5 protein-coding genes (1 of these 5 running past the window's edge) are annotated in these 57,671 nt (G+C 51.0%); all 5 read left to right on the forward strand.

Annotated elements, in window-relative coordinates; genetic code table 11:
- The first annotated feature begins 955 nt into the window (after positions 1-955).
- Complete coding sequence (locus NSS66_RS24635) at positions 956-1,780, forward strand: thioesterase II family protein (protein WP_023988445.1); 825 nt, start codon at positions 956-958, stop codon at positions 1,778-1,780.
- A 216-nt stretch (positions 1,781-1,996) separates the two neighbouring features.
- Positions 1,997-3,892 (forward strand): ABC transporter ATP-binding protein, encoded by a 1,896-nt coding sequence (locus NSS66_RS24640; protein ID WP_081365948.1) that lies wholly within the window; start codon positions 1,997-1,999, stop codon positions 3,890-3,892.
- On the forward strand, positions 3,867-5,732 hold the full coding sequence (locus NSS66_RS24645) for an ABC transporter ATP-binding protein (protein WP_028541394.1): 1,866 nt from the start codon (positions 3,867-3,869) through the stop codon (positions 5,730-5,732). The genes NSS66_RS24640 and NSS66_RS24645 overlap by 26 nt, the downstream gene beginning before the upstream one ends.
- Before the next feature lie 50 nt (positions 5,733-5,782).
- On the forward strand, positions 5,783-47,899 hold the full coding sequence (locus tag NSS66_RS24650) for a non-ribosomal peptide synthase/polyketide synthase (protein WP_340960007.1): 42,117 nt from the start codon (positions 5,783-5,785) through the stop codon (positions 47,897-47,899).
- 165 nt (positions 47,900-48,064) lie between these two features.
- Positions 48,065-57,671: the 5' portion of an amino acid adenylation domain-containing protein gene (locus NSS66_RS24655; protein ID WP_340960009.1), read on the forward strand. The gene runs 1,607 nt beyond the window's last position; the window shows 9,607 of its 11,214 coding nt (coding positions 1-9,607); the start codon lies at positions 48,065-48,067; the stop codon falls past the right edge of the window.

Raw genomic sequence — 57,671 nt, forward strand, 5'->3', positions numbered from 1 at the left:
AGATTAAAGAGCACAGCCTTAATGGGCTGTGCTCTTTTTGTATACCATAAGGCTTTCGCGTTTTGGAAAATATACAAGAAACCCATACATATACTCCATTCCACTAAATTAATATGATTGGGGGATAACTACAATAAAGCTTACAACACTCTGCATATCGACCGATAGTGAAGTCAAACATAATGAAATTTATAAAGCAGCAAGTCTCCAACAACAGGGAGCCTTGCTGTTTGCCGTTACTGTTTTTTGAGGGGGAAGATTAAAAGTAAGGCTATAAATTTCTAGAGAACAGGTACTTTTGAAGCGAGATAGAAACGTTTCTATTAGAGTTTGAAAAGAAAATTCATAGCTTTGGGAGAGAAAAACTCAATCCGAACTGAATTTTTTAGACGAAGAGTCAGAAAAAAATATGCAAAATATGATCCTTTAGGACTATGAAATAACAATATTTATTACAAAATTAAAGAGTTATTAATTTTGGCTTATGTGAGCTTGATACAAATTCGATCCTTTATTTAGGAGGTTAAAGAGAGTTGCGGAAAAAGGCGGAATTTGTCGGATGATATCAGGTTGAATTTGTTACATTTATGTTAATGGCATGTAAAGATAAAATTGTTGTAGGATAAGGGGTTGGAGCTTCAATGTAAATCATAATGAGTTTAGTTTTACAAAATTCGTGAAAACCAAAAATTTCGTTTTAAACTAAATTAACAGATCATGATTGACAGATAACTAATACAAAAAGTGAAATTGTTGCTTTTGAAGTTTGGAAACAAATAACATAATATGGATTTTGTTTTATTTTTATGAGCTCCATCAATTTAGCCCTTTTGTCCCATGCCAAGCGGTTTTAAAGTTTGTATATTTAAAAACAGTTAGAAAGTGTTGGAAGAAAAAAAGAGATATAAGGATTTACTGTAAAATTATGAACTGCATAGAGGATGGAGGAATTCATTTGACAACTCGATCACAATCTTGGTTCGCAAAAACAGAGGTCCAACCGACTGCGAAGCTCCAACTATTTTGCTTCCCCTACGCTGGTGGTGGCGCTTACATATTTAACTCTTGGAAGTCTAGGTTCGCGCCTGATATTAACGTGTTGCCTATACAACTTCCAGGACGTGAAAGCCGCTCAACAGAAGCTCCAATGGATACTCTTCAGGACATCGTTCAATCGTTGATTCCCGCTATGGCCCCATACATGCATAAGCCGTTCGCTTTTTTTGGGCACAGTATGGGTGCACTGATTGCATTTGAAACAGCACGACAGTTGTACAGCAAAACTGGAAAGCTACCTGTGCATATCATCATATCTGGTAAATCCGCACCACATCTTCCATACTCCAAAAAACGACTCCATGATTTAGCAGACGATTCTTTCACCGAAGAGCTTCGTTTGATGCAGGGAACACCTGAAGAGGTGCTGCAAAATGCAGAATTGATGCAAATTATTATGCCTCGTCTGCGTGCAGATTTTAAGGTATGTGAAACTTATGTTTATCAGCCGGGAAATCCACTGGTATGTCCGATGACCGTTTTAGGCGGAATGATGGATTTTGAGGTTAGCACAGATTCACTCCATGCCTGGCAACAGCATACGACATCACCTATGGATGTTCAGATGTTCGAAGGTAATCACTTTTTCATCCATGAACAAGAACAAGAAGTTATGAGCGCAGTCGAGAACATTCTTTCTACATCCTCGCCGATGGCCCACGCGGCGGCAGCTCATACAGCTTACAACACAAGCACCCTACAACCACGATTCAGACAGAGTTGAATGTCCCACACATCACGATACACTTCGTTATTACCATCTCAGCAACAATCGACAACCAACCCACAAACAAGATGCAAATTCCAGCATAGTTCAAAATCGCATTTTATTCTGTACGGATACTCATGCATCCAAACCCAGAGTTTATCTCAACGACGTCCACAGCCAATATAAAAAGTTCCCACTGAAAAAGTGTGGGCAACGAAAAGAGGGATGCCCTTGTTTCGATCAAATTCTGCTTTTCGGAGAGTCGCACGTTATGTAAGGCCGTATAATCTATGGGTTTTCATAACGGTGATCGCCTCCTTGTGTTTGGCAGCTATTGACATTATTTTGGGTAAGGCTATTGAGCAAATGGCACAGGGGACATTCTCCTCTACCCAGAACATGATCTATCTGGTTGTTGGTATGACGCTAATTGGAATGCCCTGTAAGTTTGTGATGAGGTACGCTTCAGCGCGTTTTAGTGTTAGTGCTCTGCGCGACTTGAGAGGCGATCTCGTACATAAGTTTTGCGATTTACCGGTTTCCAGCGTGGAAAGGAAATTTACCGGAGATTTGGTATCCCGTCTAACCAATAATACGGCAGTATTACAGAACTTTTTTATCCAGCAGTTTTCCAATCTGTTTTATTTACCGCTTGTGTTTACGGCATCACTCATATTGCTTTTACTGACAAGCTGGAAACTGATATTGGCAAGTCTTGCGCTCATGCCAATAGGAATGATCATAACATCACTAATGAGCAAGCCGATTGAAAAATATTCCGCAGATCTTCAGGAGAAAATTGCTCATTTGAACGCTGTGGGGCAAGATGCAATCGGAGGAATCCCTATCGTCAAGGCATTCAATATGCAAGCTGTGCTGTTGAAGAAGTATATGGTGATTATGGAGGAGGTCGTCAAGCGCGGCTTAAGGCTAGAAAAGCGCTATGCAGCCATTACTCCAGTAGGTGTGATGATGCTGGCAACACCAATTATTTTGGTCATTGTATACGGAGGATACCTGATACAACAAGGAGAGCTGAATGCTGGAGGCATTGTACTTTTTTTATACCTGATTTCGTTCATATTACAGCCGATTGCCATGCTGCCGACAATCATTTCGCAAATGAAGGAAGCGGGTGGAGCCGCAAAGCATTTGTTTGAGGTGCTGGATTGGCAGAATGAACGTCAGGACGGCGAAATGACCTTGGTAGATCAGAGGCGAGAGAATAGGGCGCCTCATTTGGAAGACGATGCAGATGGGGAAGCCAACCGAATGAGTGAAGGCGGAGCAGAAAGCGATGATGGCGTTGATGGTGTTGCTATAGTCAGCTTTGAGCATTTGACCTTTGGCTACGATGAAGGGAACACAGTGCTGAAGGATATCAGCTTCCAGGCAGGGCAAGGGGATATGGTGGCGATTGTCGGTGCCAGCGGTGGCGGTAAAAGCACGATTTTCAAGCTGCTTTGCGGATTTAATGAACCTGGAGAGCATGCCGGAACCATTCAACTATTTGGAAAGAGTTTGACAGATTGGAATTTAACAAGCCTGCGCAGTCATATTTCGATGGTATCTCAGGAGTCGTCGCTTTTTCCGGCCACCATTGCAGAAAATATCGGATATGGACGTCTGGAGGCGACTCGGGAAGAAATTGTCGAGGCGGCGAAAGCGGCACATGCGCATGATTTTATTGTTCAACTTCCCGAGGGCTATGAAACCCTGTTAAGCGAGCGGGGAGGCGGATTGTCTGGCGGTCAAAAACAGCGTATTTCTATAGCAAGAGCATTACTGAAAAATGCTCCGCTGCTTCTATTGGACGAGCCGACTTCAGCACTCGATAGTCAGTCGGAGGCTCAGGTGCAGAATGCGATGAATGCGGTAATGCAAAACCGGACGGTACTGGTCATTGCTCATCGACTGTCAACCGTACGTCAGGCGAACCGTATTATTGTACTCGATCAGGGGAGCATTGTGGAATCGGGTTCTCATGAGGAATTACTAGGTCGTGATGGTGTGTATCGAAAGCTGTATTTGAAAAATTTTGAAGAAGAACAGCATACGGCGGAAAACGGTAATTCGTTGCCTGAGGAAAGGAGTGAGCGTCGTGACCTTCAAGCAGGGGTTTTATGAATTTAAGCAGTTGATGTCCCTGATGAAGCCGCATCGAAAATGGTATTTTACCGGGCTGGTTGGCAATAGTCTGACCAATGCCAGCATCACGATTTTACTTTCTTTCGTGGTGCATTATTTGCTGAATTTTGCGGTTAATGGCGATGTACAGGAGCTATACCGAGCGGTCTATTTGGTCAGTGGTACATTTTTGGCATTAAGTCTTATTTCCCCCCTGTGCAGCTATATGTATAAACGGTGTGTAAAGCTGGCGATTGCCGATGTACGAATGAAACTATTTGGCCACATTGTCAAGCTATCGTACGAAAAAGCCGAAAAACACCATTCGGGTGATCTTGTATCCCGTATGACGAACGATGTACAGGCGCTGGAGCAGGCTTACACCGTTCATATCCGCTCGATTATACTAGAAATTTCGCTTTTCTTGGGCTCGTTGGTCATTTTGATGGTTCTGGATTGGCGATTTGGGATTATGGCGGTTTTACTTGGGCTGGCTTCAGCCTGGATAAACGCTCATTTCGCGAAGAAAATGCGAAAGACGAGTGAAGAGTTACAGGGACGGATGAGCAGGTTCACGGAACGATTGAGTGATTTGCTTTCCGGTTTGCAGACGGTGAAGTTGTTTGGGTTGAGGACAAAGGTAGGTGGACTTTGTAACGATGCAAGCGAGGACATAAACCGCATCAGCATTCGGCAGGGACGTCATATGGGCTTGCAGGATATGTGCAATTTTGTCATAGAGTTCATCACGCTGGGCGGTGTGCTTGTCGCCGGATTGATTCTGGTATCGCAGAAGCAAATGGAACTGGGGGTATTGGGACAGATTGTGCAGCTGCAAACCGGTATTTCAACGGTGTTTTTGGAGCTAGGGGCGGCTGTAACACTGTTACAAAACTCCTTGGCAGGCTTGGCGCGTATTCGTGAAATTCTGGATGAGTCGAAGGAAGAGGAGCAGTTCCCCGCGGCTAAAAAGAAGGGACCGCTGACTAGGCTTATCGATCCCGAGACGGCAGCTTTATCAGCCCGTGAATCTGGGGGATTCTATGGCGATGTTGAGAGCTTGCGTTCAGACCACGCCATTGAACAGACTCCGGCTGCGCTGGAGCTGCACGACATCACCTTTGGCTATCAGCCTGACCATCCAACGCTGCAAAGGTTAAACTTGGTCGTGCCAGAAGGGCAGGTAACCGCGCTTGTCGGCCCGAGTGGTGGTGGCAAAAGCACAGTCATGAAGCTGTTGCTGGGATTTTACCCACCGGACGAAGGTGTGCTGCGGGTTCGTGGTCGCTTGGCAGAAGAATTTCCGTTGGATGAGGTCAGGGATTTAATGGCCTATGTACCACAGGAGGCTACGCTGTTCCACGGTACAGTAGCGGATAATATCCGTTTTGGCTCACCGGCTGCCACGGATGAAGAAGTAGAGGCTGCGGCCAAAACAGCCTATGCCAGCGGCTTCATAGGCGAGCTGCCAGAGGGGTACGACACGATTGTCGGTGAACGCGGAGCCAATTTGTCCGGCGGTCAAAGACAGCGGATCGCAATTGCCCGTGCTTTGCTCAAAAATGCACCGATTTTGCTGTTGGATGAAGCGACCTCGGCTTTGGATGCAGAATCGGAATATGAAGTCCAGCAGGGCTTAAATGAGCTGATGAAGGATCGTACGACATTAGTTATTGCCCATCGATTGTCTACGATTGAACGGGCGGATACGATCTGTGTCCTTGCCGATGGCGAACTGAAAGAGCAGGGTACCCATGATCAGCTCCTTGCCGAGGGAGGTCATTATGCAGAGCTGTATGAGCTTCAATTTCGAAAGCATCCCGAGGAACAAACCGCATAAATATGCGAATTTCCTTTTTACCAATATCTATTTTGCGAGGAGAGAAACGGATGACACAGCAAGATGTTCAATTGTTTTCGCTAAGCCAGCCACAGCAACGGATTTGGTATACGGAGCTTCTGTATCCTAATCGGAATACATCAACAATTATTGCAACAGTAAAAATCAGGGGAACTGTTCGTATAGATGCCTTGCAGCAAGCAATGAACCGGGTGATTGCCCAAAATGATTCTTTCCGTATCAAGATCACTGCTCAGGATGGGATTCCATATCAATATGTAGAGCCGTTTACGGCGGAAAGTATAGAAACGCTCCAAGTTACCTCGGAAGAAGCAAAGGAATGGTTAAAGCGCCATAATCCACAGCCATTCTCATTGTTGGATTCGCAGCTGTACCGATTTGTTATCTTGCAGCTCGCAGCAGAAGAAACATGGTTTAATTTTAAAATGCATCATATTATTTCAGACGGTGTGTCCATGAATCAGGCCATTAATGAAATCACCGGACATTATATGGATATTGTGCATGGTACAGGTCAAGATGCACCGACCAAAGGCAATCCATATCTGGATTTTATCCAGGTAGAGCAAAGCTATGAGCAATCAGACCGTTATCAAAAGGACAAAACGTACTGGACAGAAAAGTTTGCCGATTTGCCAGAGACTACAGGTTTGAAATCATATAACCCGCTGACACTGAGCACAGCTGCACGCCGGGAGAGCTTTATACTGGAACATGAGTTGTATCGTGGTGTTACGGCTTTTTGCGAGGAACATAAAATTAGTATTTTCACGTTCTTCCTGGCGGCTCTGTATATTTATTTGCATAAAGTGACGGGAGAGCAGGACCTAACCGTGGGGACACTCTATGCCAACCGTACGTCTAAGAAGGAAAAGGATACCATCGGTATGTTCGTCAGCACCGTGGCTACGCGTCTGTTGGTCGAACCAGAATCCGAACTGCTGACCTTCTTGCAAGGTGTAGGGAAGGAGCAGGCGTCCATTTTGCGGCATCAGCGTTACCCATACAACAAAATTATTCAGGATTTGCGTGAACAGCAAAGCAGTCTGGACATTCAGCGTCTGTTTGGTGCTTCCATCCAGTATCGTACATTGAGTTTCTCCCGGTTTGATGAAGCCATTCAGCAGGTAGATAACGATTTCTGCGGAGATACGGTGAACGACTTCGATATTCACATGGTTGAAATGCTGGATGACGATAGACTCGTGCTGTACCTAGATTATCGTACCGAGCTGTTTAGTGAACAGGAAATTGCTCGAATTATTCGACAATTTTTGAGTGTGGCGGAGCATATGGTGCAGGGCCCACACAAGCGGATACAGGAATTGTCGCTGATCAGTGAGGAAGAACGGGCACAAATCGTCGACGTATTCAATGCTACTGCGGTGGAATATCCACACGAAGCAGGCATTCATGAGTTGTTTGAGGAACAGGCTGAACGTACACCGAATCAGACAGCAGTCGTGTTCGGAAATGCCCGTTTAACTTATGGCGAACTGAATGTAAAAGCAAATCGACTGGCTCACACGTTGCGCGGACACGGTGTTACCGCCGAGCAAACTGTAGGTATCGTTGCTGAGCGTTCCACGGATATGATTGTCGGCATGTTGGCGATTCTCAAAGCGGGCGGCGCATATGTGCCGATTGACCCTGATTATCCGGCTGAACGTGTCCGTTACCTGCTGGAAGATTCGGGGGCGAAGTTGCTGCTGGTGCAGCATGCAGAACAGCAACTGGAGGAATACACCGGAATCGTACTGGATCTGAGCGATGCTAAGGTGTACGGGGCAGAGAATGACCAAGGCTTGAATACCGTACATTGGGAGCAAAACGAGGCTTATCATGCGGATTATACCGATTATACTAATCTGAAAAATGAGATTTTAAATGAATCATCCTCGTCTGTCGTAGACAGCACTGCTGGAGAACAAGAACGTAAATTTGGAAACCGACTAGCTTATTTGATGTACACTTCGGGCACGACCGGACAGCCCAAAGGGGTTATGGTAGAACATCGCAATGTCGTGCGTTTGGTGAAAAGTACAAACTATGCGCAATTAGATGCTGATACACGCATTTTGCAAACTGGCGCCGTTGTCTTTGACGCGTCCACCTTCGAAATTTGGGGTGCGCTATTGAATGGTGGACAGCTCGTGCTGGTAAGTCAGGATGTCATTTTGGACGCTCCAAAGCTCAAGGCAGCCGTGCGCAACCATGGTATCACGACAATGTGGCTGACTGCGCCGCTCTTTAACCAGCTATCTCAGCAGGACTTGGAGCTGTTCGAGGGGGTACAAGAACTGCTGGTCGGTGGTGATGTGCTGTCCGTACCGCACATTAACCGGGTGCTGGAGGCTCATCCGTCCCTGCGGATCATTAACGGCTATGGGCCGACAGAAAATACAACTTTTTCTACAACTCATGCGATTGCCAGCGTGCAATTGGAAGCGGTGCCGATTGGGCGTCCGATTCACAACTCCACAGCGTATGTCGTAGACCGTTCCATGCAGCTTCAGCCTGTCGGGGCATGGGGGGAGTTGATCGTCGGCGGCGACGGGGTGGCACGTGGCTACCGGAACCGTCCGGATTTAACGGCTGAAAAGTTTGTAGACAGCCCGTTCCGCAGCGGAGAGCGCTGCTACCGCACAGGCGATTTGGTGCGCTGGAATGAGGACGGGACGTTGGAATACAAAGGACGGATTGACGCACAGGTGAAAATCCGGGGCTACCGGATTGAGTTGGGCGAGGTGGAAGCACAGCTGCTGAAGCTGGAGGCGGTGCAAGAAGCCGTCGTCATTGCACGTGAGGATGAGCAGGGGCAAAAGCAGCTCTGTGCATATGTAGTCACCCTTGCGAATATCGCGGCTAGCGAGCTGCGAAGCGCCTTGAGCCAAGAATTGCCGGGTTACATGGTACCGTCATATTTTGTGCAGTTGGAGCAATTGCCGTTGACACCAAATGGCAAAGTGGATCGTCGGGCATTGCCGCAACCAGAAGGAAGCGTGGATTCCGGTGAGGATTACGTAGCGGCACGTAATGAGGTAGAACGTACGCTAGTGTCTGTGTGGCAATCTGTACTTGGTATTGAGCATATTGGTGTGCTGGATAACTTTTTCCATCTGGGGGGCGACTCGATTAAGGCCATCCAGGTGTCTTCAAGACTGCTGCAAAATGGTTACAAGCTGGAAATGAGGGAGTTATTCCAGTATCCGACGATTGCTGAGCTGAATGGACGAGTGCAGCGGGTGAGCCGTGTTTCCGATCAAGGAGAAGTCAGTGGAAACGTGGCATTGACACCGATTCAACACTGGTTCATTGAACAGCAGCCATCCAATCCTGAACACTATAACCAGGCTCTGATGCTGCATCGTGAGGATCGATTGGACGAAACGGCGCTTCGTCAGGCACTGCAACGCATTGTCGAGCACCATGATGCTTTGCGCATCGTATTCCGCCAAAATGCGGACGGTGGGTATGAAGCATGGAACCGTGGCGTGCAAGAAGGAGAATTGTACAGCCTCGAAGTGGTTGATTTTACAAATGAGTCTGACTTTGCTCATTTGCTGGAGAACAAAGCCAGCGAAATTCAAAGCAGTATCCGTCTAGATAAAGGCCCTTTGGTGAAGCTGGGTCTGTTCCGTTGCACCGATGGAGACCATTTGTTGGTAGCGATCCACCATTTTGTGGTCGACGGCGTGTCTTGGCGTATTTTACTAGAGGATTTGGCATCCGGTTATGAGCAGGCTTTACAGGGCGAGTCTGTCCGTTTACCCAACAAAACGGATTCCTTCCGTCTGTGGGCAGATCAGCTATCCGCTTATGCGAACAGTGGAGCGTTGGAGAATGAGCGTGCGTATTGGGAGCAGATTGAGCAAGCAGGGAAGAGTCAGACATCCTTGCCTAAAGATTACACTCGTAAATCTCAGGCTAAGCCACAGCTTCGCGATGATCGGACACTGACAGTAGCGTGGACGGTAGAAGAAACGGAACAATTCTTGAAACAAGCTCATCGTGCCTACAATACGGAAGCAAACGACCTGTTGCTGACAGCTTTGGGCACTGCAATTCAGGAGTGGGCAGGCATCCGTCAGGTGCTTGTAAATCTGGAGGGTCACGGACGGGAAGCCATTTTGCCGGATGTGGATATTACGCGGACGATCGGTTGGTTTACCAGCCAATTCCCGGTTGTACTCGATATGGGCGAGGATCGGAATGTGGGACGGCGTGTCAAGAACGTCAAAGAAGGACTGCGCCGTTTGCCGCATAAAGGGATTGGATACGGGATTTTGAGATATCTTGCTGACAGGGAAGGGGAAGCCCCTTTTATCAGCGAGCCGGAAATCAGCTTTAACTATCTCGGACAATTCGATCAGGATTTAAAGAATAATGCCTTTCGCATGTCTCCTTATTCCATCGGAGCTTCCATTAGTGACACGTTAACCAAGCGGTATGCTCTGGATATCAACGGCATGATCACGGACGGTGCACTGGAGCTGACGATCAGCTACAGCAACAAAACGTTCATGAAAAAGTCAATCAAAAAGCTGGCTGATCTGCTTCAGGAGAGCTTGCGTGAGGTATTGGCTCACTGTGTGGAAAAAGAGTTGCCAGAGCTGACGCCAAGCGACTTGTCCTTCCAAGGACTGACGGCTGGAGAGCTGGATCATATTGTAGAGCAGACGGCTGCTGCGGGAGAACTGGAAAACATTTATTCGTTAACACCCATGCAAAAAGGCATCCTGTTCCACGGCTTAATGGAGCCGAAATCCGGGGCGTACTTTGAGCAGGCGACATTTGATCTGCAAGGCAGCTTTCAAGTGGAGGCTTTTGCCGAAAGCTTAAATCAACTGGTGGATCGCCATCAAATATTCAGAACGAATTTTTATAGCGGATGGAATGAGCAGCCTTTACAGGTAGTGTACCGCCATAAAGCGGCTGGGTTCCATTTTGAAGATGTACGTTCACTGGGGCAAGGAGAACAGGACGCATACATTGCTGATTTTGCTGAGCGTGACAAAGTCGAAGGCTTTAATTTCAGCTCAGGCGAGCTGATGCGGGTGTCTGTTTTGCGTACAGGCGAGGAGTCGTACCGTTTTGTATGGAGCTTCCACCATATTTTGATGGACGGCTGGTGCTTGTTCCTGGTTGTGGGGGAAGCATTTAATACGTACTTTGCCATCCTCGAAGACCGCAAGCCGGAGCTTGTCCCGATAACGCCATACAGCGAATATATTGAATGGCTGGAGCGACAGGACAACGCGGAGGCTGAACGGTTCTGGAGTGATTACTTTGCTGGTTTCGAGCAGCAGACGGTATTGCCGCAGGCAAAACAGCTGGACGGTCACGCTAAAGAATATGAAGCGGACAAGCTTTCGTTTACACTGGGCCGCGAAGTGACGGAACGGATGAACAAGCTGGTTAAGCAAAAGCAAGTGACGGTCAACACCCTTCTGCAAGCAGCATGGGGCGTTGTGCTGCAACGGTATAACAACAGTCGGGATGTTGTATTTGGCAGTGTCGTATCCGGCAGATCAGCGGATATTCCGGGCATAGACAAAATGATTGGTTTGTTCATTAATACAGTTCCTGTACGGATTCACAGTGAGAAAGATATTACGTTTGCTGCGTTAATGAAGCAGATACAGGAGCAGGCACTGGCTTCCCGTGCTTATGAAACCTATCCGTTGTATGAAATTCAGGCCCTGACAGAGCAAAAACAGGACCTAGTGAACCATATTATGGTGTTTGAAAACTACCCAGTGGAACAGCGTATGGAGCAAATGGGTAGCCGTGGTGAGAATGGTTTTACGATTACAAATGCTTCCGTATCGGAGCAAACGAACTATGATTTCAACATTACGGTTGTGCCGGGTGATGAAATTCATGTCCATTTAGAGTACAACACGCGAGTATTGGAACGTACAGCTATAGAGCAAATCCGCGGGCATTTGCTGCATATTATTGAAGAAGCGATTAACAGACCAGATGCGCTGGTAGATGAGCTTGAGTTGGTGACAGCTTCGGAAAAAGCGAAAATCATCGACGGTTTTGGATCAGTGGGCGTATCTGCATGGAGTGATGAAAAGCAATCAGAAGGGTTGTTCCACGCCTATGTGGAAGAACAAGCGCAGCTTGTGCCGAATCACGTGGCAGTTGTATACGAGGAGCGGCAGCTTACATACCGTGAGCTGAACGAGCGTGGGAACCAACTTGCTCGTAGATTGCGCAATGAAGGCATTGGGCGTGAATCCATTGTTGGTATTTTGAGCGAGCGCTCGGTGGACATGCTGGTTGGCGTATTGGCGGTATGGAAAGCCGGAGGTGCATATGTACCTTTAGATGCGGATTATCCGTCTGACCGTATCCGCTTTATGCTGGAGGACAGCGGCGCTAGGGTGCTACTGACTCAAACAGGTTTGCAGGAGCGTGCCCAAGCATGGCTGAATGAAAGCCGATGGGCTTTGGCCGAAGGAAAGGCTGAGGGTGAGCTGGAAACGGCGGTTAGCATTGAAACGATGGAAAGAGACAGCCTTAATGAGGGATTAAGCTTGAAATCAGATTCGGAGTCTGATAGCGAAGCAGCATCCGAATCCGCAGCGAACTTGCGTCTGCACACCGTACTGGCGCTGGACGATGAGTCGTTGTACACCGGGGATGCCACGGATGTGGAACATATCAATGAGCCGCAGGATCTGGCGTATGTGATCTACACGTCCGGTACAACGGGGCGTCCAAAAGGGGTCATGATTGAGCATCGCAGCTTGGTGAATACAGCTGCGGCGTATCGCCGGGATTACCGTCTGAACCAGTTCCCGGTACGGCTGCTGCAATTGGCAAGCTTCTCCTTCGACGTATTCGTCGGGGATATCGCGCGGACGCTTTATAACGGTGGAACGATGGTCATCTGTCCGAAAGATGATCGCATTGACCCAAGCCGTCTATACGGCTGGATTCGCGACTATCAGATTACGGTGTTCGAATCGACCCCTGCCTTGATTGTACCGTTTATGCAGCATGTGCATGAACAGGGACTGGACATGAGCAGTCTGGAATTGCTGATCACCAGCTCGGATAGCTGCAGCGTGACGGATTACCGGGTGCTGCAAGAACGATTTGGTGCGGATATTCGCATTATGAACAGTTATGGCGTCACGGAAGCGGCAATCGACTCCAGCTTCTACGACGAAGAACTGTCGAAGCTGCCGGACAGCGGCAGTGTGCCGATTGGTCAGGCGTGGCTGAACGCACGATTTTACATCGTGGACAGCCAGTTGAATCCGGTGCCGATCGGCGTACTGGGCGAGCTGTGCATTGGCGGTGCCGGGGTGGCACGGGGATACCTGAACCGTGCCGACCTGACGGCCGAGAAGTTCGTAGCGAATCCGTATGTACCGGGTGAACGATTGTATCGCACAGGTGACCTCGCGCGGTGGATGCCGGACGGCAATGTGGACTTTATCGGCCGGATGGATTATCAGGTCAAAATCCGGGGATATCGGATCGAGCTGGGCGAGATTGAAACGGCAATCCAGCGGGTGCCGGGTGTGCGTCAAGCGGTAGTCATCGACCGGACGGACGAACGCGGACACAAGTATTTGTGCGGATACATCACGGGAGAAGCGGAGCTTCGGATCGAGGAGGTACAGGCGGAGCTGGAAGCCGGACTGCCAGCACATATGGTGCCGGCACGCTTGATGCGACTGGAGATGATCCCGCTGACGAGCAACGGCAAAATCGACCGCAAGGCCTTGCCGGAACCGGAAGGAAGCATCCATACCGGCGCAGCCTATGTGGCTCCACGTACTACGGTAGAACAGGTTTTAGCTTCAGTGTGGGCCGGGGTGCTGGGTGCCGAAACGGTAGGCACGCAGGATAACTTCTTTGAACTGGGCGGCGATTCGATCAAAGCATTGCAAGTATCATCCCGATTGCTGCAAGCAGGGTATCGACTGGACATGAAGGATTTGTTCAGCAATCCGACGGTAGCGTCACTCAGTCCTTTGCTTCGTACAGATGGCAAGATTGCCAGCCAGGAAGAGGCAGTAGGCCAGGTAGATCTGACACCTATTCAACGGTGGTTCTTCGAGCAGCAGCCGGTTGATCTGCACCACAGCAACCAGGCGATGATGCTGTATCGAGCCGGGCGCTTTGACGTCGACGCGCTGCGCCGTACGATGGAACGTATTGTCCAGCATCATGACGCATTGCGCACTGTATTCCGTGAGACGGAGCAAGGCTATGCCGCTTGGAACCGCAGTGTGGTGGAAGGCGAGCTATACACGCTGGACATCGTAGATTTTAGCGGAGTTGAAGATGAATCCACCGCAGTAGAAGCCAAGGCGAGTGAAATTCAAGCGAGCATTCACTTGAGCGAGGGTCCACTTGTGAAGCTCGGTCTGTTCCATTGCGCTGGAGGCGACCATTTGCTAATCGTGATTCATCATTTGGTTGTGGACGGTGTATCATGGCGCATTTTGCTGGAGGACTTGGCAGCCGGATATGAGCAGGCCGTTGCAGGTAAAACAGGCACAGCCATCCGATTGCCGCATAAAACAGATTCCTACCAGGTATGGGCCAAACAGCTGTCAGCCTACGCAAATAGTGTGACGATGGAGCGGGAGTTTGCATACTGGCAGCATATCGAACAGGCGGAAGCCAGCCTCGCGAAGCCTCTGCCGAAGGATTTTGCGAATGACAATGCTCTGCTTGGAGACAGCGAGGTAGTGACAGTCAGCTGGACGAAGCAGGAAACCGAGCAGCTGCTCAAACAAGCTCATCGCGCGTATAACACGGAAATGAATGACCTGCTGCTGGCCGCACTCGGCAAAGCCGTGTATGAATGGTCTGGTTCCGAACGGGTGCTGGTTAACTTGGAAGGCCACGGACGGGAAGCCGTTGTACCCGACGTGGATATTACGCGCACAGTCGGCTGGTTTACGAGCCAATTTCCGGTTGTACTGGATGGAAGTCTGGGACAAGGTGGAAATACCGCTCGGCTGATTAAACGGGTCAAGGAAGGGCTGCGTCATATTCCGCAAAAAGGCATCGGTTATGGTATTTTGCGATACCTGTCAGATATGAATGTTCTGGAGAAAGCAGGCGTGCAGTTAAAGACTCAGCCTGAGATCAGTTTTAACTATCTGGGCCAATTCGATCAGGATTATAAAGGTAACGATCTGAAGCCTTCCTCCTATTCCATTGGTGTGCCTGTTAGCACGAACGCGGCTATGGATTTTGCACTAGATATCAATGGATTAATCGAGGATGGCGAGCTGATGTTCACTATTCGCTACGGTACCACACAATTCCGGCACGAAACGATTGCACGGCTTGGAGAACTACTGGCATCTGGCTTGCGTGAGGTGATTAGCCATTGCATTGCGCAGGAAAGAACGGTGTTGACCCCAAGTGATGTCTTGTTAAAACATGTAACGCTGGACGAGCTGGAGCAATTGGTGAAAGATACACAAGATATGGGTGAACTAGAAAATGTGTATGCTTTGACGCCGATGCAAAAGGGCATGCTCTTCTTCAGTCTAATGGATGAGAGTTCGGCAGCTTATTTTGAGCAGGCAACCTTTGAATTAAATGGACGTTTTGATGTGGTTGCTTTCAGCAAAAGCTTTGATTTGCTCGTACAGCGTCATGAGGCGTTACGGACGAACTTTATCAGTTCATGGAAGGATGAACCTGTGCAGGTCGTCTTCCGTAATCGTAGCGGGCAATTATATTATGAAGACTTGCGCGAACTAGAAAAAGAGGAACGAGAAGCTTGTGTTGAAGCTTTTGTCATCGAGGATAAAGCGAAAGGATTCAATCTTGCAGAAGATGCACTCATTCGTGTCTCCATTTTGCAAACCGGGGATGAAACGTACCACTTTGTTTGGAGCTTCCATCACATTTTGATGGATGGCTGGTGCTTGTCCTTTATGACACAGGAGGTATTCGGTAGCTATCTGGCACTGCGTGCGGGTCATGAGCCAACGCTGGAGCCTGTCACGCCGTTTAGTCGATTTATTGAATGGTTGGAGCGTCAGGACCGTGAGGCAGCCTTGCAATACTGGCGTGGGTATCTGGCGGACTACGAGCAGCAAATTACGCTTCCTCAGCAAAAAACACAACCTAAATCGATGCAAGATGGGGAATATGTTGCTGAAGATCTGGAATGTGACTTCCAGCCGGAGCTGGTTGCTCAGATCGAACGGGTGGCGAAGCAAAATCAGGTGACGGTCAATACGCTGATTCAGACCGTATGGGGCGTTTTGTTGCAAAAATATAATAACAGTTCGGATGTCGTGTTCGGCAGCGTTGTGTCCGGTCGTCCAGGGGATATTCCAGGTGTGGAGCACATGATCGGGCTATTCATTAATACGATTCCAGTGCGCGTGCAGTCAGAAGAGGGCGAAGCCTTTAACGAGCTGATGAAACGAACACAGCAGCAAGCACTGGCTTCCAATGCCTATGATGCCTTCCCGCTGTATGAAATTCAAGCACTCACCGAGCAGAAGCAGGATTTAATCAATCATATTATGATATTTGAAAATTATCCGGTGGAGCAACAGGTAGAGCAGCTGGGAGGTAAAGGACAGGAACCATTCACGATTTCGAATGTGGTGGCTACAGAGCAAACCAACTACGATCTGAACGTAGCTGTTATGCCGGGAGAAGGTATTAAGATTCGGTTTATGTATAATACGCTCTGCTTTGATCAAGCAGGCATTGAGCGTCTGTATGGACATTTTACCCGTCTCTTGGAGCAAATTTCGCTCAACCCAAATGTTCGGGTTGAAGAGTTGGAATTGGTCACAGTAGCGGAAAAGCAACAGATTACAGCAGCATTTAATGACACTGCTTGTGCATTTCCGTCCAAACAGACGATCCATCAGCTGTTCGAGGATCAGGTGGAGTGTACGCCAGACCAAGTGGCATTGGTGTTTGGAAATCAGAGTCTGACTTATCGGGAGCTGAATAAACGGGCAAATTCATTGGCCCGAATGCTTCAAGCCCAGGGAGTAGGACCTGACAAACGGGTCGGTCTGATGGTGCAGCGCTCAGTGGAAATGATCGTAGGTCTGCTGGCCGTTCTCAAAGCAGGTGGTGCTTATGTGCCAATCGATCCCGAATTTCCGTCCTCTCGTATTGAATACATGCTGGAAGACAGCGAGGCCGCAGTGCTTCTGACCAGTCGTGAGCTGGCAGAAGAGCACCATTGCCATGCCCATACCATGTTTCTTGAGGATGCCGCATTGTATCAGGGAGAAAGTAGCAACATGGAGACGATTGCCCGCCCAGAGCATTTGGCTTACGTCATCTATACCTCGGGTTCGACTGGAAATCCGAAAGGAGTTATGCTCCAGCATCGCTCGGTACTCAACTTTATTACCGGGATGCGCGAAGCCATTGACTTTGAAACGAGCCAAACCATTTTGTCACTCACGACCATTTCATTCGATATTTTCGTCTTGGAAACCATCCTGCCCCTGCTGGGTGGAATGTCTGTTGTGCTTGGCGACCGCCAGCATCAGGTGAACCCGCAGGCGCTTGGTGAGTTGATTACTCAACATTCTATTGAGATGTTGCAAATGACCCCATCCCGGTTGCAAATGCTGCTGGGTCATGAAGCAGGTTCCCGCGCGCTGCGAAACGTGAAGGTCATTATGGTCGGGGGTGAAGCCCTTCCGTCCAAGCTGCTCGCAGCACTGCAAGAAATAAACGGTCCCCGCATTTATAACATGTACGGACCTACAGAAACGACGGTGTGGTCGGCCGTACAGGAACTGACCCATGCTCAAGACATTAATATCGGACGTCCCATCGCGAATACCCAAATCTATATCATGAATGCGAGTGGAGAGTTGCAGCCCGTCGGTGTGCCGGGCGAGTTATGTATTGCAGGGGAAGGATTAGCCCGTGGGTATTGGAAACGTGAAGAACTGACGGCTGAGAAATTTGTAAATAATCCATTTGCTGGTGGCAAGGCAGGCCATGAGCGGATGTACCATACAGGCGATTTGGCAAGATGGACGCCGGACGGCAACATTGAATATTTGGGGCGGATGGACCATCAGGTAAAAATCCGGGGCTACCGGATCGAACTGGGCGAGATCGAATCGCAGCTGTTGCAGGTGGAGTCGGTACAAGAAGCGGTCGTCATGGCCCGTGGGGACGAAACGGGCCAAACACAGCTCGTGGCGTACTACGTCGCGAGTCAAGAGCTTGGCGCCGGTGAGCTGAGACATGAGCTGGGGCGGGAATTGCCAAGCTATATGATGCCGTCGTATTTCATTCAGTTGGAGCAGATGCCGCTGACACCAAACGGTAAAACCGACCGCAAGTCCCTGCCGGCACCGGAAGGCAGCCTGCAAAGCGGAGCGGATTATGTAGAGCCGCGCACTGCACCGGAACGGGCACTCGTAGCGGTCTGGCAATCCGTCCTAGGCGTGCCAACCGTCGGAATGTTGGACAATTTCTTTGACCTGGGTGGCGATTCGATCAAGGCGATTCAAATCGTGTCCCGTGCGTTCCAGGCAGGCTACAAGCTGGACATGAAGGATTTGTTCCGCTATCCCATCGTCGCAACCCTGGCACCGCATATGCACGAGGTCAGTCGTATGGCAGATCAGGGAGAAGTGAGCGGAGAGACGGCGTTGCTTCCGATCCAGCACGGGTTCTTTGCACAGGAGCAAGTGGATGCGCATCACTTTAATCAGGCCGTTATGCTGCACCGGGAGCAGGGCTTTGACGAAGCTGCTTTGCGTCAGGCGCTTGGCAAATTAACAGAGCACCACGATGCTCTGCGGATGGTGTTCAGCAAGACCGAGCAAGGCTATAAAGCATGGAACCGTGGAATACAGGAAGGCGAGCTGTATCACCTGGATGTGCTGGACTTTGGGAATTTGACGGATGAAGCCATGCTCAGCGCGGCAATTGAGGCGAAATCTAGTGAAATCCAAAGTAGTATCCAACTGCAAGAAGGACCACTGTTAAAGGCTGGTTTGTTCCACTGTGCCGATGGGGATCATCTCCTGATGGCGATTCACCATTTGGTGGTGGACGGGGTATCCTGGCGTATTTTGTTTGAGGATTTGGCTACTGCCTATGAGCAGGCCGTTCATCAGGAAGTGCTTCAGCTACCGGACAAAACGGATTCCTTCCGTTCCTGGTCACAAAGACTCTCCGCATATGCGAATAGCACAGCTATGGACAGTGAACACGCCTATTGGGAGCAATGGAACGCAGCCGCTTGGGCTGACCAAGTACGTTTGCCTGAGGATCAAGCGCAGGCTGAGCCCTTTACCTTGGCTGACACGGATACAGTGGTCGTCCAGCTTACGGAAGAAGAGACCGAACGGCTGTTGAAGCAAGCGCACCGTGCATATAACACGGAAGTGAACGATCTGCTTCTGACTGCTTTGGGCATGATGCTGTACACATGGACCGGCCATGAACGCAGCCTGATCAATCTGGAGGGACACGGACGTGAGGACATTTTGCCGGATACGGACATTTCTCGTACGGTAGGCTGGTTTACGAGTCAATATCCGGTATTGCTAGACATCGGTCGTGATCACGCTTTGTCGGGACGCATCAAACAGGTCAAAGAGAGCCTGCGTCATATTCCGAATAAAGGATTGGGCTACGGAATCTGGAGATATTTGAGTGAATCCGGCCAAGCGGTTGGTCAGCAAGCAGATGCACAGGACCTTGGTCAACATCAAGCTTTTGCCGAGCCACAAGTGAGCTTCAATTACCTCGGTCAGTTTGATCAGGACTTGCAAAACAGCGATATGCGTAGGTCTCCTTACTCGATTGGATCGGTCGTTAGTGACCGGACGAAGATGAAACACGCTCTGGATGTGAGCGGAATCGTAACGAACGGCGTCCTGGAACTGGACATTCGGTATAACGGCAAAGCCATCCGTAAGGACACAGTCCACATGCTGGCTAATCTGTTAAAATCCAATCTGCTTGAAATGATCGAGCATTGTGTCACACAGGAGCAGACTGAATTGACTCCAAGTGATGTATTGCTAAAAGGTCTGACCCTGGAGCAATTAGATACGATTAAGGAGCAGACCAAGACGGTTGGGGAACTGGAAAATGTGTATCCGTTAACGCCCATGCAAAAGGGAATGCTGTTCCATAGTCTGATGAATGCAGAAACAGGCGTGTATTTTGAACAGGCGACCTTTGATCTGGAGGGCCACTTTGAACCGTCCCTATTCGAGGAAAGTCTGAAGCTGCTGGTTAGCCGACATGCGATATTACGGACGAATTTCTACAGCGGCTGGTATGGTCAACCGTTGCAGATCGTCTATCGTCATAAAAATCCGAGCTTCCGTTATGAGGATGTCCGAGGGCGTGAGCACGCTGTAGCTGAATTTGTGGCCCAGGATAAAGCTCAAAACTTTGATTTAGGCAAGGATGCGCTCATGCGCGTAACCGTCTTCCGCACGGGTGATAGCTCCTACCGTTTTGTATGGAGCTTCCATCATATTGTGATGGACGGCTGGTGCCTGTCGCTGGTGACGGACGAAGTGTTTGGTGCCTATGTTGCCCTGCTGGAGCACAAGCAGCCAGAGCTCGCACCTGTCAAGCCGTATAGTGACTATATCGAATGGTTGGAAGATCAGGATACACAGGAAGCAACCCGTTATTGGAGTGACTATTTGGCGGGTTTTGAGCAGCAAACCTTGTTGCCTGGTGGGAACACGCAAGCTTTTGTAGTTGCACGGGATGAAGAACCAGACGGAAGCGGTGCGGGTTCCCATTCCGGCTATGTTTCGGAAAAGCTGCCATTTATGTTGGGTAAAGAACGGACCGCGGCATTGAACCAAATGGCCAAGCAACAACATGTCACGATTAACACATTGCTGCAAAGCGTGTGGGGCGTTATTTTACAGCAATACAATAATCATCAGGATGTTGTGTTTGGTGGTGTGGTATCCGGTCGTCCGGCAGACATTCCAGGCGTGGAGAACATGATCGGATTGTTTATCAACACGATTCCGGTACGCATTTGTAGTGCACCGGATGCTACATTTGCTGAAGTATTGCAGCGCACACAGGAGCAGGCTTTGGCTTCTGGTGTCTATGACACGTTCCCGTTGTATGACATTCAGGCACTGACTGAACAAAAACAAGACCTAATTCATCACATTATGGTCTTTGAAAACTACCCGATCGGGCAACAGATGAAGCAGGTGGGCGGTTCTGGTGAGACAAGAGCACAAAATGGCTTCTCTATTGCCAATGTGGCACTTGCCGAGCAAACCAACTACGATTTCAACCTGATTGTCGTGCCTGACGAGGATATCTCCATCCTGCTTGAATACAATGCTCTGGTGTATAGTCGGTCTGCCATGGAGCGTATCCAGGGCCATATCGACCATGTCATCGGACAAATCGTGGACAATCCAAATATCCGTGTGAATGAGCTGGAATTGGTGACCCCGCAAGAACAAGCACAGATCGTTCAGGTTTGGGGGGATACGGCGGCAGCCTATCCGCAGGATCAGACCTTAAGTACACTGTTCGAGCAGCAGGCGGCACGAACACCGGATCAGGTGGCAGTATTGTGCGGATCGGAATCGTTGACCTACGCGGAGCTGAATGAGCGAGCCAACCGTCTCGCACGCACCTTGCGTGCGGAAGGTGCCCAACCGGATCAGCCCGTGGGCATACTGGTTCACCGTTCGCTGGACATGATCGTAGGCATCTACGCGATCCTCAAAGCAGGCGGAGCCTACGTGCCGATTGATCCGGACTATCCGGCGGATCGCATCCGCTTTATGCTGGAGGACTCGGGCGCGAAGCTAGTTCTGACGCAATCGCATCTGGCGGAGCAAGCATCACTGAGTTTCGACGGCCAGGTGCTGGTGCTGGATCGTCATGAGCAAGATGACCAAAACATTTACCACGAAGATGGCTCGAATCTGGAGCCACTGGCTGGACCGCACCATGTAGCCTATGTCATCTATACCTCTGGCTCCACGGGGAAACCGAAGGGCGTCATGGTTGAGCATCATTCCGTGCTGAACCGGATTTTGTGGATGCATGCTCGTTACGGCTTGAGTGCGGAAGACACGATTCTGCAAAAGACGGCCTTCACGTTCGACGTGTCGGTGTGGGAGCTGTTCTGGTGGTCGCTGGTCGGCTCGAAGGTGAGCTTGCTGTCGGTGGGAGGGGAAAAGAACCCGGAAGACATCGTCGACACGATTGCTCGCGATGGTGTGAGCACGATGCACTTTGTACCCGCCATGCTGCATGCGTTCCTGGAATATGTAGAGCAGCAGCCACGGGAAGTGATGCAAGCGAAGCTGGGTACATTGCGCCATGTCTTTGCCAGTGGTGAAGCATTACCGCCACAGCATGTGGCACGGTTCCAACGGCTTGTGTCGAGCCTGGCTGGAGCGAAGCTGATCAACCTGTATGGTCCAACCGAAGCGACGGTGGACGTGTCGTACTTCGATTGCGAGCCTAATGAAACCTATGCGGTCATTCCAATCGGGAAACCGATTCAAAACATTCGTCTGTACATCGTGAAGGAAGGCACGGAGCAATTGCAGCCAATCGGGGTTGCGGGTGAGCTGTGCATCGGCGGTGTCGGCGTAGCTCGTGGCTATCTGAACCGTCCAGAGCTGACGGCCGAGAAATTCGTAGCCGATCCGTTTGCCGGTGGTGAAGCAGGCTATGAACGGATGTACCGCACAGGCGATTTGGCGAGATGGATGCCGGACGGCAACATTGAATATCTGGGCCGGATCGACCATCAGGTGAAAATCCGCGGGTACCGAATTGAGCTGGGTGAGGTCGAATCGCAGCTGCTGCAAGTGGAGTCGGTACGCGAAGCCGTGGTGCTGGCTCGTGCGGACGAAACGGGCCAAAAACAAATGGTGGCGTACTATGTCGCGGGGCAAGAAATGGGTGCCAGTGAGCTGAGAAGTGAGCTGGGTCGGGAACTGCCAAGCTACATGGTGCCGTCGTACTTTGTACAGCTGGAGCAGATGCCGCTGAGTCCAAATGGAAAAATTGACCGCAAGGCCCTGCCAGCACCGGCAGGCAGCCTGCAAACCGGAGCCGATTATGCAGAGCCGCGTACCGCGCAAGAACGCGCTCTGGTAGCGGTCTGGCAGTCGGTACTGGGACTACAGACTGTCGGTATTTTGGACAATTTCTTTGATCTGGGCGGCGATTCGATCAAGGCGATCCAAATCGCATCGCGTGCGTTCCAGGCCGGCTATAAGCTGGACATGAAGGATTTATTCCAGTATCCAACGGTTGCAACACTGGCACCGCATATGCACGAGGTCAGTCGTATGGCAGATCAAGGAGAAGTGAGCGGGGAAACCGCTTTGCTTCCGATCCAGCATTGGTTCTTTGCGCAGGAGCGCGAGCGTCCGCAGCACTTTAATCAGGCGGTCATGCTCTATCGTGCCGAGGGCTTTGATGAGACGTCGGTTCGCCAAGTCATGGATCACATCGTGAAGCATCATGATGCGCTTCGTACGGTTTTCCGTCAGACTTCCTCGGGTTATACGGCTTGGACACGCGGTGTAGATGAAGGCGCGTTGTATACGCTGGAAACCGCAGACTACCGTGAACAAGTAGCCTATGCGGAAGCGCTGGAAGCGAAGGCAAATGAAATCCAAAGCAGCATCGACCTGTCCGCAGGACCTTTGGTCAAGCTCGGATTGTTCCGCACAGCAGAGGGAGATCATTTGCTCATAGCCATTCACCATTTGGTGATAGACGGGGTGTCGTGGCGGATTCTGTTTGAAGATTTCTCGACTGGCTACGAGCAGGCGATCAAGGGCGAGTCGGTACGATTGCCCTATAAAACGGATTCCTTCCAAACATGGGCACGGGAGCTGTCGTCTTACGCCAATCGTCCTGCGGAGGCATCGGATGAAGCCTACTGGCAGCAGCTGGAACAGGCCAAAGCGGAAGCGGCGCCGCTGCCTAAGGATTTCGCCTACGAAGGCTCCTTGAATGCAGACAGCGAAGTGCTGACGGTAGAGTGGACCGAAGCTGAAACGGAGCAACTGCTGAAGCAGGCCCATCGCGCCTATAACACCGAGGTCAATGATCTGCTGTTGACCGCGTTAGGATTGGCAATGCACAACTGGACAGGCGCGGGACAGGTGCTAGTGAACCTGGAGGGACACGGTCGTGAAGCGATCTTGCCAGAGGTGGATATAACACGTACGGTAGGCTGGTTTACGAGCTTGTATCCGGTGCTGCTGGAAATGGGCAAGGGAATGACACTGACACAGCACATCAAAGAAACGAAGGAAGGTTTGCGCCGGATTCCACATAAAGGGCTGACGTATGGAACTTGGCGCTACTTGTCTCCTGCGTCCCATGCGATTGCAGCAGAACCGGAAATCAGCTTTAACTATTTGGGACAGGTCGATCAGGATGTGCAAAACAGTGGAATCTCATTGTCATCCTATAGCGCAGGGGAGACAGAGGATGCCCATTCACCGCTGCAATATACGCTGGATTTGAATGCGATGATCTCGGAAGGCACGCTGCGCTTGACGATCGCTTACAGTCGTAAGCAGTATCGCAAAGAAACGCTGGAACGTGTGGCGGGACTGCTGCAATCCGCTTTGCAAGAGGTGATTACACATTGTGTCGCTCAGGAACAGCCGCAGCTGACGCCGAGTGATGTGTCCTTCCAGGGTCTGACGACTGGAGAGCTGGAGCACATGGCAGCGCAGGCCGCACATATAGGTGAGCTGGAAAATGTATACGCGCTGACACCAATGCAAAAGGGCATGCTCTTTTACAATCTGATGGACTCGCAATCGGGAGCTTATTTTGAACAGGCCTCCTTTGATCTGCAAGGACATTTTAATATCGATGCGTTTGCGGCAAGTTTGGATGTATTGGTGCAGCGGCATACAGCACTGCGCACGAATTTCTACAGCGGCTGGAAGGATGAACCGCTGCAGGTCGTGTACCGCAATAAGCACAGTGAACTCTATGTGGAAGATTTGCGGGATATGGAGGAAGTGCAGCAAAACGAGTACATCCTCGAATATACGCGCAAAGACAAGCAAAGAGGCTTTGATTTGGCACAAGATGCCTTGATGCGTGTCTCCGTTTTGCGCATAGGTGAGGATGCGTACCGTTTTGTGTGGAGCTTCCATCATATCGTGATGGATGGCTGGTGCTTGTCGCTGGTGACAGGCGAAGTGTTTGCAAGTTATTTTGCGATACTCGCTCATAAGCAGCCTGAACTGGCCCCTGTAACGCCATACAGTCAGTATATTGAATGGCTGGAGCAGCAGGATCGTCAGGCTGCATCAGGTTACTGGAGCAAGGTTCTGGAAGGATATGAGGAACAGTCCCGCCTGCCACAGGCTAAAATTCAGGGCAAAACGGGGTATCAGGCGGATCGTCTGGATTTTGACTTGGGTGCGGAGCTAACGGCAGGCATTCAGCGCATAGCCAAGCGTTATCAGGTAACGATCAATACGTTGATGCAGACGGTGTGGGGCCTTTTGTTGCAAAAATATAATGGCACAGATGATGTGGTGTTTGGCAGCGTGGTATCTGGACGTCCGGCAGACATTCCAAATGTGGAGCACATCATAGGTCTGTTTATCAATACCATTCCTGTACGCATCCGCAGTCAAGTGGACAGCTTATTCTCAGACGTGATGAAGCAAACCCAGGAGCAATCCATTGCTTCCCATGCCTATGATACGTACCCGCTGTATGAAATTCAGGGATTGTCAGAGCTTAAGCAGGATTTGATCAATCATATTCTTATTTTTGAGAACTATCCGGTAGAGGAACAATTGGAGCAATTAGGCAACGACGATGAGTCCAGCTTCAGTATCACAGGAGCCGAGTCTGTCGAGCAGACCAACTATGACTTTAACCTGGTGGTACTGCCGGGGAACACCATTCACATGAGTTTTGGTTATAATGCACTGGCCTTTGAACGGGAAAGTGTAGAGCAAATTCGAGGGCATCTGGTACAGCTGCTGGAACAGGTGACAGCGAAACCAGACATTCGTGTACATGAGCTGGATATGTTAAGTGAGCAGGAACGCAAGCAAATCGTCGAGGTTTGGGGCAATACAGCGGTAGCCTATCCAAACGAGCAAACGATTCATGGCTTGTTCGAGGCGCAAAACGCGAAAACGCCGGAGCAGACAGCCCTGTTCTTCGAAGGAGAGCAGTTGACCTATCGTGAACTGAATGCACGCGCCAATCGATTAGCTCGTACCTTGCGTAACCAAGGCGTGACGAAAGATCGTCTGGTGGGTCTGATGACCGAGCGCTCGGTGGACATGATCGTAGGGATCTTCGGGATTTTGAAGGCCGGGGGTGCATATGTCCCCATCGATCCGACGTATCCAGAAGAGCGTATCCGCTATATGCTGGATGACTCGGGTGCGAAGCTGTTGTTAACGCAAAACCATCTGGTGGATAAAGCAGCTTTTGACGGTAACGTGCTGGTGCTGGATGGAGCACAGAGTGTGTATCACGAGGATGGTTCCAATCTGGAGTCGTTGTCTGGTCCGAACGATCTGGCGTATGTCATTTATACGTCGGGTACAACGGGGCAGCCGAAGGGTGTAATGCTCGAGCATCATGGGCTGTGCAATCTGAAAACGTATTTTGATCAGACGCTTCGGATGAGCACGTCGGATCATGCGTTGCTGTTCGCCAGCTATTCGTTTGATGCGGCTTGCTGGGAAATCTTCCAAGCGCTGTTCTGTGGAGCCACGTTGTATGTGCCAACGTCAGAGACGATTCTGAACTACGAGCGGTTTGAGCAATATATGGCGGATCACCAAATCACGGTAGCAGCTTTGCCGCCAACCTATGCGGTGTATCTGGAGCCAGAACGGATGCCAAACTTGCGTATTCTGTTTACTGCGGGTTCAGCATCCTCAACCGAGCTGGTATACAAGTGGAAGGATCAGGTGGCGTACTACAACGGCTACGGTCCAACCGAAAACTCGGTGGCGACGTCCATCTGGCCGGTATCCGAGGATGAGAGAGCCGGACAGCTGATTTCTATCGGACGCCCTGTGCCGAATCATCGGGTATACATGGTGGATGTGCATGGACATTTGGCTCCGGTGGGCGTAGCGGGTGAACTGTGCGTGTCCGGTCCGGGTCTGGCTCGGGGTTATCTAGATCGTCCAGAGCTGACGGCTGAGAAATTTGTATCGAACCCGTTTGCAGCTGGCGAAGCAGGCTATGAACGGATGTACCGTACGGGTGACTTGGCGAGATGGATGCCAGACGGCAACATCGAATATTTGGGCCGGATCGACCATCAAGTGAAAATCCGGGGCTACCGGATCGAACTGGGTGAGGTTGAAGCACAAATTTTGAAAGTAGAAGATGTACAAGAGGTCATCGTACTGGCCCAGGCGGACGAGCAGGGGCAAAACCAACTGGTGGCGTACTATGTCGCTGAACGGGAAGTAAGCGCGGGTGAGCTACGCAGCTTACTGGGTGAGGAACTGCCAAACTACATGGTGCCTTCGTATTTCATCCAGCTGGAGCAAATGCCACTGACACCCAACGGTAAAATCGACCGCAAGGCCCTGCCAGCACCAGAAGGCAGCTTGCAAAGCGGAGCGGACTATGTAGAGCCGCGCACAGCGCTGGAGCAGACGTTGGTTTCCATTTGGCAGGCCGTGTTGGGGACGAAGAGAGTCGGGATTTTGGATAATTTCTTTGATCTGGGCGGCGATTCGATCAAGGCAATCCAGGTATCCTCCCGTTTGCTGCAAGCGGGCTACAAGCTGGACATGAAGGATTTGTTCCAATATCCGTCCATTTCGATGCTGAGCGGTCATGTACACAAGGTCAGCCGTACAGCCGATCAGCGGGTGGTTTCGGGGGCAGTTAGATTGACCCCAATACAGCAATGGTTCTTTGGACAATCCTCAGCAGAGCCGCATTATTTCAACCAGTCGGTGATGCTGTATAGAGCAGAAGGGTTCGATATAGATGCATTGCATCAAACGGTGACCAAGGTAACGGAGCATCATGATGCGCTACGTATAGTCTTCCGTCAGACCGAACAGGGCTATGAAGCGTGGAATCGCGGTTTGAACGAAGGTCAGCTGTACAGTTTGGACGTTGTGGATTTGACGGATGTGCACATTACAGATGTTGCAGCAGCAATTGAGGTGAAGGCGAATGCCATCCAAGGCTCCATTCGTCTGGACGAGGGACCACTGGTGAAGCTGGGACTTTTCCGCTGCATGGATGGGGATCATCTACTGATTGCCACTCACCATTTGGTCGTAGACGGGATTTCGTGGCGGATTGTGTTTGAGGATTTTGCCACGGGATATGAGCAGGCGGTTCGTGGAGAAGCCATTCGTTTGCCCTATAAAACGGACTCTTTCTCCACTTGGGCAGAGCGCTTATCACAATATGCGAATAGTCCGGCCATCGAAGACGAACGCGAATACTGGCACCGTCTTGCCCAAACGGAAGTCGCATCGTTGTCTAAGGATCATGAGAGAGCGGAAGGACAGCATTATCCGCTGAGAGACAGTGAAATTGTGACCGTGGCTTGGAGCGAGCAGGAAACACGGATGTTGCTTCAAGAAGTACACCGTGCGTACCACACCGAGGTCAATGATCTGCTGTTAACCGCACTCGGCACAGCGGTATATAACTGGAGCGGGCAGGAGCGTGTGCTGGTCAATCTGGAGGGACATGGCCGGGAAGCCATTGTTCCAGATATCGACATCACCCGTACCGTGGGCTGGTTTACAAGCCAATATCCGGTGCTGCTGGGTGTGGACGGAAAGGCAGAAGTAGGGCAGCGAATCAAACGGGTGAAGGAAGACCTGCGCCATGTGCCACAAAAGGGCATTGGCTACGGCATTTTGAAATATATGTCTCAGGATGATGCCCATCATTCCCTTGCCTTGCAGCCTGAAATTAGCTTTAACTATTTGGGACAATTTGATCAGGACTTGGAAAATGGGGATATCACGCTGTCTTCACATCTAGGTGGAGAGCCGATGAGTGATCATACCGTACTGGAGCATCCTTTGAATGTGAACGGAATGATTACGGCGGGCGCGCTGACACTGGAAATTCGCTATGACAGTAAGGTATATCATCAGCAAAATGTAGAAAACTTTGCGCAGTTGCTGCAGGAAAGCTTGCAGGAAGTGATCGCTCATTGTGCCTCCAAAGAGCGGAGTGAGCTAACACCAAGCGATGTATTGTTCAAGGGCTTGTCACTGGAACAACTGGAACAGTTGACGGAGCAAACTTCTTCTGTAGGCGAGCTGGAAAATGTGTATGCTCTTTCGCCTATGCAGAAGGGGATGCTGTTCCATAATCTGATGGAGCCGGAGTCAGGCGCCTACTTCCAGCAAGCGTCGTTTGATCAAAAAGGAAGCTTTGATGTTGAAATTTTCCGCAAGAGTCTGGATGTACTGACACAGCGTCATGAAGCGCTGCGGACGAATTTCCATATGTTTGAGACAGGGCACAGTCAGGAGCCATTGCAGATCGTGTTCCGTCACAAAGATAGCGACCTTTCCTTCCAGGATGTACGCGGCATGCAGGAAGCGGAGCAACAGGCGTATATCCAGGCGTTTAAACTGGAGGACCAAGCTAGAGGCTTTAATCTCGGAACCGATGCACTCATGCGCGTACAGGTATTGCAAACAGATGAAGAAACGTATCACTTGGTATGGAGCTTCCATCACATTGTCATGGATGGCTGGTGCTTATCGCTGGTTACTGGTGAAGTGTTTGGTACGTACTTTGCGCTGCTGGAGCAGAAGCAGCCAGAGCTTGCTCCTATCACACCGTATGGCCAATATATCGAATGGCTAGAGCGTCAGGATGAACGTGCGGCAAAAGAGTATTGGAGCAGCTATTTGGCGGGCTTTGAACAGCAGACGTTATTACCTGGATCGGATACTTCACCGAAAGACCAAGTGGCGGACAGCGGAGATCATACTGTATCCACTACAACAAGCGACACCAGCGAATATATCTCTGAAAAAATAACGGTAGATCTGGATCCAACGTGGAGCGAAGCCATACACCGGATTGCGAAGCAGCAGCAGGTCACGATTAATACGCTGATGCAGAGCGTGTGGGGCCTTATTTTGCAGAAATATAACAACAATGAGGATGTTATTTTCGGTAGTGTCGTATCGGGACGTCCAACAGATATTGCCGGCGTAGAGCATATGATCGGTTTGTTCATTAATACGATCCCGGTTCGGATTCAAAGTGAACGGAATGCCACTTTTGTGGAAGTGATGCGGAAAACGCAGGAACAGGCACTGGCCTCGGGAGCCTATGACAGCTTCCCTCTGTATGAAATTCAGGCGTTGACCGAGCAGAAGCAAAATCTGATTAACCACATTATGGTATTTGAGAATTATCCGGTAGAGGAGCAAGTTGAGCAGCTGGGTGAAGTTCGTCCGTCCGCTTTTGAAATTACGAATGTAGAGGTTGTTGAGCAAACGAATTATGATCTGGACTTGATTGTGATGCCCGATGAGCTTTTCCGCATCATGTTCAGATATAACGCCAATGTATACGACCGGTCTACGATAGAGCGGATGCAAGGACATGTACTGCATGTCATCGAGCAAATTATCGACAATCCGCATATCCGAGTAAATGAGCTAGAATTGGTGACACCGGAAGAGCAGGCGCAGATCGTTCAGGTGTGGGGAGATACGGCGGCAGCCTATCCGCAGGATCAGACGCTAAGTGCAACGTTTGAGCAGCAGGCGGCACGAACACCGGATCAGGTGGCAGTGTTGTGCGGAGCGGGATCGTTGACCTACGCGGAGTTGAATGAACGCGCGAACCGTTTGGCTCGGACGCTGCGTGCGGAAGGTGTTGAACCGGATCAGCCTGTAGGCATACTGGTTCACCGTTCGCTGGACATGATCGTAGGCATCTACGCGATCCTCAAGGCAGGCGGAGCCTACGTGCCCATCGATCCAGACTATCCGGCGGATCGCATCCGCTTTATGATGGAGGACTCGGGCGCGAAGCTGGTGCTGACGCAATCGCATCTGGCGGAGCAAGCATCGCTGAGTTTCGACGGCCAAGTGCTGGTGCTGGATCGCGAGGACATTTACCACGAAGATGGCTCGAATTTGGAGCCACTGGCCGGACCGCACCATATAGCCTATGTCATCTATACGTCCGGCTCCACAGGGAAACCGAAGGGCGTGATGGTGGAGCACCATTCCGTTTTGAACCGGATTTTGTGGATGCATGATCGTTATGGCTTGAGTGCGGAAGATACGATTCTGCAAAAGACGGCCTTCACGTTCGACGTGTCGGTGTGGGAGCTGTTCTGGTGGTCGCTGGTCGGCTCGAAGGTGAGCCTGCTGTCGGTTGGCGGGGAAAAGAACCCGGAAGATATCGTCGACACGATTGCCCGCGATGGCGTGAGCACGATGCACTTTGTACCCGCCATGCTGCATGCGTTCCTGGAATATGTAGAGCAGCAGCCACGGGAAGTGATACAGGCGAAGCTGGGAACGTTGCGTCACGTTTTTGCCAGCGGCGAAGCATTGCCGCCACAGCATGTGGCGCGGTTCCAACGGCTCGTGTCGAGCCTGGCTGGAGCGAAGCTAATCAACCTGTATGGCCCAACCGAAGCGACGGTGGACGTATCGTACTTCGATTGCGAGCCTAATGAAACCTATTCGGTCATTCCCATCGGAAAACCGATTCAAAACATTCGTCTGTACATCGTGAAGGAAGGCACGGAGCAATTGCAGCCGATCGGGGTTGCGGGTGAGCTGTGCATTGGCGGTGTCGGCGTAGCCCGAGGCTATCTGAACCGTCCAGAACTGACGGCCGAGAAATTTGTGAAAGATCCGTTTGCTGGCGGGGAAGCAGGCTATGAGCGGATGTACCGCACAGGCGATTTGGCGAGATGGATGCCGGACGGCAACATTGAATATCTGGGCCGGATCGACCATCAGGTGAAAATCCGCGGGTACCGAATTGAGCTGGGCGAGGTCGAATCGCAGCTGTTGCAAGTGGAATCGGTACGCGAAGCCGTAGTGCTGGCGCGTGCGGATGAAACGGGACAAAAACAAATGGTGGCGTACTATGTCGCCGGGCAAGAAATGGGTGCTAGCGAGCTGAGAAGTGAGCTGGGCCGGGAGCTGCCAAGCTACATGGTGCCATCGTACTTTGTACAGCTGGAGCAAATGCCGCTGAGTCCAAATGGCAAAATTGACCGCAAGGCCCTGCCAGCACCGGAAGGCAGCCTGCAAAGCGGAACCGATTATGTCGCACCGCGGACGTGGGTGGAAGTGAAGCTGGCACACATTTGGCAGGATGTGCTGGGCCTCACGCAGGTCGGTGTGAAGGAAAACTTCTTCGAGATTGGCGGACACTCGCTGCGGGCGACGACACTGGCCTCGAAGATTCACAAGGAGCTGAACAAGCCACTTCCACTGCGCAGTATTTTTGAAGCACCAACCATTGAACAGTTGGCAGTCATACTGGAACAGCTGGATCAAGTAACATACGCGTCCATTCCGGTAACGGAAGAACGCAGCTTCTACCCGCTATCTTCGGCGCAAAAACGACTGTATGTATTGCATCAGTTCGACCCGAATGATGTGAACTACAACATGCCGTCGGTGCTGCAAGTGAGCGGCCCGCTGGATGTGAAACGAGTAGAAGATGTGTTCCGTCAATTGATCGATCGCCATGCAACCTTGCGTACCCGCTTTGAGCTAGTGGACAATGAGCCGATGCAATGGGTTGAGGACACCGTGCCGTTCGAGGTGGAATATACGAAGGTACAGGCAGAGCGTGCGACTTCGGATACAGATCAAGACACAGCTACGTACACGACGATCAGCCAGGAAGCACAAGAACGGGTTCGGCAGTTTGTCCGTCCGTTTGATCTGCAAGCTGCACCGCTGCTGCGGGTAGGCTTGGTGGACTTGGGCGTACAAGGAGCAGAGCAAGCACCACAGTATCTGCTCATGCTCGACATGCACCATATCGTTTCGGATGGTGTGTCGATGGAGGTACTGACCGATGAATTTGTTCGCTTGTATGGCGGTGAAGAGCTATCGCCATTGCGGGTTCAGTACAAAGACTATGCGGTCTGGCAGCAAAGCGAAGCCCATCAGGAGTGGATGCAGCGTCAGGAAGCGTACTGGCTGGGTACCTTCCGGGGCGGAGTGCCTGTGCTGGATCTGTCAACCGACTTTGCCCGCCCGGCGGTGCAGAGTACGGCAGGGGATACGATCGAATTCGGACTGGAGCGTGAAGTTAGCGAACGCCTGAAAGAACTGGCTTCGCAAACCGGCGCAACCCTGTATATGGTGCTGCTGGCGGCGTACACTACGCTCTTGCATAAATACACAGGCCAAGAAGATATCGTAGTGGGAACGCCGATTGCTGGAAGACCACATGCGGAACTGGAGAGCCTGGTAGGTGTCTTCATCAACACGCTGGCAATCCGCAATTATCCGTCTGGAGACCAATCGTTCCTGGATTATCTGCAAGAGGTGAAGGAGCATGCACTCAGTGCTTATGAGCATCAGGACTATCCTTTTGAAGAGCTGGTTGAAAAGCTGAATTTGACGCGGGATACGAGCCGGAATGCGCTGTTTGATACGATGTTTGAGTTGAAAACATTGGAGCAACAGGAGTTCCAGCTGGAAGGTCTGACCTTACATTCATATCCGCTGGAAAATAATACGGCCAAATTTGATCTGAGCTTGGATGCAATAGAGCAGCCAGAAGGTATTCTGTGCAGTCTGGAATACAGCACGGCGCTGTACAAGCCTGAGACTATTGCGCGATTGGCGCAGCATTTTACCGAACTCGTACGTGCAATTACACTGCATCCACAACAGCCACTGGCAGCTTTGGAGATGGTACCTGCCGAGGAAAAAGCACAAATCATCCATGGATTTGGAAATGTGGGGGTATCGGATGTTGCTGCTGTTGAAGCAGGAGCCTTATTCCATACCTTTGTGGAAGAACAGGCACAGCTTGTACCGGATCACGTGGCGGTGGTGTACGAGGAGCAGCAGCTTACGTACCGGAAACTGAACGAGCGCGCGAACCAATTGGCGCGGAGATTGCGGAATGAAGGCGTTGGACGCGAGTCGATTGTCGGCATTTTGAGTGAGCGTTCGGTCGACATGCTGGTCGGCGTATTGGCCGTGTGGAAAGCTGGAGGCGCCTATGTGCCGCTGGATGCAGACTATCCGTCCGAACGTATTCGTTTCATGCTGGAGGACAGCGGTGCGACGGTACTGTTGACCCAGACGGGCTTGCAGGAGCGTGCACAGGTATGGCTGGAGGAAAGTAAGGTCTCATCGGAACAAGTAAGCGGACTACATTTGCAGACGATGCTGGCGCTGGATGATGAGTCGCTGTACATCGGTGATACCACCGATATCGAAGCTATTAATGAACCGCAGGATCTGGCGTATGTGATCTACACGTCCGGGACAACGGGACGTCCGAAGGGCGTCATGATCGAACATCACAGCTTGGTCAATACGGCTGCGGCGTATCGTCGGGATTACCGTCTGAGCGAGTTCCCGGTACGACTGCTACAGCTGGCAAGCTTTTCCTTCGACGTATTCGTCGGGGATATCGCGCGGACGCTCTATAACGGCGGCACGATGGTTATTTGTCCGAAAGACGACCGGATTGATTTTAGCCGCTTGTATGGCTGGATTCGCGATTACCAGATTACAGTATTCGAATCGACCCCGGCCCTGATCGTACCGTTTATGCAGCATGTGTATGAACAGGGGCTAGACATGAGCAGTCTGGAACTGCTGATTACCAGCTCGGATAGCTGCAGTGTGACGGATTATCGGGTGCTGCAAGAACGATTTGGCGCAGATATCCGCATTATGAACAGCTACGGCGTCACGGAAGCGGCGATTGACTCCAGCTTCTATGACGAAGAGCTGTCGAAGCTGCCAAGCAGCGGCAATGTACCGATTGGTCAGGCGTGGCTGAACGCACGCTTCTACATCGTGGACAGCCAGCTGAATCCGGTGCCGATCGGCGTACTGGGCGAGCTGTGTATTGGCGGAGCCGGGGTAGCACGAGGCTACCTGAATCGTGCGGACTTGACGGCCGAGAAATTCGTAGCGAATCCGTATGTAGCGGGTGAACGATTGTACCGCACAGGTGACCTCGCGCGGTGGATGCCAGACGGCAATGTGGACTTTATCGGCCGGATGGATGATCAGGTCAAAATCCGGGGCTTCCGGATTGAACTGGGCGAGGTGGAAGCACAGCTGCTGACCGTGGACAGCATTCAGAAAGCCATCGTCACCGCCTGGGAAAACGAAGACGGAGACAAGGATTTGTGTGCCTATGTCGTAGCCTCTGATGCGCTGAATTTGCCCGAGCTGCGCAACCTGTTGCAGCCCAAGCTGCCGGGTTATATGATCCCGACGTATGTCGTACAACTGGATCATTTCCCGCTGACACCAAACGGGAAAATTGACCGCAAAGCGTTGCCTGCGCCGGAAGCGCGCCTCGAAGGAGGCACGGCGTACGTGGCACCACGGACACTGCTGGAAGAGCAACTGGTACGTATTTGGCAAAGCGTTTTGAATCATCGGCAGATAGGCATCCAGGATAACTTCTTTGAAGTGGGAGGACATTCTCTGCGCGCCACAACACTGATGGCGAAAATCCATCAGGAGCTGAACTACAAGCTGGCCCTGCGAGATATTTTCCAATATCCGACGATTGAGCAACTGGTGCAGGTGATGGGAGAAGATCAGACACAGCAAACGTATGTATCCATCCCTGTTGCGGAGGAGCGCGTATATTATCCTGTTTCCTCGGCGCAAAAACGGATGTACGTGCTGAGTCACTTGGAAGGTGGAGAGGTTAGCTACAATATGCCAGGCGCTTTGATCATTGAAGGTTCCTTGGATAAAACGCGACTGGAGCAAGCCTTCCGCCAGCTGATTGCCCGTCATGAAGCCCTGCGAACCCGATTCGACATGGTGGATGGCGAGGTGATTCAATGGATTGAATCGGGCGTCGCATTCAACGTGGAACATGTGCAGGCAAGCGAAGAAGAGACCCAGCAGTATGCACTGGACTTTGTACGTGCATTTGATCTCGCACAAGCACCGTTGCTGCGGGTTCAGTTGGTGGAAAACGGACCAGAACGTCACGTCATGCTCTATGACATGCACCATATTATTTCGGATGGCGTGACTGAAGGCATTATCGTGCAGGAGTTCTCTCAATTGTATGAAGGTAAGGAACTGCCGCCACTTCGCATCCAATACAAGGACTATGCCGTTTGGCAGCATGCTGATATGCAAAGTGAACGTCTTCGTGAGCAGGAAAGCTATTGGCTGAACACGATGGCTGGTGACATTCCAGCGCTGGATATGCCAACGGATTTTGCAAGACCAGCCGTACAGCGTCTGGAAGGAGCTAGATTGGAATTTGCGATCAGCCTGGAGGACAGCGAGCAGTTGAAACAGCTGGCCGCTCAAACCGGCTCCACCTTGTACATGGTGTTGCTGGCCGCGTATAGCACGCTCTTGCATAAATATTCGGGGCAGGAGGACATCATCGTCGGCACGCCGATTGCCGGAAGACCGCATGCGGAACTGGAGGGCTTGGTAGGCGTATTCCTCAACACGCTGGCGATCCGCAATTATCCGGCTGGCGACAAGACGTTCCTGGATTACTTGCAAGAAGTCAAAGAGCATGCGCTCAGTGCTTATGAACATCAGGAATATCCTTTTGAAGAACTAGTTGAAAAGCTGAATTTAACACGGGATACGAGCCGGAATGCGCTGTTTGACACGATGTTTGAGCTGAAAACATTTGAGCAGCAGGAGTTCGAGCTGGAGGGACTGACCTTTAAAACGTATCCGACGGACAATCATACGGCCAAATTTGATCTGACCTTGGATGCAGTGGAGCAGCCGGAAGGGATTCTGTGCAGTCTGGAATACAGCACGGCGCTGTACAAGCCTGAGACGATCGCGCGATTGGCACAGCATTTTACCGAGCTTGTTCGTGCAATTACCCTTCATCCGCAGCAGTCACTGGCAGCTTTGGATATGGTAACCGTCGAGGAAAAGGCACAAATCATCTACGGTTTTGGAGATGTAGGGGTGTCGGATGTTGCTGCGGTAGAAGCAGGAGCACTGTTCCATACCTTTGTGGAAGAACAAGCGCAGCTTGTACCGGATCACGTGGCGGTGGTGTACGAGGAGCAGCAGCTTACGTACCGCACACTGAACGAGCGTGCGAACCAATTGGCGCGGAGATTGCGGAATGAAGGTATTGGCCGCGAGTCGATTGTCGGCATTTTGAGTGAACGTTCGGTGGACATGCTGGTCGGCGTATTGGCGGTGTGGAAGGCTGGAGGCGCATATGTGCCGCTGGATGCAGACTATCCGTCCGAACGCATTCGTTTCATGCTGGAGGACAGTGGTGCGACGGTACTGTTGACCCAAACGGGCTTACAGGAGCGTGCACAGGTATGGCTGGATGAAAGCAAAACTACATCCGAATCCGTAGCGAACTTGCGTCTGCATACCGTGCTGGCGCTGGACGATGAGTCGCTGTATACCGGAAACACCACCGATATCGAGCACATCAACGAACCGCAGGATCTGGCCTATGTGATCTACACCTCCGGTACAACGGGACGTCCGAAGGGCGTCATGATTGAGCATCGCAGCTTGGTGAATACGGCTGCGGCGTATCGTCGGGATTACCGTCTGAACCGGTTCCCGGTACGATTGCTACAACTGGCGAGCTTCTCCTTCGACGTGTTCGTCGGCGATATTGCCCGGACGCTTTATAACGGCGGCACGATGGTTATCTGTCCGAAGGACGACCGGATTGATCCAAGCCGTCTATACGGCTGGATTCGCGACTATCAGATTACGGTGTTCGAATCAACCCCGGCCTTGATCGTACCGTTTATGCAGCATGTATATGAACAGGGACTGGACATGAGCAGCCTGGAATTGCTGATTACCAGCTCGGATAGCTGCAGCGTGACGGATTACCGGGTGCTGCAGGAACGGTTTGGCGCAGATATTCGCATTATGAACAGCTATGGTGTTACGGAAGCGGCGATTGATTCCAGCTTCTATGATGAAGAACTGTCAAAGCTGCCAAGCAGCGGCAGTGTACCGATTGGCCAGGCGTGGCTGAACGCACGCTTCTACATTGTGGACAGCCAGCTGAATCCGGTGCCGATCGGTGTACTGGGTGAGCTGTGTATTGGCGGAGCTGGGGTAGCACGGGGCTACCTGAACCGTGCAGAACTGACGGCCGAGAAATTTGTAGCGAACCCGTACGTACCAGGTGAACGATTGTACCGCACAGGCGACTTGGCGCGGTGGATGCCGGACGGCAATGTGGACTTTATCGGCCGGATGGACTATCAAGTGAAAATCCGGGGCTACCGGATCGAGCTGGGTGAGATTGAAACGGCGATCCAGCGGGTGCCGGGTGTGCGTCAAGCGGTAGTCATCGACCGGACGGATGAGCGTGGACACAAGTATTTGTGCGGATACATCACAGGAGAAGCAGAGCTGCGGATTGAGGAGGTACAGGCCGAGCTGGAAGCCGGACTGCCAGCACATATGGTACCTGCACGCTTGATGCGTCTGGAGACCTTGCCACTGACCCACAACGGCAAAATCGACCGCAAGGCCTTGCCGGAACCGGAAGGAAGCATCCATACCGGTGCAGCCTATGTGGCACCGCGTACCACGGTGGAACAAGTATTGGCTGCGGTATGGGCCGGGGTGCTCGGTGTGGAAGCGGTAGGCACGCAGGATAACTTCTTCGAACTGGGTGGCGATTCGATCAAGGCCTTGCAAGTATCCTCCCGATTGCTGCAAGCAGGTTATCGACTGGAGATGAAAGACCTGTTCAGTCATCCAACCGTGTCTGCATTGGCACTGAAAGTCCAAACGGTGACCAGATTGGCGGATCAGAGCGAAGTGGTGGGCGCTGTGAAACTGACACCTGTTCAACAATGGTTCTTTGAGCAGAACCTGACGGATGCTCATCATCATAACCAGTCCATTATGCTGCATAGCGAGGACGGTTTTGATGAAACGGCCCTGCGCACAGCGATGGATCACGTCGTGAGCCATCACGACGCACTGCGTATCATTTTCCGTCCTACGGAGTACGGATATGAAGCTTGGAACCGTGCGGTTGGGGAGGGCGAGCTGTATACGCTGGATCGGGCCGACTTCAGAAATGAGTCTGAGGTATCTGCGGCGATCGAGGCCAAAGTAAATGAAATTCAGGCGGGTATTCATGTAAGCGAAGGACCGCTGGTGAAGCTGGGGCTGTTCCATTGCCCGGATGGAGATCATTTGCTGATGGCGATTCATCACTTAGTGGTGGATACCGTATCTTGGCGCATTTTGTTCGAGGATATTACGACCGCCTATGAGCAGGCATTGAACGGACAAGCGGCTCGTCTTCCGCACAAAACGGATTCGTTCCGCACCTGGGCTGATGGGCAGTCTCAATATGCGAACGGCCCGGCCATGGTAGCAGAACTCGCATTCTGGCAAGAAATTGAACAGGGAATGTATGAGCCGCTTCCAAAAGACGAATCCCATTCTCATTCCTTGAATAGGGACAGCAAGAACATTACGGTCACGTGGACAGCTCAGGAAACGGAGCAGCTGTTAAAACAGGCGCATCGTGCCTACAACACGGATATGAATGATTTGCTGCTTACCGCATTGGGACTGACTATTTATCGCTGGGCGGGCCTGGAACGAGTGCTCGTGAGCCTGGAAGGTCACGGACGGGAGTCCATTTTGCCAGAACTGGATATTACGCGCACCGTGGGCTGGTTTACGACCCAATTCCCAGTTGTGCTGGATATGAGCGTGGGGCAAGACCTTTCACAACGCATCAAACATGTGAAAGAAGGACTACGCCGCATTCCGCAAAAGGGCATTGGCTACGGGATGTTGAGATACCTGTCCGCAGCACGTGAGCAAGAGCGTTTTGTAACCGAACCTGAAATCAGCTTTAACTATTTGGGACAATTTGACCAAGATATGCAAAATCAATCCATTGGCGTATCTCCTTACGCTAGCGGTGCAGAGCTTAGCGCCCATGCAGCTAGAACGCACACGCTGGATATGAACGGACTGATTTCCGAAGGCGAGCTGCAATTGACGATCAGCTACAGCAAGCAGGAATATCGCCATGAAACGATGGAGCAGCTAGCTGAAGCGTTTAGAATCAGTTTGCAGGAAATCATTACGCATTGCACAAGCCGCAAACAGCAAGAGCTGACGCCAAGCGATGTCATGCTTAACAATGTAACCATGGCCGAGCTGGATCAGTTGGTAGAGCGGACTCGTGACATGGGGGAACTGGAAAATGTATATGCGCTGACACCGATGCAAAAAGGCATGTTGTTCCATAGTTTGATGGATGCAGAGTCAGGTGCTTATTTTGAACAAACGACCTTTGATTTGCACGGACGCTTCCAAGCGGATATTTTCCAAGATAGCTTGAATCATTTGGCGCAGCGGCATGAGATATTTAGAGCCAATTTCATCAGCGGCTGGCAGGATGAGCCTGTGCAGGTTATTTTCCGCCGCAAGGATGTTGGTTTTAGATGTGAAGATTTGCGTCATCTGAATGAGCAGGAACGTGACGCGTATGTGCAGGAATTTATTCGCAAGGACAAGGCAGCCGGATTCGATTTGTCCCGGGATGCGTTGATGCGCGTGGCGATTTTACGAACAGGTGATGAGGATTATTATTTTGTGTGGAGCTCTCATCACATCTTGATGGATGGCTGGTGTGTGGCGTTAGTCACGGATGAGGTGTTTGAGGCTTATTTTGCAGCCGTGGAGCATAGAGAGCCGAAGCTTGCCCCCGTTACTCCATATAGTCAGTATATTGAGTGGCTTGAAGCACAGGATGTAGGGGCTGCAGCTTCCTATTGGAAGGATTATTTGCTCGGCTATGATCAGCAAACTTCGATTCCGACCGGAAAAGTAGGCGTGAAAGCGGACGGTGCACAATTTGAGCATATCCTGTGCGATCTGGGCAAGGACTTGACCGGACGTATGGAAATGGTGGCCAAGCAGCACCACGTGACCGCGAATACATTGCTGCAAACAGCCTGGGGCTTGCTGCTCCAAAAGTACAACGGTAGTGACGACGCTGTTTTTGGCGGTGTAGTGTCTGGTCGTCCAGCGGATATTCCGGGGATCGAAAATATGGTGGGCTTGTTCATTAACACCATTCCAATACGGATCCGCAGCGGGGCTGAGGACACCTTTGCCGATATGATCAGAACGAATCAGAAGCAGGCGCTGACTTCTCAAGATTATGAAACGTATCCGCTGTATGAAATTCAAGCCTTGAGCGAGCAAAAGCAAGATCTGATCAACCACATTATCGTGTTTGAAAACTATCCGGTGGAGGAGCAGGTCGAGCAACTTGGCGAAGGTGCAGAGTCGGATTTTGAAATTCGCAATGCGGGCATGATTGAACAAACCAACTATGATTTCAATCTGGTCGTTATGCCGCAGGAAGCGATGAAAATCCGATTTGAATACAATGCGAAGTTATATGATCGTGAAGCCGTTGAACGGACTCAGGGCCATCTGATACAGCTGTTGGAGCAGGTGGTGACGAAGCCGGACATTCGAGTGCAGGAGCTGGATATGGTAAGTGAGCAGGAGCGTGAGCAAATTCTCAGCGTATGGGGAAATACAGCTGCTGAGTATCCAAGCGGGCAAACGATCCATGGCTTGTTCGAGACACAAACGGCGCAGACACCGGAGCAGGCAGCGTTGTTCTTCGAAGGAGAGCAACTGACCTATCGCGAGCTGAATGAACGTGCGAATCGTCTGGCTCGTACCTTGCGTAGTCAAGGCGTGACGAAGGATCGACTGGTGGGTCTGATGACCGAGCGTTCGGTGGACATGATCGTGGGCATCTTCGGGATTTTAAAAGCCGGGGGTGCATATGTACCCATCGATCCGACGTATCCAGAGGAGCGTATCCGCTACATGCTAGACGACTCGGGTGCGAAGCTGCTGTTGACGCAAAGCCATCTGGTGGACAAAGCAGCTATCGACGGTCACGTGCTGGTGCTAGATGGGGAGCAAACGGTGTATCACGAGGATGATTCCAATTTGGAGTCGTTGTCTGGTCCGAACGATCTGGCGTATGTCATTTATACGTCGGGTACAACGGGGCAGCCGAAGGGTGTTATGTTGGAGCATCGCGGTCTATGCAATCTGAAAACGTATTTTGATCAGGCGCTCAAGATCCGCACGTCGGATCATACGTTGCTGTTCGCCAGCTATTCGTTTGATGCGGCTTGCTGGGAAATCTTCCAGGCGCTGTTCTGCGGAGCCACGTTGTATGTGCCAACGTCAGAGACGATTTTGAATTACGAACGGTTTGAGCAATATATGGCGGATCATCAAATCACCGTGGCCGCTTTGCCGCCGACCTATGCGGTGTATCTGGAGCCGGAGCGGATGCCAAACCTGCGTATTCTGTTCACTGCGGGTTCTGCATCTTCAACAGAATTGGTGTACAAGTGGAAGGATCAGGTCGCGTACTACAATGGCTACGGTCCAACTGAAAACTCGGTGGCGACATCCATCTGGCCGGTATCCGAGGATGAGAGAGCCGGACAACTGATTTCCATCGGACGCCCTGTGCCGAATCATCGGGTATACATGGTGGATGTGCATGGACATTTGGCTCCGGTGGGCGTAGCGGGTGAACTGTGCGTGTCCGGTCCGGGTCTGGCTCGGGGTTATCTGGATCGTCCAAAGCTGACGGCTGAGAAATTTGTATCGAATCCGTTTGCGGCTGGCGAAGCGGGCTATGAAAGGATGTACCGTACAGGTGACTTGGCGAGATGGATGCCGGACGGCAACATCGAATATTTGGGCCGGATCGACCATCAGGTGAAAATCCGGGGCTACCGGATCGAGCTGGGTGAGGTCGAGGCACAAATTTTGAAAGTGGAGGACGTACAAGAGGTCATCGTACTGGCACAAGCGGACGAACAGGGGCAAAACCAACTGGTGGCGTACTATGTTGCTGAACGGGAAGTGAGCACTGGTGAGCTGCGCAGCTTACTGAGCGAGGAGCTTCCAAACTACATGGTGCCTTCGTATTTGGTGCAGCTGGAGCAGATGCCGTTGACACCGAACGGTAAAATCGACCGCAAGGCACTGCCAGCACCGGAAGGCAGCCTGCAAAGCGGAGCGGATTATGTAGCACCGCGGACATGGGTGGAAGTGAAGCTGGCGCAAATTTGGCAGGATGTGCTGGGTCTGGCACAGGTCGGTGTGAAGGAAAACTTCTTCGAGATTGGCGGACACTCGCTGCGGGCGACGACGCTGGCCTCGAAAATTCACAAGGAGCTGAACAAGCCGCTTCCACTGCGCAGTATTTTTGAAGCGCCAACGATTGAACAACTGGCAGCGGTCATGGAAGGTCTGGACCAAGTGGCGTATGCGTCCATTCCGGTGACGGAAGAACGCAGCTCCTACCCGCTTTCCTCGGCGCAAAAACGACTGTATGTGCTGCATCAGTTCGACCCGAATGATGTGAACTACAACATGCCGTCAGTGCTGCAAGTGAGTGGTCCGCTGGACGTGAAGCGAGTGGAGGACGTGTTCCGTCAATTAATCGCCCGCCATGCGACCTTGCGTACCCGCTTTGCACTGGTGGACAGTGAGCCGGTGCAATGGATTGAGGACACCGTGCCGTTCGAGGTGGAATATACGAAGGTACAGGTAGAGGGTGCGACTGCGGACACGATGGTCAGCAAGGAAGCACAGGAACGTGTGCAACAGTTTGTACGTCCGTTCGATCTGCAAGTCGCTCCGCTGCTGCGGGTAGGCTTGGTAGATTTGGGTGTACAAGAAACCGAGCAGGAACCGCAGCATTTGCTCATGCTCGATATGCACCATATCGTCTCGGATGGTGTGTCCATGGGAGTACTGACCGATGAATTTGTCCGCTTATACGACGGTGAAGAGCTTTCGCCAATGCGTATCCAGTACAAGGATTATTCGGTATGGCAGCAAAGCGAAGCCCATCAAGAGTGGATGCAACGTCAGGAAGCGTACTGGCTCGACACCTTCCGGGGTGAACTGCCTGTGCTGGATCTACCTACGGACTTTGCCCGTCCGTCGGTACGAAGTACGGCAGGTGATACGGTGGTGTTCGGGCTGGAGCGCGAAGCTAGCGAACGTCTGAAGGAACTGGCGGCGCACACAGGCTCTACGCTGTATATGGTGCTGCTGGCTGCGTACACCGCGCTCTTACACCAATACAGCGGGCAAGAAGATATTGTGGTCGGCACACCGATTGCCGGACGACCGCATGCAGATTTGGAACCGATCCTCGGGATGTTCGTCGGTACGTTGGCATTGCGAAACTATCCGACAGCGGAACATACCTTCCGCAGCTACGTGGAAGAAGTGAAAGTTTGTGCTCTGCAAGCCTATGAACATCAGGACTACCCATTTGAGGAACTGGTGGAAAAGCTAAATGTTAAGCGGGATATGAGCCGCCATCCGCTGTTTGATACGATATTTACCCTGCAAACCACCGAGGAAGGCGAGTTGCAGCTGGCAGATCTGAGCTTCCGTCCATACGGCTTGGAACAAACGCCAGCGAAGTTTGATTTGACGCTGGAAGCCAGAGAGGAAGAGGCAGGTATCCAGTTCGGATTGCAGTATGCAACTGCGTTGTACGAGCGCGAAACGGTAGAACGGATGACGCGTCACTTTGTTCGCTTGGCCGAAGCCGTCGCGGCGAACCCGGATGCGAAATTGGGTGAGCTGGAGTTGATTACGGCAGAAGAAACCGAGCAGATTCTGAAGGTGTTCAATGATCCGAATGCGCACAGCCTGCTTGGAGCATTACAAGGCCGTTCGCTCAGCGAGCGCTTTGAAGAGCAAGCGAAGCGCAACCCTGAGCGGATAGCAGTTGTGTCTGGTGCCACCGCGCTGACCTACACTGAGCTGAATGAGCGTGCGAACCAATTGGCTCGTGTGTTACGAGCGGAAGGGGTCGAAGCAGATCAACCGGTTGGCGTATTGCTGGAACGTTCTGCGGATATTCTGGTGAGCATTCTGGGGGTACTTAAGGCCGGAGGCGCATATGTACCAATGGATACGGTGTATCCACAGGAGCGCATCGACTACATGCTCCAAGACAGTGGGGCCAAGGTCGTGATTACAAGCAGAGTCGCCAACCTGTCGCTCAGCTTGCCATCCACAGTTCGAGCTGTAGTCTTGGATGACGAGGACGTTCAAGCTCAGTTGGGAGCACAGGATGCGGGCAATCTGATCCCTGTCGCCGGTCCGCACAACCTGGCCTATATGATTTACACGTCAGGTACCACCGGTCAGCCGAAAGGGGTCATGATCGAGCAGGGCAGTGTTAGCAATCTGGTAGATGCTTTATTGGAACGAGTATACAGCCGTTATGAACAGCCGCTTCATGTCGCATGGCTGTCGGCATTTGTATTTGACGCTTCAGTGAAGCAAATCTTTGCCAGCTTGCTGTTAGGCCACACCCTGCATGTGGTGTCCCGTGACGTCAGTCTGAGCGGAGAGCATTTGATCGCCTACTACCGCACGCACCGGATTGATCTGTCGGACGGCACACCTGCACATCTGCATATTTTGAACGAAAGCGTCAGTGTGACGGAAGCGCCGGAAGTGAAACATTACCTGATCGGTGGCGAAGCATTATCCGTGCAGCTGGTAAATGTGTTCCTGCACAAGTGGTCTGGGTATCGTCCGGTCATTACAAACGTGTACGGTCCGACCGAAACCACGGTAGATGCGACCGCTTATACGATTGAAGATGTGGAAGCCCTGAACGCACTGCTGGAAAAAGGGGAGCATACGGTATCCATCGGAACGCCGATAGCGAACAAGTCGGTGTACATCCTGAACAGCCAGCAACAGCTGGTACCGATCGGTATCGCAGGTGAGCTTTATATCGGAGGTGCAGGCGTGGGACGAGGATACCTGAACCTGCCGGAACTGACGGCAGAGAAGTTCATCCCGAATCCGTTCGCTGATGCGGCAGCAGCCGATCCAGCGGACAGCACTCACGCAAGCCGGATGTACCGGACGGGCGACCTGGCACGGTGGATGCCAGACGGCAGTATTGAGTATTTGGGCCGGATCGACCACCAGGTGAAAATCCGGGGCTACCGGATCGAGCTGGGCGAGGTGGAAGCGCAGCTGCTGACCGTGGATGGCATTCAGAAAGCCGTGGTCACAGCATGGGACAACGAAGACGGACACAAGGATCTGTGTGCCTATATCATAGCTTCAGAGTCCCTGAGTTTGCCGGAGCTGCGCAATGCGCTGCAGCCGAAGCTGCCGGATTACATGATCCCGACGTATGTGGTACAACTGGATCGTTTCCCGCTGACACCGAACGGGAAAATCGACCGCAAGGCGTTGCCGGCACCGGAAGCACGCCTCGAAGGAGGCCTGGAGTACGTTGCACCGCGGACGCCGCTGGAAGCCAAGCTAGCCCAAATCTGGCAGGATGTCTTGAAGCTGTCCAGCGTAGGAGTCACCGACTCATTCTTTGACGTGGGCGGACACTCCCTGCGGGCAACGACGCTGGTGGCCAAAATCCATCAGGAACTGGACAGCCGGATTACGCTGCGTGAGGTGTTCCAACACTTCACGATTGAGCAGCAAGCCCAGCTCATCGCAACGCACGGTACAGACACCTATACGGTGATCCCTACGGTGGCGCAACAGGCGTACTACCCGGTTTCCTCGGCTCAAAAAAGACTGTACATTTTGAGCCATCTGGAAGGTGGGGATCTCAGCTACAATATGCCGGGTGTATTAACTGTGGAGGGGCCGCTTCAGGCCGATCGGCTGGAGGATGCGTTCCGTCAGTTAATAGCCCGTCATGAAACGCTGCGGACTTCCTTTGAAATGCTGGAAGGCGAGGTCGTTCAGCGAATTTACGATCAAGTGGAGTTTGCAGTAGAGCACCTGCAGGCCAGAGAGTCCGAAGCCGAAGCCTATATCGAGTCCTTTGTACGCAGCTTTGATCTTCGCCAGGCACCACTGCTGCGTGTCCGTCTCATTCAAACTGGACCAGAGCGCCACCTCCTGATGTACGACATGCACCATATTATTTCAGACGGTGTATCGTCTAACAATATCGTGCAGGAGCTGGTACAACTGTACGAGGGGCAGGAATTGGAGCAGCTGCAAATTCAGTACAAGGACTATGCCGTATGGCAGCAGCAGGAGACGCAGCGTGAGTCATACCAACGCCGGGAACACTTCTGGCTGGAGCATTTAGCCGGAGAATTGCCGATACTGGATTTGCCAATTGCTTATCCTAGACCTGCTGTTCGCAGCTTCGAGGGTGCGATGTATGAATTTACAGTGGACGCGAATGTATCTGAGCAACTGCGCCGAATTGCGGCACAGACTGGAAGTACGCTGTACATGGTGCTATTGAGTGCCTACACCGTTCTGCTGTCCAAATACAGCGGTCAGGACGATTTGATCATCGGTACGCCAGTAGCAGGACGCTTGTTACCTGAACTGGAGCCGCTGATCGGAATGTTCGTCAACACGCTAGCCATCCGGCATCAGCCGAGGGGCAACCAAACGTTCCACAACTACTTGCTGGAAGCCAGAGATCGTACGTTGCAAGCCTTCGAGCATCAGGATTATCCACTGGAAGAGTTAGTGGAAAAGCTGGATATAGCACGGGATGCAAGCCGTAACCCGTTATTCGACACTATGTTTGTACTGCAAAATACGGAGTCACAGGAAGCGAAGCTTGAGACGCTGTCCTTCAGCCCGTATGTTCAGGAGCATCGTATCTCCAAATTCGATTTGACCTTGTCCATGAGTGATGAGGATGGGGAGATCAAGGGTTCCTTTGAATACTGCACGAAGCTGTTTGGAGCCGACGCTATTGAGAGATTAACCAGAGATTTGATAGCGATCCTGTCCCAGATTGGAACCGACCCAGATTTGCTGTTAAGCGATATTCAAGTGAACACGGACGAGCAGCCAGAAGGCTTCTCGCCGGATTCCATCGACTTTGTTTTCTAAATCAGTTTTCTAAGATGCAGTGATTTCACTTTGCATGTGCAGAGGGCGGCGGCTTGTCCGACTGCCCTTGCCTGCAAAGTATTCTTTTTCTGACACAACGCTCATGTACGTAACAACGCACCATCCAACCGGGGGAACAGGCCCCGAGAAGCAGGAGGGATGTCATTGAAAGCCTTATTTGAGAAGGAAAAAAATTACTGGAGTCATAAACTGGAATCTGAGAATCATATCATCTGCCTACCATACACCAACCATGTGTCCAGAAGTACAACTGTAACGAGTTTAAATTCCCATACGTACACACTCACATTTCCAACTGAAATTTCCCAAAGAATATCATCTATAACAGGTGGCGCTCCATGGGCCGTGTTTATGGTCCTGCTTGCTGGAGTAGAGAGCTTATTGCATAAATACACAGGTGAGGAACGTGTGCTGCTGGGCATCCCGGTAGCCAAGTCTGGCAACGGTGCTACAAAGCCGATCAACCATCTGCTTTTATTGAAAAATACGCTGGATTCCAGCACAACCTTCAAAGCTTTGCTGTCTCAAATCAAAACCTCTGTCGGCGAAGCTATTGAACATCAAAACATTCCTTTTTGGAACTATTCTGAATTACTTGACATTCAACGTAATGAGGATGAAAAGCCTCTTATTCACACCACAGTATCCTTGCAAAATATTCATATTTCTGATTTTTTAAATCACGTACAATCTGAACTGGATTTCCAGTTTCAATGGGAACATGAAGCGGTCTCCCTGAACGTAAAGTATAGTAGCGACCGTTATAGCGAGACGACGATTGAGCACTTTGTTGAGCAGCTTCTGCGGCTGTACACTATTGTTTTGCAGCAGCCAGAGTTGGCGATTTCCACAGTACAAGTACTGTCAGAGCAAGAAGTAGAGCAGCTGGTCCATACCTTCAACGATACAACTGTGGATTATCCACGTCATGCGTCTATTCATGAATTGTTTGTGAAACAGGCGAAGCAGGCACCACAGCAGGTGGCGGTAGTGTGTGGGCAAGATAGCCTAACCTATGCAGAATTGAATGAAAAGGCCAACCGACTGGCTCATTCTTTACGTAAGCAGGGAATCCGCACTGAGCAGACGGTCGGCATTGTAGCTGAACGCTCGATCGAGATGATTGTCGGTATGCTCGGAATTCTCAAAGCAGGTGGAGCGTATGTACCCATTGATTCTGATTACCCGGATGAGCGTATACGCTATTTGCTGCAGGATTCCGGTGCGGACATACTGCTCGTGCAGCGAATGGAACATCGGCCAACTGATTTTAAGGGAATGGTGCTTGACCTTAGCGATGCTGCAATTTATGGAACGGATGATGCTGATCGTTACGATCCAATTTTACCGAATGATCACGGGACGAATACTGATCTGGGATACGTGGACTGCCTAGATCCGTTCTACTCCATTTTCGCCAGTCCCGAACTTGCTTCTACGACAACCATACAACCAGAAACCATGCAACCAAAAGCTACGCAATCAGAACAAGCAGAACAAATACAGCAGGCTTATGCAGCTGGAGAACAACCGAAGGCGAGCGCAGCTGGTCGTTTGGCCTATATTATGTACACCTCAGGGACTACAGGCCAGCCCAAAGGGGTTATGGTGGAGCACCGTAATGTCGTGCGTTTGGTGACAAACACAAATTATGCACGCTTGAATGCCGACACGCGCATTTTGCAGACCGGGTCTGTTGTCTTTGACGCGTCCACCTTCGAAATTTGGGGTGCGTTATTGAACGGTGGACAGCTGGTGCTGGTGAGTCAGGATGTTATTTTGGACGCTCCCAAGCTCAAAGAAGTTGTTCGCAATCACGGCATTACCACGATGTGGCTGACCGCACCACTCTTTAATCAGCTATCCCAGCAGGACTTGGAACTATTTGAGGGGATGCGGGAGCTATTGGTTGGTGGTGATGTGCTGTCCGTACCGCATATTAACCGGGTATTGGAGGCCCATCCGAATCTACATATCATTAACGGCTACGGTCCGACGGAAAATACGACCTTTTCCACCACACATGCCATTACCGGCGTTCAATCGGCATCTGTGCCCATTGGTAGCCCGATCCATAACTCGACGGCATATGTCGTGGACCGTTCGATGCAGCTTCAGCCTATTGGAGCGTGGGGGGAGCTGATCGTCGGCGGTGACGGGGTGGCTCGCGGATATCGCAACCGCCCAGACCTGACGACCGAAAAGTTCATCGACAGCCCGTTCCGTGGCGGCGAACGCTGCTATCGTACAGGGGACCTGGTGCGTTGGAATGCGGACGGGACGCTGGAATATAAGGGACGAATCGACGCGCAGGTGAAAATTCGAGGCTACCGGATTGAGCTGGGCGAGGTGGAAGCACAGCTGTTGAAGCTGGAGGCAGTCCGAGAAGCTGTTGTAATTGCACATGAAGATGAGCAGGGGCAAAAGCTGCTCTGCGCATATGTGGTCACCCATGCGGAAGTAGCGACAAGTGAGCTGCGTAGTGCTTTGAGTCAGGAGCTGCCGGGCTACATGGTACCGTCGTATTTTGTACAGCTGGAGCAATTGCCACTGACGCCCAACGGCAAGGTGGATCGCCGAGCGTTGCCACAGCCAGAGGGAGGTGTAAGCTCAGGCGCAGAATATGTACCTCCTCAAAATCAATTACAAGCACAACTGGCTAGCATCTGGAAAGATGTGCTGGAGCTTGAGCGCATTGGGATTAAGGATAACTTTTTTGAGGCAGGAGGACATTCCCTGCGGGCGACACATGTCATATCACTCATCTATAAGGAATTGCATAAAAATGTGCAGCTAAAGGATCTGTTCCAGCACCCAACAATCGAACAGCTGGCGCAGGTTATTGAAGCACTGGAGCAAACCAACTATGAATCCATCCCTGTTACGGAAAATAAGCCATTTTATGCGGTCTCTTCGGCTCAAAAACGGATGTATATCCTCAATCAGCTTGATGGAGCGGGAATTAGCTATAACATACCTGGTGTCCTGACTCTGACCGGTTCACTTGATCACAAGGCACTGGATAACGCGTTCCGTCAGCTTATTGAACGCCATGAAACATTGCGCACAAGTTTTGAGACCATGAACGGTGAACCTGTCCAGCGAGTACATGACGAGGTTCCTTTTTGCATGGAATTGACCTATGCTCACGGAGCTGCCCCAAAGGAAACGGATGAGCTGGTACGTAACTTTGTCCAACCATTCGATCTGGGGCAGGCTCCGTTATTCCGAGTTGGTTTGATTGAAACAGACCCAGAGCATCATATTTTGCTCATGGATATGCATCATATCATTTCGGACGGCACCTCTATAAATGTACTAATTCAGGACTTCATTCATTTATATGCAGGCGACACGCTGCCATCGCTGCGCATTCAGTATAAAGACTACGCCGCTTGGCAACAGAAACAGCAGCAAAGTGAACGCTACCGGGAACAGGAAAACTACTGGCTCAATACCTTCGCAGGAGAGCTACCTGTGCTAGATCTACCGACTGATTATCCACGTCCGGCGGTGAGAAGCTTTGAAGGAGATATGCTGGAATTTACGCTTGACCAACGACAAAGCGAAGGCTTAAAAAGCATTGTGGTGCAGACGGAATCGACATTATATATGGTGCTGTTGGCTGCCTATTCGGCTTTGCTTAGCCACTATAGCGGGCAGGAGGATATTATTGTCGGATCGCCAATTGCAGGGCGACCCCATGCAGATCTTGGTAGTCTGATCGGGATGTTCGTCAATACACTGGCAATCCGTAATTATCCAGAAGGCGGGAAAACGTTCCGCGAGTATGTGTTGGAGGTCAAGGATAACGCGTTAACAGCTTTTGAACATCAGGATTATCCGTTTGAAGAGCTGGTGGAGAAGCTGGGCGTGGATCGAGATTTAAGCCGTAATCCGTTATTTGATACCATGTTTGCACTGCAAAACTTAGAGCAAAAAGAGCAGCAGCTGGCTGGGTTGCAATTGGCATCCTATCCAAGTGAACAAACGACGGCCAAATTTGATTTGAGTCTGTTCGCAGTGGAGGATGGAGAACAAATTTCCTGTGCTCTTCAATACGGAACTCGGCTGTACAAACGGGAAACCATTGAACGACTGACTGAACATTTGCAGCAGCTTATCAATGTGGTTATAGAACAGCCGGATATCGTTCTTTCGGCTATTGAAATGGTTTCGGCCCAAGAAAAAGAGCTGCTTGTGCAGAGATTCAATGATACGGTAGCAGACTATCCGTATCCACGAGATCAAGCACTGCATGTGCTGTTCGAGGAACAGGTAGTGCAATCACCAGATCGGCTGGCCGTCACCTTTGCGGACACGCAGCTTACCTACCGCGAGCTGAATGAACGTGCCAACCGTCTGGCACGCATACTCGCTTCCCATGGGATACGGCGCGGGTTCGAGCCAGAGACACAGCGAGTAGGGATTATGGCTGAACGCTCCATTGAAATGGTCGTCGGTATGCTGGCGATTTTGAAGGTCGGAGGGGCTTACGTTCCCATTGATCCCGATTATCCTGAGGAGCGTATCCGTTATTTACTGGAGGATTCCAGTGCTGGGCTGTTACTGTTACAGCGACGTGAGCAGATTCCTTTTGAACCCGGCATTCCGGTCATCGATTTGAGTGATGAACAGCGATGCAATAGCAAATCTGAATGTGACGCTCAGACGGATGGAACAATTGCGATTACAACAGGGGGATCTTCCTCCGATCTTGCGTACGTGATCTACACCTCTGGTACGACAGGCAAACCGAAGGGCGTGATGATTGAGCACCGTAATGTCGTGCGCCTAGTGAAAAACAAAAGCTATGCCATGCTTGATGAAAATACACGTATGCTGCAATTGGGTGCAGTTGTGTTCGATGCCTCCACATTTGAAATTTGGGGAACGCTGCTGAACGGGGGACAACTGTATGTGGTAAGTCATGATACTATTCTGGATGCCTCCAAGCTCAAGCAGGCGATTGACAAGTATCGTGTTAACACGATGTTCATGACCACGGCTTTATTCAATCAGTATTCGCAGCAAGAAATCGGAGTGTTTGCGTCCTTGAAGGAGTTGCTCGTGGGTGGTGATGTGTTGTCTGTACCACACGTCAATCGTGTGTTGAAGGAGTACCCGCAGCTTCGCCTGGCCAATATTTATGGTCCGACGGAGAACACCACCTTTTCCACCATCTATGACATTACAGAACCGCAAACCCAGGCTATTCCCATTGGACGTCCAATTGATCACTCGACCGCTTATGTGGTCAATCGTTCGTTGAAGCTGCAGCCTATCGGAGCCTGGGGAGAGCTGATCGTCGGTGGCGACGGTGTTGGGCGAGGATATCTGAATCGGCCCGAGCTTACGGCGGAAAAATTTATTGAAAGTCCATTCCGGTCTGGAGAATATTGCTATCGTACAGGGGACTTAGTGCGTTGGCGTGCTGATGGTGTGCTGGAGTACAAGGGAAGAATGGATGAACAGGTCAAAATTCGCGGCTACCGCATTGAACTGGGTGAAATTGAAACCCGTTTGTCCACGATTCCAGGTGTGAAGGAATCGGTTGTTACCGTGCGGCAGGATGATAACGGACAAAAACAGCTGTGTGCCTATTTTGCAACAGACAGTGAATTGAGCGCCAGCGACTTACGTAACATTTTGTCGCAGAATCTGCCTGGCTATATGGTGCCGTCCTACTTTGTGCAGCTCTCCAGACTGCCTTTGACGCTGAATGGCAAAGTAGACCGCAGGGCACTGCCCGCACCTGAGCACAATCTCGATACAGGTATGGATTATATGGCACCCGAGACGGATGTTCAACAGGCACTGGCTACGGCTTGGGGAGCCATTCTTGGTATCCCGAAAGTCGGAATACAGGATAACTTTTTCCATTTGGGTGGTGACTCCATCAAGGCCATCCAAGTATCGTCCCGCTTGTTTCAGGCTGGATACAAGCTGGAAATGAAGGACTTGTTCAAATACCCGACAATTGCGGGACTAAGCACATATATTCAGCCTGTTAACCGAATAGCCGAGCAGGGCGAGGTTACAGGAAATGTAGTGCTTACACCGATTCAGCGCTGGTTTTTTGAACAGCCAACGGAAGAACCACACTATTTTAACCAATCTGTCATGCTCTATCGTCAGGAAGGCTATGACGAACAGGCACTACGGCGGGCGCTCCATCAGATTACTTCGCACCATGATGCATTGCGTATGGTTTTTAGTTTGTCGGAGAACGGATGTACAGCATGGAACCGCAGTGTAGAGGAAGGCGAGCCGTACCATCTGGAATGCTTTGACTATAATGACAGCGATGTAAACAAGCAAGATTTGGCGAAGATAATTGAAGCGAAATGTAATGAAATTCAATCTGGTATTTCCCTAAGCGAAGGTCCGCTGATGAGACTGGGGCTGTTCCGTTGCCCGGATGGAGATCATCTGCTGGTCGTGATTCATCATTTGGCGGTGGACGGGGTATCCTGGCGCATTTTATTCGAGGATTTGGCGACTGCCTATGATCAAGCCTCCAAGGGTGAACAGGTGATTCAGCTGCCTCATAAAACAGATTCGTTCCAAACGTGGGCCGAGCAGCTGCACGCTTATGCCAACAGTCCAGCTATGGAACGTGAGCGAGCGTATTGGGGGAAACTTGCACAAGCGGAACTGGCTCCTTTGCCGCAGGATTACGGGCATAACGAGCACGAAAAGCCATTGATTGGCGATAGTGAGTCGGTTACTGCTTTGTGGACACATGCTGAGACAGAGCAGCTGCTCAAGCAGGCCAATCGTGCCTACCGTACAGAAATTAATGACCTGTTGTTGACGGCGGTAGGAATGGCATTGCAAGCATGGAGCGGACATGAGCGTTTCCTGATTAATCTGGAGGGACATGGACGTGAAGCCATTTTACCAGAGGTGGACATTACCCGAACGATAGGGTGGTTTACAAGCCAATATCCTGTTTTGCTCGATATGCCGGAAGAACTGGCACTTTCGCAACGGATCAAGGGTGTGAAGGAAGGACTGCGCGGTATCCCGCAAAAAGGGATTGGCTACGGTGTACTGAAATATTTATCCGACCGTCAGACACAGGCACCGGAGGCATCTCCAGCCATATTTACGACAGATCCCGAAATCAGCTTTAACTATTTGGGACAGTTCGATCAAGATATGAAAGGGAACGACTTGCAATCATCCTCATATGAGGGTGGGATGCCGCTGAGCCCGACCATGGCTCGAACGTATACACTGGATTTTGGCGGCATCATTTCGGGAGGCCAACTGGGTCTGACGATTAGCTATAGCCGTACGAGCTATAGAGCGGAGACGATCGAGCGATTGGCGAAATTTCTAGAATCGAGCCTGCGTGAAATTTTGGCGCATTGCATCCATAAAGAACACCCGGAGCTTACCCCAAGTGATATTTCCTATAAAGGAATGAGTGTGGAGGGCTTGGACAGTCTCTTATCTGAAATGGGTGCTGCGGGTGAGATTGACAATGTATATGCACTGACCCCGATGCAGAAAGGGATGCTGTTTCACAGCCAGCTAGATAGTCAAGCAGCTGCGAATGACGCGTATTTTGAGCAGGTTTCTTATGATATGCGAGGTCAGATGGACATTCGGGCTTTTGCAGAAAGCCTGAATATTCTGGTTCGGCGACATGAGGCGCTACGTACACATTTTTATTTTGGCAGAGATACGGAACCGTTGCAGGTGGTGTATCGAAATCGGGATTGCGGCTTTCAATATGAAGATTTACACCATCTAGATGAGGATGAAATAGATTCCTGGGTGAAAAATTTCAAGCTACAAGATAAAGCACGGGGCTTTGATCTGCGTCGGGATGTCCTGCTGCGTGTAGCGATTTTACGTACCGGAGAAGACAGCTATCATTTTGTATGGAGCTTTCATCATATCGTCATGGACGGCTGGTGTCTGTCCCTTATAAACAAAGAAGTGTTTGAAAGCTATGCAGCACTTCAGGAGGGCAGAGTACCAGAACTGGCACCGGCAGTGCCGTACAGCCGCTTTATTGAATGGCTGGAAGCACAGGATCGCAAGGCGGCAACCGACTACTGGAGCAGCTATTTATCCGGATATGAGCAGCAAACAGCGTTACCAGCTGTAAAATCCGGTCGCAAGAGTGAAGGCAACACGGCTAGTGATTGGGTGACGGTTTTGGAACGTGAGTTGACCCTCCGGGTGGAGGAGACGGCTAAGCGATATCAAGTGACCATGAATACGTTATTACAAACCGCATGGGGGATTGTGCTGCAAAAATATAACAACCACAGTGATGTCGTATTTGGCAGTGTCGTCTCAGGCCGTCCATCAGATATTATCGGGGTAGAGGATATTATCGGCTTGTTCATTAATACCATTCCCGTTCGCATTCTTAGTGAGGCAGGGGAATCTTTTGCAGAAGTTATGAAGAAAACGCAGGAGCAGGCGCTGGCTTCTCATGCATATGATACGTATCCACTGTTTGAGATTCAGGCATTGACCGACCAGAAACAGGATTTAATTAACCATATTATGGTGTTTGAAAATTATCCAGTAGATGAGCAGGTCGAGGAACTGGGAAGTGACGGGCAGGATACATTCTCGATTTCCAATGTGGTGGCTGCAGAGCAGACTAACTATGATCTGAGCTTAGTCGTTATGCCGGGAGAATGCATCAAGATTCGTTTTATGTATAACGCGTTAAGTTATGATCAAACAGGCATTGAGCGTCTGCATGGACATTTTGTGAACCTGTTGGAGCAAGTTTTGCTTAACCCGAATGTTTGCGTAGAAGAGCTGGAACTGGTTACAGCGGCGGAAAAACAACAAATTACAGGAGAGTTTAATGACACTGCCTCTGCATATCCAAGCAATCACACGATCCAAAAACTGTTTGAGGAGCAGGCAGAGCGCACGCCGGATCATATTGCCGTAGCTTTGGGTCATCAATCATTGACCTATCGGGAACTCAATGAGACAGCCAACCGTTTAGCGCATACGCTGCGTGATGCAGGGGTGAAATCCGATGAACCTGTGGGCATTTTGACGGAGCGCTCACTGGATATGATTACGGGAACACTCGCTATTTTGAAGGCTGGTGGCGCGTATGTGCCGGTAGACTCTCAATATCCGGAGGACCGTATCCGTTATATGCTGGAGGACTCGGGAGCCAAGCTGCTGCTGGCCCAGCAGGATTTACTGGATCGTTGCTATTTTGACGGACAGATTGTCAATCTGAATGAGGATACGTCCTACAGTGCAGATGCTTCCAATCTGGGTATAGATGGAGCGGGTAATCATGCTGCTTATGTCATTTATACCTCAGGTTCAACAGGTAAGCCTAAGGGTGTCGTTGTTGAGCATCAAAGTGTCGTGCGCCTTGTCCGCAATACGGATTATGTGCCATTTGATGAATCGACCCGAATGCTGCAGACTTGCGCGTTTGTATTTGATGTATCTACGTTTGAAATTTGGGGCGCGCTGCTGAACGGCGGTCAGCTTGTTCTTGTGCATAAGGATGATCTATTGGACGCGGCCAAGCTTAAAGAGACGATACGGGATCATCGCGTCACCATGATGTGGCTGACCACACCGTTATTTAATCAGCTTTCACAGCAGGATAGTAAACTTTTCGGCGATGTGAAGTATTTGCTCGTTGGTGGTGATGTTTTGTCTGCACCCCATATTAACCGGGTTCTGCGCGATAATCCGGACATCAACATCATTAACGGCTATGGGCCAACGGAAAATA

The sequence above is a fragment of the Paenibacillus sp. FSL R10-2748 genome, assembly GCF_038005565.1.
In the GTDB taxonomy this organism is placed as follows: domain Bacteria; phylum Bacillota; class Bacilli; order Paenibacillales; family Paenibacillaceae; genus Paenibacillus; species Paenibacillus polymyxa_B.

Bases quoted from the DNA above. Each gene is read 5' to 3' on its own strand.
- NSS66_RS24650 (WP_340960007.1), top strand. From the start codon at position 5,783: ATGACACAGCAAGATGTTCAATTGTTTTCGCTAAGCCAGCCACAGCAA.